Below are 57,631 nucleotides of genomic sequence, written 5' to 3'. Positions count from 1 at the left end.
AAGCTTTGTTCCTTTTGGTAGCGGGGACCAGACTCGAACTGATGACCTTCGGGTTATGAGCCCGACGAGCTACCAACTGCTCCACCCCGCACTATGTTTGTTAAAAAGAAGCATTCGACTGTCTCTCTCAACGGCTGCAAAGGTAACACAATTTTGTGCTCCTCCAAATCTTTTTTACAAAGACAACCCCTGCTGAGGTCATTTAAACCGTCAATCAACTACTATACAACTACTTAAACTATATGTTTTTTTTCAATAAAAATATATAGTTATCCCGCAGACGCCTGTAGAATCCTGACCAGGCAATTTCTACCTTTACAAAAGGTTCCATATTTAATTTTCAAGATGAACGTATCCATTACAAACTATATTGATCAGGTGTTTCCTCAATTTGAACCTGCTCTTAAAGAACTGCTGATTAATCAAGCCAGATTAAAAACATTCGCAGAAGGAGAATTCCTGATGGAAACCGGCCAATATTTACAATTCACTGTACTAATTGTAGCAGGAAGGGTAAAACTCTATAGAAATGGAGAAGATGGAACAGAATTTTTCATGTATGAACTTGAACCTGGTAACGCTTGTGCATTATCGCTGTCCTGCGCGATCAAACAGCAACAAAGTGAGGTTACGGCAAAAGCCATAGAAAAAACCATCGTTTTGCTTATACCAATCGGATTAATGGATAACCTGATGCAGGAATATAAATCGTGGTACTATTTTGTGATGGACACTTACAGACTGAGATTTGAAGAACTTTTGGAAGTTATTGACAATGTAACTTTCAAAGCGCTTGATGAACGTCTATTTGCCTATTTAAAACACCAATCAGAAAAACTGGGCACAAACCATTTACAGATTACCCATCAGGAAATTGCAACTGATCTGAATTCTTCCAGGGAAGTGATTTCCAGGATTCTCAAAAAAATGGAACAAAAAGGTCATGTAAAACTGAACAGGAATGCCATTGAAAGACTATAGTAATTCTTAGGTGACTAAAGTCACCTGATCAGAAAAAAAAGTATCGGATATTTGAACAGCAGACAATAATTTAAAGGCTATGATAGAATTCATTCAACAACCCTGGTCCTGGTATTTTTCGGGCTTCATGATCTTCGTAATTATGCTGATGTTACTTTACTGGAGGAAATCATTTGGATTCTCTGCCAACCTGCGGACGATCTGCACAATCGCAGGAGCCGGTAAAAAAACAAAATTCTTTGATTTTGACTGGAGAACGCAAAAGTGGAATCTACTATTTCTGGTTGGGTCGGTCATAGGCGGGTTTATCTCCTCTCAGTTCTTAAAAGACCCGGCTACTCTAAAATTATCGGTTGAAACCATAGCTGACCTGAAACAAATCGGATTCGATTTCAATGGTGAAATGAATCCCGCGGAGCTCTATTCTTTGTCTGCCCTGAAGAACCCTAAAATAATACTAATCCTAGTCTGTGGTGGCTTACTGGTGGGCTTTGGCACCCGGTACGCCGGAGGTTGCACTTCAGGGCATGCCATTTCTGGATTATCTGACCTTCAGATTCCCTCAATGATAGCTGTAACCGGCTTTTTTATTGGCGGGCTTACGATGACACATCTGATTATTCCTTTCATCTTCTAATCCCGAACTATGAAAACTCTAAAATATATAGCGGCAGGTATCCTCTTTGGAATTACAATGTCGAAATCTGAAGCAATTTCATGGTTCCGTATTCAGGAGATGTTCCGTTTCCAATCTTTCCACATGTATGGGATTATCGGTACAGCTGTGTGCATGGGAATAATTGCCGTGTGGTTAATTAAGAAATTTCAAATCAAAGATTCCACAGGACAGCAAATCATATTTAAAGAGAAAGAGAAATCGTTTACCCGTTATCTGATTGGTGGAACTATATTTGGATTGGGATGGGCATTAACAGGTTCATGTCCGGGTCCGATGTTTGTAAATCTAGGTTATGGTTATCTTTCGATGCTTATTGTAATCGCTGGTTCAATTGCCGGAACCTACATCTACGGTTTAGTTAAAGATAAAATTCCGCATTAAAATTAACAGTACATGAAGATTCAACAATTTGAAGACAAGCACCTTTCACATTACAGTTATGCAATTCTAAGCGAATGTGAAAGTCAGATTATACTCATCGACCCTTCCAGAAATCCGAAAGTTTATGAAGCCTATGCTGCAGAAAATAAAGCTGCTATAATCGCCGTTATTGAAACTCATCCGCATGCAGATTTCGTGAGTAGCCATCTGGAATTTCACCAGCGGCATAATGCGAAAATTTACGCACATAGTTTAACCGGCGCATCCTATCCTTTTGAGCGTTTTGATGAAGGGGCAGTGATAAATCTTGGTAAAATAACGCTCAGCAGTCTTCATACGCCGGGCCACTCCCCTGATAGTATCTGCATTGTTCTGCATCACAATGGCCGGGAAGAAGCCGTGTTTACTGGTGACACACTTTTTGTAGGTGATTGCGGAAGACCAGACCTGCGGGAAGATGCCGGCAATCAAAAGGCAAAACGGGAGGAACTCGCAGGAAAGTTATTCCATTCATTACGGGACAAATTGATGCGCTTACCGGATCATGTCACGGTATATCCCGCGCATGGTGCCGGAACACTCTGCGGAAAAGGCCTAAGTACTGCCAATAGCAGCACTATCGGCGCAGAAAAAGCCGGTAACTGGTCGTTAAATGAACCTGATAAACCGGCATTTATTCGGACTTTAATTGCCGATCAACCCTTCATCCCAAAATATTTCGGCTACGATGTAGAACTAAACCGCAGTGGAGCGCCGGCTTTTGAAGAGGCTATTAAAAAAGTATCTGTTTTGGCCCAGGAAGATAGGAATAGCAGAACTGTAATATCTTCGAACGACAGGAATGATCTGATAATAATTGATACCAGGCCGGAAACAGAGTTCAAGAAAGGTTTCCTGCCAGGATCGGTTAATATTCAGGAGGGCAATAAATTTGAAACATGGCTGGGGAGTATTGTCAATCCTGGTGAGCGGTATTATCTGGCTGCCGCCGACAATGAAAAGCTGCTGGCGATGATCAGCCGCACTGCCAGCATAGGATATGAATCTTTTATAGCTTCTGCATTTATTAGTAAAGGTGGCTCGCAAACCATGGATGCACCGGATCTTGAGCTTTTAACAAGCAATCCGGATCACTTTACTATTGTCGACGTCAGAAATACCGGCGAAGTTAAGGCCCAACCGATATTTGCACATGCAATACACATCCCATTGGCAGAGCTGCGCGAGAGAACAACAGAAATTCCAACAAACAAACCGATTATGGTACACTGCGCCGGGGGATACAGAAGCGCCGCAGCCAGCAGCATCCTCTATATAGCCCTGGGAACTCAGACCCGGATCTATGATTTAGGAGAGGCGATTGCACAGTTTAAATAAGTTTATAATTAAATTCATAGCTTTGGCATTCATGCAAAACAGGAAAGCCCAAAATATCTACACGCAATTTATGCATATCGGAAGAAATCCGATTGCCTTGCTGCTAATGATATTTTTCGTGATTTCTTCTTGCCCGGTTAAACAAAGTATTAATGCCTATCTGGGAAAACCAGACATCCCAGCCCTTCCCGGAAAAGCAAAGGCAGGCACACTGAAAACAGGAATATATCTGAATAATGTGGCCGTATGTCAGATTTCAACTGATATAAAATCCGGGAGTCTGCAGATAGACCAGCAGACTTCAACATTAAAAGCGTCAGTCTTATTTCTTACTTCCTTATTACTCGCAGTTAACTGTTTGTGGCTGACCTTAATAAAGCCTGCCATCAAATCCACAGGGGATAAAGAACTCCGCTCCGCCTGCCCAATTTATCTGCGTAACTGTCTCTTTCTGATATAGACAATAAAAACAGTCCGCGTATGCTGACCAGCACACCGGCTTTCCGTAGCCTTGTCTATTCTTTTATCAAATTCTATCGATAATATTTATAGCAATGCATAAAGTTTACTTTGTAGGCTTATTTATCCTGCGCTGCGATTTAAATAGTTATTCTCAAACGCCTGTTTCTCCATTGCAGCAATTTAGGAAAAGTGTATATGCGACTTACCCGGTTCGCAGACTAAACAGCCCTGGTAATTGCTACAAAAAGAATAAATAATCAATGTATTTTTAACACTCAAATAATTATAATGGAAACAAAAAAGAAATGGTTTACTGCATCAAATATCTTCACTGCTGTCATATTTTTGTTGATCGCAGCTTTGATGATCAATCCACAAATTAAAGGAACAATGATGCAGGGACTAATGAAAATTGGTTTATTTCAGCCTGAAGTCCCATCTGGCACAAATATGGATTCGGGATCTGAAACCAATGCACAACAAGCCAGTACATCGGTTTCCTTCAAAGACGAAAACGGCGCAGTTTTACCTTTGAATTCACTTCAGGGTAAAGTAGTGTTCATTAATTTCTGGGCAACGTGGTGTCCTCCTTGTGTAGCTGAAATGCCTTCGATTAATGCTTTATATGATAAATTAAAAACAAACCCTAATGTTGTTATTCTCATGGTTGACGTGGATAACAAAGCAGAGCAATCGCAGGAATTTATGCGCAAGAATAAATATAGCTTACCAGTCTTCACACCGGCAAGCGCAATTCCTCCAGAATACCTGGGAAGCGCAATCCCGACAACTCTAGTATTGAATAAAGCAGGTAAAATAGTCTTCAAACATGAGGGTGGTGCGGATTATACCAATCCTGAATTCCTGGCTTACCTGGAAAAACTAAGCAAAGAATAGACATCCATGGAACACATCCTGTTATACAGGATGTGTTTATTTGCCCGGACGGCAAATCAATTACCTAGCGGTCCATTACTGATTTTTTTACCTGCTTTATAAACTGCCTCAATTTTCCTCGTATTCTTGATATCCTCCACCGGATTACCTGAAAGTATGATCAGGTCTGCAACTTTACCTTTTTCCAGCGTCCCATAATGTTTTTCAAGCTGCATCGCTGTAGCACTATTTTTTGTGGCCGTTCCAATCGCCTCTAATGGTGTAAGACCCGCCTGCACCATTAGTTCCAGTTCAAGATGTTCCGAAAAACCCTGTGTACGCAAGGGTGTCGCCCCCGAGTCTGTCCCCATAGCGACTAGAATACCAGCGTCATACAACTTTTTTAAATTCTTCAACGCAATCTCAAAACCTGCTTTATTACGGGTGTAACTTCGTGAATTCCTCACTTCCTGTTGATATCCGGGTGCCGTGATCATCGCTAATACTCCCGGCTCCAGAGAAGCTTTGAAAAACGGATCATCTAACCAATCAGGGTTATTTCCGTAAATAAAAGAAAACTCATCTAAAGCAAGGGTTGGAATATAAATAACGTTTTTCTGTTTCATCTCTTGTATCAAGGCATCGCCGATAATACTATCCCTGATACTATGACCTATAATATCAACATCATTATCAATCAGATCACGTGCGTCTGCCAGGTAATATACATGCGCAGCGACACGCAGTTTATGTTGATGCGCCTGATCAATAATTGACTTAAATATAGCAGGAGACATTGGTTTTGCATCTCCCCCGAATTTATCCTGCCAGATTTTCACAACAGATGCTTTAATCTTCGCCAGACTATCAATCTGTGCCGGCACCTGGGAAGCATCCGAAGGGCGAAACAGATAATCCTTTCCCGAAGAAAGCGCTGGCGATGGCCCATTTGGTACGTTGAACCCATAACCGGCAGAATATAACCGGGCACCCGGTAATTGCCCATTCAAACTGGAATCTCGTAATCCACTTTCAAAAAGCATAGGCCTGTCGGTACCCATAACCTGAATAATACTAACTCCATAATCCAGATATTTCTGAAGCTGAGCAAGGATATTCTCCCGCGTATAATGGTCAGCATTAGTTGTCGTACCCTTCAGTGTACCGATATGAACATGCGCGCTGATCATTGCCGGCATAATTGTTTTACCATTTAAGTCTATAATCTGCGTGGCAGATGCTGTATCCAGATCTGCGCCTATTCCTGCAATAGTATCACCCTGAATAAGAATGCGGGTATTTTCAACCGGCTGCCCGCCATTTCCATCTATCAATCTCACATTTTTGAATAAAATCGTATTTACATCTGTTTTTTTACTCGTGGTACATGATTGCATTAAAAGTATACCGGCAACGGCTATAAATAAGGCTTGAATAGTTTTTCTCATATAAATGCGTTTTGATTTATGCTGTATAATTGACTGGGACGAGGTAAACCCTTAAGATAAACACTTATTATCAACGATTTTAACCAGTAATTGTTTATTTATCAGTTTATTCATAAAATTAAACAGCCCTATATTCAAATAAAGGCAATTTCAGCACTTCGGCGAGTATCCCCTACGTTTCATCCTGAATTTAATCCAGCTGGGTTCTTTTGCAGCAGAACCACCTTCCAGCCACCAGTATATTTGCCGCCAACATTAAAATACAGGCAAATGCTTTTTAAATTCAACTTCCAGAACGTCCTTCTAATTTCCCTGCTGTTTTTCCAGATTTCATTAAACTGGGGATGCAGGTCCCATGATAAACCCGCAGAGGAATCTGTTAAAAAACTAGCGGCAGTGACGCTTCAAGAAAGCCAGGTCACTGTCAGCTCTGCTTATCCGGCAAGGATCGAAGGTAAAGTCAATGTGGATATACGGGCACAGGCAGAAGGCTATCTGGAAAAGATTTTTATCGAAGAAGGTGCTTTTGTAAAAGCAGGGCAACCTCTTTTTAAGATCAATGATCTTCCGCTTAAAGAACAACTAAATACCGCAAAAGCAAATCTCTCTGCCGCTCAGGCCGCAGTAAAAAATGCAAAGCTTGAAGTAGAAAAGTTCACCACCCTCAGCACTAATAAAATCACTTCCGGTTTTCAGCTGAAGACGGCAAATGCTGCACTGGAAAGTGCAGAAGCAAACGTTGCACAACAAACAGCATTGGTAGAGGCGGCAAAGATTAATCTCGGTTTTACAACGGTAAAGGCCCCGGTGAGTGGGTTTATTGGCAGAATCCCAAAAAGAACTGGTAATCTGATTTCCCGTACAGACACAGAGCCATTAACGACCCTGACAGACATCAGTCAGATCTATGCTTATTTCTCAATGACAGAACTGGATTTTCTGCAGTTCAATAATCAGCAATCCGGTAACAAAACATTGCCGCAACTAATTGCAGATCTACCGCAGGTTTCGCTGATTCTTGCAGATGGTACTCCTTACGAGAAAAAAGGAAGGATTCAAATGATAGATGGACAGTTTGACACTGCAATTGGTGCGATAAGCATCCGTGCAGCATTTGACAATCCAAAATATATACTGCGCTCAGGTAACACCGGACGAATAGTGTTGCCGGAAACCATCAGTAATGCTATCCTCCTTCCGGTCAGGGCGACGATGGACATGCAAGACAAAATCTTTGCATTCAGACTTAAAAAAGATCAGACAGTAGAACGTGTTTCCATTATAACCAATGGTAAAAGTGGGGATAATTATATCGTTAAGGGAGGTATCAAAGCCGGTGATGTCGTGATTATTCATGACGTAGCCACCATTCAGGAAGGCGAAAAAATACACCCGGAAATGACAACCGTTAAAAAATAAGAACATGCTCAAAAAGATTATTGACCGGCCGGTACTGGCTACGGTTATCTCCATTATATTACTATTGCTTGGTATTGTCAGTTTGACCAGACTGCCCATTACCCAGTTCCCCGATATTGCTCCACCCACAGTATTCGTTTCAGGAGCCTATCCGGGCGGAAACAGTGAAAGTGTGACCAGATCTGTTATCACACCTTTGGAAGAAGCTATTAATGGTGTGGAAAATATGCAGTATATGACCTCCTCGGCGGGTAGCGATGGCTCATTTTCAATTACGGTGATTTTTGGTCTCGGAATTGATCCTGACCAGGCAGCTGTAAACGTACAGAACAGGGTTGCCCAGGTTAACAGCCAGATTCCCGAAGAAGTACTCCGCGCAGGAATTACGACCACCAAACAGCAGAACAGTAACATTATGTACTTTAACCTAACCAGCGAGGATAAGGAAAAGTATGATGAAATCTTTCTGCAGAACTATGCAAAAATTAATCTGGTACCAACATTAAAACGTATCCCTGGAATCGGGAATGTACAACTCTTTGGCAGCAAGGACTATTCTATGCGAATCTGGCTCGATCCGGGCAAGCTAACCATGAATAAGCTGGTACCGCAGGATATTGAAAATGCTTTAAGTAAAAGTAGCCTGGAAGCATCTCCAGGAAAACTCGGCGAAGACTCTGATGCTCCTCTGCAGTATGTAATCAAATACAAAGGTAAACTGAATCAGAAAGAAGAATTCGAACGAATTATTGTCAAATCAAATCCGGATGGTTCGATGCTGCGTCTTAGGGATGTATCCAGAATAGAATTCGGAGCTTCTTTTTACGACAGTGATAATAAATCCAATGGAAATCCAGCGGTGACTATGGGAATCCAGCAGACCAGCGGATCCAATGCCACTAAGATTGAAACTGCCGTCCGTAAAAATCTAGAGGAACTAAACAAAAAATTCCCTAAAGGAGTAAAATACGAGATTATCCAGAGTGTAAAAGAACAACTGGATCAATCTATTGCCCAGGTGAAGACCACCCTGATAGAGGCCTTCATTTTGGTCTTTATTGTTGTGTTTATTTTCCTTCAGGATTTCCGTTCTACATTGATCCCTGCTATAGCTGTACCAGTTGCAATTATCGGTACCTTCTTTTTTCTTCAGCTGATAGGCTTTACCATTAATGTACTAACCTTATTCGCGCTGGTACTGGCGATTGGAATTGTAGTGGACGATGCTATCGTAGTGGTAGAAGCGGTTCATGCAAAATTGAATGGCAGCAATCTTACACCTCAGGAAGCTACGCAGTCTGCGATGAGTGAAATTACCGGAGCCATTATCTCTATTACACTCGTCATGTCAGCGGTATTCCTGCCGATTGGATTTATGGAAGGTCCTTCCGGCATATTCTATAAGCAATTTGCTTTTACACTGGCCATTGCCATTCTAATTTCCGCTGTTAATGCTTTAACACTCAGCCCGGCATTATGCGCCCTGTTTCTCAAAGCTGAACACAGTCCTGCAGCAAATGAGCCGGCACCTGGTTTCAAAAAGCGTTTCTTTACGGCTTTCAATATAGGTTTTGATGGTCTGACCAATAAATATATCCATAGCGTTTCTTTCCTGATCAGGAAAAAATGGTGGAGCATGGGTGGCCTTGCTATTGTCAGCGGGCTCGCTTTCTGGATGATGACTGTGTACCCTAAAGATTTTATTCCAGAAGAGGATGACCGTTTTATCATGTATAATCTGTCGCTTCCGGCAGGTACTAACCTGAACTATACAACTACGGTGATCGATAGAATCGACAGTGCTTTCAGGACAATGCCGGAGGTAGAGAGTATTACGAGTGTTTCAGGGTTTAATATGCTGAGCAATAGTGCCGGTCCATCCTATGGTATTGGATTTATGCGACTGAAAGAGGCTAAAGACCGGGGTGAAATTCAGGATATGAATAAAATCATAGAGGCGATGAACAGCCGCTTGGATGGTATACGTGAAGGAGAGTTAAGCCTCTTCCGCTCCCCTCCTGTCCAGGGATTCGGCAGTGTGAGTGGCGCAGAAATGGTATTGCAGGACAAATCGGGTGGTGAGTTGACAAAGTTCAATGAGAATGCTCAGCAGATTATCGAAGAGCTGAATGGCTTACCTACTGTTGCAGCTGCATTTACAACATTCAGAGCCGATTTCCCACAGTATGAAGTTATTGTCGATGAAGATAAGGCCAATCAGCTGGGTACAAATACCCGTGATATCTTAACCACTATGCAACTTTTTTACGGTGGAAGCCAGGCCGGTGACTTTGTTCGTTTCGGTAAATTCTACCGGGTTACACTGAAGTCAGAAGGCGCTGCGAGAATGGATGAAAATTCATTGAGCCAGGTATTTATTAAAAGTGAGACGGGAGCTATGATTCCTGTAAATACACTGGTTAAACTCAAAAAAGTATATGGTCCGGAAGTAGTGAGCAGGTATAATCTGTTTAATAGTATTACGGTGAATGTCATGCCTGCGCCGGGTTATAGCAATAGCCAGGCAATGGACGCTGCAGAACAGGTCCTTGCAGAAAAACTTCCTGCAGATTACGGATTTGAATGGAGCGGATTAAGTCGTGAAGAACGCAATTCAGGCGGACAGACGGTATTTGTCTTCGGAATGTGTATCCTGTTCACATACTTCCTTCTAGCTGCACAATATGAAAGTTACCTGCTGCCATTAGCGGTTATCCTTTCCATCCCTACCGGGATACTGGGGGTGTTCATTGCAATCGGCGCAACGGGTATCACCAACAATATTTATGTACAGATCGGGCTGATCATGCTCATTGGATTATTAGCCAAGAATGCTATTCTGATTGTCGAATTTGCCCTGCAGTCCCGTCGTAACGGAACACCATTACTGGAAGCTGCGCTTAGCGGCGCCAGATTGAGGTTGAGACCAATTCTTATGACATCACTGGCATTCGTTGCCGGCCTTGTTCCGCTAATGATGGCGACAGGACCATCTGCAGTAGGTAACCGTTCAATCAGTACCAGTGCCGCAGGCGGGATGCTTTCAGGCGTACTCCTCGGCTTATTTATAATTCCTGTTCTGTTTATCATTTTCCAGGGACTGCAAGAAAAGATCAGCCGGAAAAAACTATCCTGACACAGGCAAAATCAAACGAAAATCACATGAATTTAAAACATCTCATTATAGGTATATCCATGCTTTCAGTTGCTTCCTGTAAAATAGGAAAAGACTATGTAAAGCCCGAAACCGGCCTGCCAGATGCATTCCGAAATGCCGTTGTCACCACCGATACGCTTACACTGCCGGACAGTAAATCTTTCTTCAGAAACAGGGTCTTGTTAGCGCTGATCGATACTGCGTTAGTTAAAAACAACGATCTGAAAGTTGCACTGGCTAATATCACCAGCGCTCAGCTTACCTTAAAAAGGGTCAGACTGAATTATCTGCCTGAGCTGACTGCACAGGTAAATGGCAGTCACAATATTTCTTCAAAAAACAGTCTTGCAGGGATCGGAAACGAACAGTTTACCGGATCCCGGGACATCGAAGATTATACAGCATCACTGGGCTTTAGCTGGGAAATCGACATCTTCGGGCGTATTAAAAGGGAAAAAGAAGAAGCTCTTGCATTGATGCTGCAAAATATAGAAGTCAAAAAAACGGTACAAACCCGGCTGATAGCAGATGTTGCGAACGCATATTATAACCTAATTATGCTGGATGAGCAACTTCATATTGCGAAACAGAGTTTCGCACTGAGCGATAGCACCTATAAACTCCTCCAGGTACAATATGAAGTTGGAGAAACTACTTCCTTAGGTTTGCAGCAAGCAGAAGCGCAACTCGAAATGACCAGACAACTCATTCCTCAGATCGAACAAAGTATTGCCCTTCAGGAGAACGCAATGAGCCTGCTGACCGGTACTTTCGCGGGCCAGGTTAAACGTACAGAACAACCGGGTGCAGAATTCCGGGCAGAGGACCATACTGGATACCCGGTATCGTTATTATCCTTCAGGCCTGATATCAAAGTTGCTGAATTTGCTTTGAAAGCTGCAAATGCCCGGGCTGGAATTGCTCAGGCTTCGCTATATCCTACTTTAACTATTACGGCAAACGGGGGCCTCAATTCATTTAAAGCCTCGAACTGGTTCAGCATACCCGGGTCGTTATTTGGTAACGTTATGGGTGGTATTACACAGCCAGTATTTCAGCGTAAACGATTAAAAACACAATATCAGCAGGCGGTAATTGAAAGAGAAAAAGAGGTATTCAACTTTCGTCAGGCCGTGCTGACTGGCTATTCTGAAGTTTCAGATGCGCTAATCAGCAAAGAAAAGCTGGATTTACAAATGACCGCCGCTTTAAACAGGGAAAAAGCTTTGGAAGCCGGAATAAAGTCTGCCGGAATCCTGTTCAGCACAGGAATGGTAAATTACCTGGAGATCATTAACGCAAATAATAATTACCTTCAGTCCCGTTTACAAACTGCCCAGCTTCAAAGAGACCAGGCAGCTGTACGCATTGCACTTTACCGTGCCTTAGGCGGAGGTTGGAATTAAGATCTCTCCGGAATTAAGTATAATAAACACCATGCAGCTAGAGCTCAAAAGACATATCCAGATGAGATTACTGTTCATACCAGTAGTATTTTTTATGATTTACCTGCTGGTATACCTGGTAGATCCCTTTAGCGAAAACTGGAAGTGTTATCTCGATTATTCAGCGCAGGAAATATTCGTGGAATTCATAATGGGTATCTTACTTAGCTGGGCAATTATCGAATTCAGCCAGTCTATCAGTTCGCTGATGGACAGGTTAATGCCCTGGTCGGGATCTTCCCTGGTCAGGTTTCTGGCCCAAACAGCACTAATTATTGTATCCGTTATCATTATGCTGTATCTGCAGGACAGAATATTTGTACTGATCTACGGAAATCAGAAACTTACCCCACAGGAAAATCTAAGCATCTGGCAATTCTGTGTGGTCAGTATTATTGTTTCAGTGATTGTAAGTCTGGCGAACACCGGATATTATTTACTGAAGAAATGGAAGATCTCCATGTCCGAAGCCGCCGAACTGCGTATCCATACATTGGAGCTTAAAGAGGTAGCGATGCATGCAGAATTACAATCTCTCAAATTACAGCTGGACCCACATTTCATGTTCAATAATTTCAGCACCCTCTCTGAGCTGATGAACGGTGACCTTCCGCAGGCAAATGCTTTTCTGGATAATCTGGCTAGAGTTTACCGGTATATGATCCAGAACCTCAAAAAGAACCTCGTTCCACTGAAAGAAGAAATTAAATTTGTTACCGCCTATCTTTATCTGATTTCCATCAGGCACGGCGATAACGTCCGCGTCACTATTGAACTTGGTGAACAGGCAATGGAAAAATCTATTCCCCCGATTACCATCCAGTTACTTATTGAAAATGCGATTAAACATAATATTGCATCGGCAGAAAACCCATTGTATATTTCAATAAGTTCCATCTCTGATCAGGTCGTAATCAGTAATAATCTTCAGCGTATACCAGTGACCATCCCGTCATCCGGTATGGGCTTACATAATATTAAAGAACGATACCGGCTTTTGGCAGGTCAGGAACCGCTAATTAATGACGATAGTGAACTATTCCAGGTTTTCCTTCCTTTACTCTAACCGAAGCGGATATGAAGATTTTAATTCTTGAAGACGAAAAACATAATGCATCCAGACTAAAACGGATCTTAATGGAATCTAATCCGGACGTAGAAATACTGGATACACTGGAAACGGTTAAAGTCAGTGTGGAATGGCTCCGGAACAATCCCATTCCTGATGTCATCTTAATGGATATCAGACTGGCCGATGGATTGAGCTTCGATATCTTCAGTCAGATTAACGTCGCCTGCCCCGTAATATTCACGACAGCTTATGATGAATATGCGGTAAGAGCCTTTAAAGTTAATAGCCTGGATTACCTGCTAAAACCTATTGACAAAGACGAATTGCAGCAGGCTCTGCTTCGGGTAAATCCGGTAAAAACTAATTATTTGAAAATGACCGATGTCCAGATAATTTTGGAACAGTTTCGGCAAAGCTCCACCTCCTACAGAAGGCGCTTTTTGATTCCGGTACATGATGGATATATGTCTGTCGGAACAAATGAAATCAGCTTTATTTACTCAGAGTTTAAACTGACACATCTGTTTCTGGATTCCGGAAAATCAATTTGCATTCAGCAGACACTGGATGAACTGGAGGAAGAACTGGATCCTGAATTATTCTTTCGGGGTAACCGACAGATTATATTAAGTGTTGACAGTATCGATAAAATCTATAATTCCTTCAACGGAAAATTAAAGGTGACATTAAAAAAAGACAACCAGAAAGAGGTTTTCATCAGCCGGGAAAAAGCACCACTATTTAAAGCCTGGCTAGATAAATAAGTCCATTCGGTAAAAAAGCATTAAAAGAGTTTATTCATTTCTAATTCTGCTTAATCCCATCCAAAGAAGAAATTAACTTCGCACAGTACTTATCAATCTGGAACTATCCGGCAGGAAAATTCAATTTCCAGTTGCATAGGTCAAGGTTATTTTTGATCAGATGAATTGCGTTATAAAAATGTTTATATTGGATAAATATTTAATAAATAACCATTTATAAATCATTATGAAAAAGCTAAGCTTAGTTTGCACAGTTATCCTCGGGCTGTTCTTTTGCCTTGATGCCTCAGCACAAACCACTGCGGATTATTTCGCAGGGAAATGGAACGTTACAATATTCGGCACGCCAAATGGAGATGCCAAAATAACGCTGGTCCTGGAGAAAAAGGGCACAGATCTCACAGGAGTGGTTCGGGACTCTACAAATACCGAAGTATCCACTATCACGCAGATAGATCAGAACGATAAATCAATCACTGCAGCTTTTAATATCCAGAACTATGATGTAACGCTTACATTAAATCCGGTTGACCAGGATAACACTAAAGGAACGCTGATGAATATGTTTGATGCTGTTGGCGTCCGTGTAAAAGAAAACTAAGCCAGGAGACTAGTCGAATAAAATAGCGCACCCTGCCAGAAAGCAGGGTGTTCGCTGTGCTTCCACCCCCATCTATTTTTTCACGAAGAAGGGAATATTTGCTGTTGCCACATTATTATTCCCATCGGAGACATAAATAAATAATCGGTAAGCCCCTTCCTGATCGGGCGCAGTCACCATAGCCTTATCGAAAGAGGTGTTTTTCACCATCCCTGGAATAGGTTTTGGTCGAGTTTCGCGATCACCGCCTGTCTTTAGGTCTGTACTCTCCGGTAGCAGTTCCCAGCGTGTTGTCAGCTTATCCATATCAGGATCGGTAACTCTGATTGTCGCAGAATACGATTTACCCGGACTTAGGTAGATAAAATCCAACACCTTTTTATCGTCAAGACGGAAAGAATCAAGGTGCGGGGCGCGATTTTCCGGCCATTTCCCCGACCACAGATACTGCATCACGTCAACTACCTCGTTCTCCTCCCCCGCTTCCGTAAACAATCCGTACCATGTAGGCGTGCGTTCCTGTTTTTGGCCCCAAAGAAATACATAGGACCCAATACAATGCTTATCTTTCAAGATAGACGCTTCGTAACGACTTTTATAAACGACAGCTTTTTCGCTGCTAGTCTCTTCTACGGAAGCTTCCCAAGGTGTCTGTGGCCCTTCCCAGTGTCCTGTCGGCCCCCATTCTGTTACCATATATGCCTTTTCCCAGCCAGTAGCCTTTATTTGGTCTGGCACAGCGGCCAGACCACCATATACCTGAACAGAGATCAGATCTAGTGCAGGGCACTTCTCTTTGATATAATCTATTTCCCGTTGATTAATTCCCGCAAGCATGGTGGTAACCAGATGGTTTGGATCAATCTGATGAATCATTTTAGCGATGTCATTAACTGCATCCCAGACTTTAGGATTTTTATACTCCAAATTCAACTCATTACCAATCCCCCAGGCCAGTAGCGCCGGATGATCTTTGTATTTCAACACCTCGTCACGAATCCGGTCCAACTGTGAGGCAACAGCTGCAGAGTCTTCATAATTGAAACCATGGCGCTCAATACCAACTCCTATTCCCATAGTTACTGTCAAACCCAACCGCTGCGCATCGTCTAGAACTTTCTGACCGTTTGTCGTGGTCCAGGTACGAATAGAATTCCCCCCATAAGCTTTTAGCCGGTCCATATAATCAGTGCCGCCAGCCCCTTTTATAAAATAAGGCTTTCCACCACGAAACAACGTATACCCCCCGTCCTGTTTAATAATCTCGGCTTTTACGGGCTCCTGCTGTTGCGCCAGAGCAGTAGAATCAATTGAAAATAATACCAGGAAACTTAAAGTCGTTAATGCCGAAAAATTCATGTGGTTCAGTTTTAAAGTTAAAGTAATGAAAAAATCTTTGATAGCTTCCCACATCAAGCGGTAATCCACAGATGTAACAAATGATGAATTTAATATTTATTAACACTAATGAAACATAGCAAGCTTAGATTCGCCCCATATTAATCCGGTAATATTTTGGAATAGTTATCCAGGAATCTTCAGCTCCCTTTCGGAAAACCGAAACACGATAATTGCGACCTGAGCGTATCTTTCAGGAACCCGTCTCGTTAAAAGACAGGATATGAATGCGCTTAAGTACGTAGTTATGATTACTAGCTCCGGAAAATATGATTTAGTGAGGACAAGTATTGCCGGTGTATTTAAAGGTTCAAATAACTGGTCAAAAGAATATATTTGGCTCATGCATGTAAGTCCTGTTCCGGTGGCACCGAGGTAGAGACAGGTCTACAACTCCAGGTACAATAATATTTAGGTAGTACGTACCTCGACCAGAAGTTGATAATAGCTCAAGTTGATTAAACAAAACGTAGAATGGTAGGAAATATTAAAATCAGCTTTGCAGCACTAATCTTCGGATTAGGGTTGCAAAGCGCTTCCGCTCAAACAGCGCTTAATGCGAATCGCGGACACAGTCATAATGACTATAAGCAGTCTATTCCTTTATTAACCGCTTATCAGGCGGAAATGGGCTCCATTGAAGCCGATGTTTTTTTAAGAAATGGAGAACTCTATGTTGCGCATGAAAGTAGCGAAATTCGCGAGGGAGCTACCTTGAAAAAACTCTACCTCGACCCACTGATTGAATTGTATAAAGTGAACGGCAACCACCCGTATGCAGATCCCGAATTAAAACTTCAGTTAGTTATTGATATTAAGCAAAATTACCGGGACGTATTACCTACACTGTTGAAAGAAATATCGGCCAATCCTGAAGTTTTTAATAGCCTCAAAAATCCAAATGCCATTCAATTAACCATTAGTGGTAATGTTCCTAAACCCGAAGAATTCAAAAACTATCCCGAATTCATTTCTTTCGACGGAAGGCCATATATAAACTACACCTCCGGGGAGCTTAAGCGGGTAGCGATGATTAGCGACGACCTCAAAAATTATACGGTTTGGAACGGCAAAGGAAATCCGACAAAAACTGATGAACTTAAATTAAAACGGGTTATTGATAAAGCCCATCAGCAAGGCAAAAATCTCAGATTCTGGGCAACTCAGGACAGTCCGAATACCTGGATTGTTTTAGAGCGTATGGGAGTCGATTGGATTAACACCGACCATCCTGATAAGCTTAGAGAATTTTACAGTCACCAAGAGAAACTGACTTATACGAATCCGGTTCCTTACCCAGTTTATACACCGAGCTATAAAACAGATGGGATAAAAAAAAGGGCAAAGAATATTATCTTGATGATTGGCGACGGTATGGGCCTGGCCCAAATACATGCAGGTTTAATGGCTAACCATGGCGATTTAAATATTTCCAGGATGCGCAATATAGGTTTTGCATTAACTAGTGCTGCCGATGCGGGAAATACCGATTCTGCTGCAGGCGCTACAGCTTTAGCTACCGGGCATAAAACCAATAACCGGTACATCGGTATGGGCGCTGATAATTTAAAGAAAACGAATTTGGTAGATACACTTTATGCTCGGGGTGTTAAAAGTGGGGTAATCAGTGTCGGCGACATTACAGATGCTACACCGGCTGCTTTTTATGCACATCAGCCAGACCGGTCGATGAATGACGAGATAGCACATGATCTGCTCCAAAGTAAAGTCGAAATTTTAGTCGGTTCTAATCAGAAAAGCTTTTTCAAGAATAAAGACCAGAACCTTATATCCGGTCTTCAGGCGAAAGGGTATAAGGTAAATAACAGCCTAATTGAGTTTAGACAGCAAAGTGAGGGTAAGCAATTAGTCTTAGTTACAGATTCTGCGACACGTGCCGTATCGAAGGGTCGTGGAGACTGGCTAAAACAATCTTTACTTCACAGTATATCAATCTTATCAAAAAATAAAGATGGTTTTTTCATCATGACTGAAGGTGCGCAGATTGATTACGGAGGGCATGACAACAATCTGCCGGTCGTTATCACCGAACTACATGATTTTGATAAAACTGTAGAATCGGCCATACGTTTTGCCGATTTGGATGGAGAAACGCTTGTTATTGTCACAGCCGATCACGAAACGGGAGGATTAACACTACTGGATACGGCTCCGGAAAAAGGGATGGTCAGGGCAGCATTTAGTACAAATGACCATACTAATATTGTCGTGCCGGTATTTGCCTATGGTCCAGGTGCCGAAGATTTTAAAGGCACGTACCAAAACAATGAGATTTTCTATAAGATTATTCAAGCCTATAAATTGAAATAGTATAATACTTATCTATTAATTCCAATAAAAGATGCGTCGCTGGAACGGTACATTTTTTACTACATATTATCCATTAGCAATACATTAAACCGGTGACCATCTGGGTCACCAAAGGCGAAACCATAATACCCGTTTTCATCTCTGCCAACTGGCTGAAAGATAGTACCACCAGCACCCTCAACTCTCTCCGCCCATTTATTCACTTCCGCCTCGGTGTCAGCAGCCAGGGTAAAAATGATCTCGCCGGCAGATCCGGAGGTCAGAAACTCATCTATTTTAGATCCTTGTTCAAAAAAATGGATTACCAGTTCATCTTCACTAAAAAGAAAACTGGCGAATTTGGGGTCGTTGTTCAAGCCATTTGACTTAAAACCCAATTTGTTATAAAATTGACGGGTAAGTTGGGCGTTCTTTACACTAAAATTGGCCCATATTTTTTTTGTTTTCATGACGTAGTTTTTTCACATTATCCCATCTTCAACATTCCCTATTTTGAATCACTGGCGTGATCAACCAGGATCGCGTCTATCGTTTTAGTAATACTTCGTTAAACATTAAGTTACAGCGAGATTATGGAAATCACAATTGTTTTTTCCTAAAAATGTATTATGCCTTACTTCTCTAGCACTCGCTGCTTCCGCCTGGTGTTTTAACTATTAAGGCATTCGCCATTTTATTTAAAACAAACGGTTTTTATTAAAAAATATTCAATCTTATACGTTCTATGAATTCTGCTTATCGAAAGATAGGTTTCGAACTGGCGTGTAGTTTCAATTTGGCCGAAAATGTGATGGTTTGATGGAATGAAGTCCGGTAGCAATAAAAAAAGGGATAAAAATTATTAGATCTAATTTTATCCCTTTCCGTAGCCCGTAGGGGAATCGAACCCCTGTTTCCAGAATGAAAATCTGGCGTCCTCACCCCTAGACGAACGGGCCATTATGTAAAAGCGCTCAATCTTTTCAGATTAAGCGCTTTACTAGGTAGCGGGGACCAGACTCGAACTGATGACCTTCGGGTTATGAGCCCGACGAGCTACCAACTGCTCCACCCCGCACTCTGATTAATGAAAAACGCCGAGTGCATCTGCGTTTTTATTGTAGCCCGTAGGGGAATCGAACCCCTATTTCCAGAATGAAAATCTGGCGTCCTAACCGGTAGACGAACGGGCCAAATGAAACGACAAGCTTAAAAGCTTTGTTCCTTTTGGTAGCGGGGACCAGACTCGAACTGATGACCTTCGGGTTATGAGCCCGACGAGCTACCAACTGCTCCACCCCGCACTATTTACAAAAAAAAACGTTTGAAGAATTGAATCTTCCTTTGTTTTAAATTGGTCTGCAAAGATATATTTCGTTTCTTTGCAATGCAAATTTATTTTAAAAAATATTCAATGTCGCATAAAGCAGGTTTTGTAAGTATAATTGGTAAGCCAAATGTGGGTAAATCCACCCTAATGAATGCCCTGGTGGGGGAAAAACTGTCGATCATTACACCTAAAGCTCAGACTACACGTCACCGCATCCTGGGAATTGTTAATGAAGAAGAACATCAAATTGTATTTTCTGACACTCCCGGTATTATCAAACCACGTTACGGACTGCAGGATTCGATGATGAATTTTGTTAAAGGTGCCTTGAGTGATGCAGATCTGATTCTATTCGTAACAGACATCAATGAGCAGCATGATGAGAATGATGTATTAGAGAAAATTATCAATTCTACGATTCCGATGATTGTACTGATCAACAAAATTGATGGTGCAACTCAAGAGCAGGTAGAGGAAAAAACGGCTTACTGGCAAGATCTTCTGAAACCTAAATATATCTACGCTATCTCTGCCTTACACAGATACAATCTGGACGGTATTATGGAACGTGTTCTGGATTTCCTTCCTGAGCACCCTGCATATTATGATAAAGAAGACCTGACTGACAAAAATCAACGTTTCTTTGTATCCGAAATCATCCGTGAAAAAATCTTTAATAATTATCAGAAAGAGATTCCTTATAGTACGGAAGTAGTAATTACAGCATTTAAAGAAGAAGAAAAGATCACAAGGATCAGCGCAGAAATTATCGTTGAGCGTGACTCACAAAAAAATATCCTGATCGGAAAAGGCGGTTCTATGTTAAAAAAGGTAGGTACTGAATCCCGTAAAGACATCGAGAAGTTCCTGGATCAGAAAGTATTCCTGGAAACCTTTGTTAAAGTAATTCCAGACTGGAGAAGTAAAAAGAACTATTTAAAAAGTTTCGGGTACGAAAATTAAACCTACCTTTGCAACCCCTTAATAATTAATACAATTCACAACACATGAGTAACATTATCGCAATCGTCGGAAGACCGAACGTAGGCAAATCTACCCTTTTTAACCGCTTAACCGAAAGTCGCAAAGCAATTGTAGATGATTTCAGCGGTGTAACACGCGACCGTCATTATGGCGTCGCTGAGTGGACAGATAAACAATTTACCGTCATAGACACAGGAGGTTATGTAGCTAATTCTGAAGACGTATTTGAAGCGGCTATCCGCGAACAGGTCGTTATCGCAATTGAAGAAGCCTCTGTACTACTGTTTATGGTCGATGTCACTACTGGCATCACAGACCTTGATGATGAAATCGCACAACTGCTTCGCCGCAGTAAAAAACCGGTTTTCATTGTCGTTAATAAAGTTGATAATACCTCCCTGGAAAATGACGCGGCTGTATTTTATGGCTTCGGACTCGGTGAAATCTACTCCATTTCTTCTATGACCGGTTCCGGTACAGGAGATTTACTGGATGACGTCATTTCACACTTCCAGGACGAACCATTAGAAGAAAACTCTTTACCGAAATTAACTATCGTCGGCAGACCCAATGTAGGTAAATCCTCATTAATCAATGCCCTGATGGGACAGGAAAGAAATATCGTTACCCCTATCGCAGGTACAACACGCGATTCCATTCACATCCACTACAATCAGTTCGGACATGAATTTATGTTTATTGATACTGCAGGTTTACGTAAGAAAACCAAAGTAAAAGAAAACATAGAATTCTATTCTGTAATGCGTACCATCAAAGCATTAGAAGAAGCCGACGTGGTTATTCTGATGATTGACGCTGTAGAAGGTTTGGAATCACAAGATGTCAACATCTTCCACTTAGCAGAGAAAAATAAGAAAGGTATAGTGATCCTGGTCAACAAATGGGATTTGGTAGAGAAAGACCATAAAACGATGAAAGCTTTCGAAGAACAGATTCGTCAAAAATTACAGCCATTTACAGACGTGCCTATCGTATTTACTTCTGCAATACACAAACAACGTATCTTCAAGGCCATTGAAGTTGCACTGGAAGTTTATCAGAACAGGGGTAAAAAAGTACCTACATCTAAATTGAATGATGTTATGCTGCCGATTATCGAAAACTATCCGCCACCAGCTTTAAAAGGTAAATACATTAAGGTTAAATACATTACGCAGATCAATGCTACATCACCAATGTTTGCCTTCTTCTGTAACCTTCCTCAATATATTAAAGAGCCATATAAAAGGTTCATTGAAAATAAATTACGTGAGAATTTTGACTTTAATGGAGTTCCGATTCAAGTTTATTTCAGACAGAAATAAGCTGTTAAAGCTATCGTTTACAGAGGGGTTGTTCATTCATTTGAACGACCCTTTTTTTATTGCAGTGCGTTGAGCGCTTGCTTCACCATACTGTCGCTTTGGTTCATCGCTTTATAATAACCCGCATCACCCAGATAATATTTATAAAGCAAGGCTTTAAGGTCAGTACAGATTATTGGTTTTGCGCTAGCCAGCTGCCGCTGATCGACTGTTATATCCTTTGCTGCAATGAACCTGATGAAATCCCTGTAATCAACGTCACTGATCTTAAATGCTGCCAGATTCTGTTCTAGAAACTGCACAGAATAACGCGGGGCGAGAATATCAAATACAAAATCAAACATGACTTTTTTAGTCAGCAAGATATTATAAGTTTTGTTCATACCAGCCGTATCCATTTTAACATAAATATCAGGTTGTATGCCACCGCCAGCAAATACTTTTTTGCCGGAACCTGTCGTATATGCCAGATTTCTGCGCAGTGAGTCTTTAGGCACAAAATTATTATCAGTTAGTTCACCGTCATTGAAACGGTCTTCTATTTCGTTCTGGTAAGCTGTAAAGCCTTTCTTATAAGATTTTTGAATACTGCGGCCGAGCGGGGTGTAATAACGGGCAATTGTAAGGTTTAAAGCAGAACCATCCCCGAAAGGAAACTGCTCCTGAACCAAACCTTTACCGAAAGAGCGGCGCCCGACGATAATTCCCCTGTCCAGATCCTGCACCGCACCAGCGAGAATTTCACTGGCAGAAGCCGAGTTTTCATTGATAAGCACAGCCAGCTTACCTTCCTCAAACTCACCACCGCCGGTTGCGATATAATCTGTTCTTGGTTCGTGTTTACCTTCCGTATAAACAATCAGCTTATTCTCCGGAAGAATCTGGTTTGCCAGGCCGGTTGCTGCAGTTAGATATCCCCCACCGTTATCACGAAGATCAAGAATCAACTTCTTCATTCCAGCAGCTTTCAGATGACGGACCGCTTCAACAAAATCTTTATCCGTACTCGCACCAAATTCACTGATCCTGATATAGCCCGATTCTCCGTTGATCATATAAGCAGCATCAATACTACTTACGATTACCCTTCCTCTTTTTATAGCCAATGAAACCGGATGATCTGCACCAGAGTGCAAAACCGTAAGTCGTACAGAAGTTCCGCGTTTACCTTTGATCCGGCCAATCATATTATCTCTTGTGAGTTTTCTTCCGCTCACAAAAACACTGTCAACCTTCAAAATTTTATCACCAAGTTTTAAGCCAGCTAAAGAGGCGGGGCCGTCTTTAATTACTTTCGTAACCAGCAAAGTATCTTTAAGAATATAATATTCAATTCCTATCCCTTCAAAATTACCCTCCAGCATATCAGACTGTTCACTTGCCTTTAATGGGGGAAGATAAATACTGTGTGGATCGAGCTTATGCAGCAGGCTGTCGATCTCCAGATGGCTCAGTGTATCGGCATTAATTTCATCAACATAGTTTCTATTGATCAGGTTGATGATCTCGTCCACTTTTTCCATGGAACTATCCGCATATTGAATATTACGTTGCACCGTAAAGCCCTGATCCTTCAAAAACCTATAGCCCAAGTACATACCACCTATTAAAGTGACTGAATAAGTAAGGGCGATTAGCAGATTTTTACGGGTAGTTGGCTTCATTGGTGAGTAATTGCACAAAGCTATAAAATTAGGCTGTCAATTAACTATTTAACCCCCGCAGATTTATAATTGTTTCATATTTTCTCACAAATACCGTACTTTATAAAGAATTGGCTGACGAAGGCTTGAAATATCCTGCGCCGGCTGGCATCAATAACACATTTGAAAGCAAATTTATGATACGCACAACTGAACAGGACTCCCTTTATAACAATATTGACCAAATGAGCTTTCGGGAAATTCTTACCGGTATTAATCAAGAAGACCAGACCGTTCCGCATGCTGTGGCCAAATGCATCCCGCAGATTGAGAATCTGGCCGTTGCGGTTACCGAAAGGATGAAAGAAGGTGGCCGGTTATTTTATATCGGTGCCGGAACCAGCGGTAGATTAGGCGTGGTAGACGCGTCAGAATGCCCTCCCACTTTCGGGGTGGCGTTCGATGAAGTCGTCGGCATCATTGCAGGTGGTGATACAGCCATCAGACGCGCAGTGGAGAATGCCGAAGATGATACTGAACAAGCCTGGAACGATTTATTATACTATCAGATCGGGCCGAAAGATAGTGTAATCGGACTGGCGGCATCTGGAACTACTCCATATGTAATAGGCGGCTTGAAAAAAGCAGCAGAAAACCAGATCCTTACCGGCTGTATCGTTTGCAACTCAGGAAGCCCGGTAGCGGCAGAAGCCCAATATCCGGTAGAAGTAGTTGTGGGTCCTGAGTTTTTAACCGGTTCTACAAGAATGAAATCAGGCACCGCACAGAAACTGGTTCTTAATATGCTCAGTACTACCGTAATGATCAAATTAGGCAAAGTTAAAGGCAACAAAATGGTGGATATGCAGTTAACCAATAGTAAGCTTGTAGACCGCGGCACGCAGATGGTAATGGCAGAACTTCAAATCCCCTATGAACAGGCAGAAGCGTTGCTTATTGAGCACGGAAGCGTACGCAAAGCAGTAGAAGCCGGTCAAATTTAAACAAAGATTTCATGCACGAAATAGAACCATTTTACCGCTGGAGAGATGATTATATCGCCGCGGAAGATCCACGATCCCCTTTTTATAATACAGAATATTCAGAGTTTTATTTTGATAAGCAACTCTATAATTACCTAATCCATCCACAGTGGGATGACTTCGGGTCTACCACGTTATACATTAAAGTCCTTTATACAGATTATGAAAGGCAATATTCTATTATCGAATTTATAGGAGAGTGGAATGATGCGATCTCCAATGATATTATGCTGCTGAAAAGAGAAATCCTGGAGCTGATGATAGATGAGGGAATTCATAAATTTATCCTGATAGGAGAAAATGTCCTGAACTTCCACTCTTCGGAAGACAGCTACTATGAAGAGTGGTTTCAAGATGTCGAAGATGGCTGGATAGCAGGGATTAATTTTACACCCCATGTGATCGAAGAGTTCCGCAGCAGCAATATTGATTATTACATCAATTTTGGCGGTCAGCTTGACGATTTGGCATGGAGAACCCTCAAACCGGTACAAATTTTCAAAAAAGTTGAAGAAATCCTGACAAAAAGGTTAGGGGCATAACCTTTGTATACAGTTTAGAATCGGTATATTTAAATTAAAAATTAAAACGAATGGAGAACAATAATCATAACTGGTCAAACCAATCTGTTTTTGTAGAAAACCAAACAGGAACAGTGGCAAAGAAATTCTTTGCAAACGTATTTCTATGGATGTTTGTGGCATTAGGTATTTCAACCGCAGCTGCAGTTTACATGGCCAATACACCCGAAATGCTGAATTACCTGATTAATCAGGAAACAGGCAAAATGTCTATTTTAGGATATGTAGCTATGTTTGCACCACTGGGTTTGGTTATGCTAATGAGTGCGGGCCTTAATAAACTCTCCTATTCCGCTTTACTGGGTGTTTTTATTCTTTACTCTTTACTTACAGGGGTAAGCTTAAGTTTCATCCTGTTAATTTATGCGTCCTCTTCGGTGATTGGCTGTTTTGCAGCTGCCGCCGGTATTTTCGGTTTAATGGCTGTTTTAGGCTATACAACCAATACTGACTTGAGTAAATTCGGCCCGATCCTTATGGTAGGTGTTGTAGGGCTGGTAATTGCGATGGTTGTTAATATGTTTCTGCAAAGCTCGCAGTTCGATTATATCATGAGTTTCTTTGGTGTAGCAATCTTTACTGCGCTGACCGCTTATGATGTACAGAAATTAAAAAGAATTGGTGCTGGTCTGGAAGAGAACGGATCTACAATGGCAGATGCAGATTCTAAAAAGCTAGCGATTATGGGTGCATTATCCCTGTATCTTGACTTTATTAATATCTTCCTATTCTTATTAAGAATCTTTGGCGGAAGAAAATAAGCTAACACATTCCACAGAATAAAATACCGAAGGCCGTGCAAATATGCATGGCCTTCGGTATTTTATTGCGTTTACACACCAATTTCTTGGAATTGATTTTTCTTTGTTGCATTTTTGCACCAGCTTATAAAGAAAGACGGAGGGATTAGACCCGACGAAGTCTTAGCAACCTGTGCTGACAAGGTGCTACATTCTACTCGAACGCTGCGGCTGTTCCTGAAAGATAAGTTAATTCGATCCACCCTGGATTTCTGATTAAGCATATTACCCTATTGTAACCCGTACCCTTATTTATTCCGGAACTGTTTACAATACCAATTGAATATGCATCCAAGCTATGAGCATTAGAGAAGATTTAGAGCAAAGAATATTAATCATAGACGGCGCCATGGGAACCATGATCCAGCGTTATACCCTTTCCGAAGAAGATTTCAGGGGGGAGCGTTTTAAAGATCATCCCTGTGATGTTAAAGGTAACAATGACCTGTTGAATCTAACCAGGCCAGATATTATTAAAGCCATTCACACCGACTACCTGAAAGCTGGTACCGACATTATAGAAACCAATACCTTTAGTACACAGCGTATTTCACTGGCCGACTATCAGATGGAAGAGCTAGACTATGAAATGAGCTTTGAAGGTGCTAAAATCGCAAAAGAAGCCGTCAATGAGTTTATGGCCAAAAATCCAGACCGCCGGTGCTATGTAGCAGGTGCGATTGGACCGACCAACCGGACTCTATCCATTTCACCAGATGTGAACGATCCTGGTTACCGCGCTTTAACATTCGACGAACTTTCAGATGCCTATTTTGCGCAGATCAGAGGCCTGGTAGACGGTGGATCCGACCTGTTAATGATCGAAACTATTTTTGATACACTGAATGCAAAAGCAGCGATTATTGCCATTCGTAGATATGAAGCAGAGATTGGCCGTAAAATAGAGATTATGATCTCCGGTACCATTACCGATGCCTCCGGAAGAACCCTCAGCGGCCAGACTGTAGAAGCTTTCTTAAACTCGGTAATCCATGCCCGTCCGCTAAGTATTGGTTTTAACTGTGCTTTGGGAGCTAAAGACATGCGTCCGCATATTGAAGAGCTTGCTGCAAAAGCTAACTGTTATGTATCGGCCTATCCAAATGCCGGATTACCGAATGAATTTGGCGCATACGATGAAATGCCTAACGAGACAGCAAACCTTGTAGACGATTTTATACAGCATGGCTTTGTCAATATTGTGGGTGGTTGTTGTGGCACCACACCAGAGCATATTGCTGCTATTGCAGCGAAAGCCAAAGGAATCAGGCCAAGAGTTCTCCCCACACCGGAGCGTTACCTGCGCCTAAGCGGATTAGAACCCGTAACTATCACCCCCGAAAGCATCTTCGTCAATATCGGTGAAAGAACCAACATTACCGGATCTCCTAAATTCTCTAAACTAATTCTGAGCGGTGACTATGAAGCCGCTTTGACAGTAGCCCGACAGCAGGTTGAGGGCGGGGCACAGGTCATTGATGTCAATATGGATGAGGGAATGCTGGATTCAGAAGCGGCAATGACTAAGTTTTTGAATCTTATCGCCTCAGAACCAGATATATCTAAATTACCAATCATGGTAGACTCCTCTAAATGGAGTGTTATCGAAGCCGGCCTGAAATGCCTTCAGGGTAAGGGCATTGTCAATTCAATTTCACTGAAAGAAGGCGAAGATAAATTCCGTGAAAGTGCGCGTAAGATTATGGATTATGGCGCAGCGGTCGTAGTTATGGCCTTTGACGAGAATGGACAGGCCGACAACTATGAACGCCGTAAAGAAATCTGTAAAAGATCTTACGATATTCTGGTAGATGAAATAGGCTTCCCTGCAGAAGATATTATCTTCGATCCGAATATTCTGACGGTTGCAACCGGACTGGAAGAGCACAACAATTATGCTGTGGATTTCATAAATGCTACACGCTGGATTAAAGAAAACCTGCCTTATGCTAAAGTAAGCGGGGGTGTCTCCAATATATCCTTCTCTTTCCGTGGAAATAATACGGTAAGAGAGGCCATGCACTCGGCGTTCCTGTACCATGCGATCAAAGCAGGTTTAAATATGGGAATTGTAAATGCCGGAATGCTCGAAGTATATGAAGCTATCCCACCTGAAATGCTGGAAAGAGTTGAGGACGTCCTGCTAAACCGTAGAGAAGACGCAACAGAGCGCCTGGTAGATTTTGCAGAAACCGTCAAATCAAAAGGAAAAGAACTCGTAAAAGATGAAGAATGGCGGAAAGCAAGTGTAGAATCACGCCTTTCCCACTCACTGGTTAAAGGTATTATCGAATATCTGGATGCTGACGTGGAAGAAGCCAGACAACAATATCCAAGACCGATTCATGTCATAGAGGGGCCTTTGATGGACGGAATGAACATTGTCGGTGATCTGTTTGGTGCCGGAAAGATGTTTCTGCCGCAGGTAGTTAAATCTGCGCGTGTCATGAAAAAAGCAGTCGCCTATCTCCTACCCTTTATTGAACAGGAAAAACTAGATAATCCAGATGGTGATCAAAGCTCATCAGCAGGAAAAATATTACTTGCCACCGTGAAAGGTGACGTTCATGATATCGGTAAAAACATTGTAGGTGTAGTACTCGCCTGTAATAACTTTGAAATTGTGGATCTAGGCGTTATGGTTCCCGCACAGGAAATCATTAGAAAGGCTAAGGAAATCAATGCAGATATTATAGGCCTGAGCGGGCTGATCACACCTTCACTGGATGAAATGGTGCATTTTGCTAAAGAGATGGAACGTGAAGGATTTACTTTACCTCTGTTGATTGGGGGAGCGACGACTTCAAGAATCCATGCAGCGGTAAAAATTGCACCTAATTATTCGGGACCTGCGATCCATGTACTGGATGCATCCAGAAGTGTAACCGTTTGCAGCACACTTATGAACCCCGACAACCGGGGGGAATATATTCGGCAGATCCGTGAGGACTACGATAAGGCCAGGGAAAACCACCTGAATAAAAGATCAGATAAACGTTTCAAATCATTAGAAGAAGTAAGAGCAGACCGCTTTAAGATAAATCCGGCACTGGTCGCTCCTGCTCCAGCTTTTACAGGCACACGTACATTTGAAAACTATCCGCTGGATATTCTGGTACCCTATATAGACTGGACACCATTTTTCCATACCTGGGAACTGCGCGGCAGTTACCCGAAAATATTCAGTGATAAAAACGTCGGTATTGAGGCTCAGAAACTTTTCGATGATGCCCAGGTACTGCTTAAAAAAATAGTAAAAGAGAAGCTCCTTACTGCTAAAGCCGTCATTGGTTTCTGGCCCGCCTACGCACAGGGAGATGATATCTTTCTGGAAACAGAAAATGGCCCCGTAACCATTCACACACTTCGCCAGCAGGCCGAGAAAGTAGCAGGGCAGCCCTATTATGCCCTTTCGGATTTCGTAGCAACCAAAGAAGATCAGGTAGCTGATTATTTCGGTGGTTTTGCGTTGACAACCGGAATAGGCTGTGATGAAATGGTGGCTGAATTTGAAGCTAACCATGACGATTATAACAGTATTATGGTAAAAGCTTTGGCCGACAGACTTGCTGAGGCCTTTGCCGAGAGAATGCATGAACTTGTCCGCAAAGAATACTGGGGATATGCCAGAGAAGAGTCTCTGACCAATGAAGAACTGATCAAAGAAGAATATGCCGGTATTCGTCCTGCGCCGGGTTATCCGGCCTGTCCTGACCATACAGAGAAAGATACCTTGTTCCGTTTACTGGATGCAGAAGCCAAAATCAACCTCAAACTAACCGAAAGCTTTGCCATGTATCCTACTGCAGCTGTCAGCGGTTTCTATTTCGCCCATCCGGAATCGCGTTATTTCGGATTAGGTAAGATTACTAAAGACCAGGTAGAAGAATACGCCCTGCGAAAAAACATGAGTCTTGAAGACACAGAAAGATGGCTTAGCCCGAATTTAGCTTATTAAACCAAACCATGAAAATTACCGACCACATTAGTAATGCCGGGGATAAAACCCTTTTTTCTTTCGAACTTCTTCCTCCCTTAAAAGGCAAGAGTATTCATGAAATCTATAAAGCTATAGATCCGCTCATGGAATTTAACCCGCCATTTATTGACGTAACCTATCACAGAGAAGATTATATCTATAAACAACATACCAGCGGTTTACTCGAAAAAGTTTCTTATCGCAAAAGACCGGGTACAGTAGCAATTTGTGCAGCAATTATGAACCGTTATAAGGTAGATGCCGTACCCCATTTAATCTGCGGTGGATTTACCAAAGAAGAAACAGAAAATGCATTAATAGATTTGCAGTTCCTGGGTATCGACAATGTACTGGTACTTCGGGGAGATGCCCGTCAGGCAGACTCCGGCTTCATTCCGACACCCGGTGGTCATGCATTTGCGACAGATCTGCTGGGTCAGGTAAAAAGCATGAACGAAGGCCGGTACCTGTTCGAAGATCATTCTGCTTTTCAAACAAATTTCTGCATCGGAGTTGCCGGGTATCCCGAAAAACACTTTGAGGCACCTAACCTGAAAGCAGACTTCAAATACCTAAAGCAAAAAGTAGATATGGGTGCAGAGTTTATTGTGACCCAAATGTTTTTTGACAATGCTAAATATTGTGAATTCGTAGCTAATTGCAGGGCGAATGGGATAAATGTCCCCATAATTCCCGGGTTAAAACCTATTACGAGTTCTAAACAACTGATCAGCCTGCCTAAGATATTCCATATAGATCTTCCCGAAGACCTGACAGAGGCGGTTCAGGCCTGTAAGAATGAGGAGGCTGTAAAAGAAGTAGGAATTGAATGGATGATCCAGCAGTGCAAGGAGTTAATAAAAGTTGGCGCCCCGGTATTACATTTTTATACCATGAGTAATCCCGAGCCGACCAAAAGAATTGCGAGAGCGGTCTTTTAAAAAAAGCTTTAAAAAAAATCGAATCCTTATTCTGGCAGATTCTTTGTATATTTCATTGACGAGAAATCTGCTAAAGCTATGAGAAGAACGACATTATTATTGCTTGCTGTGACAGGCACATTAACCTCCTGCAATACATTGAAGAACACAGTAGATGCTAGTTCCGACCTCTCTAAACTAGGAGGTAACTGGGAACTGAATTATATATCGGGCCCTAGAATTGCATTTAACGGTCTATATCCGGGGAAGAAACCTGTATTAACTATTGATCTGCTGGAGAAACGGGTAAATGGTAATACGAGCTGTAATTCTTTCTTCGGTAAACTGGTTGCTGACGATACCTCTATCAATTTCAATGAACCTATGGCGATGACCAAAATGGCCTGCCCGGGAGAAGGAGAAAATATATTCATTAATACCCTGAAAAAGGTAAATAAGTATACGATAACAGGAGATACCACACTGAACTTCATGATGGGTGATATCGCCATCATGAGATTCAAAAAGGTTAAGTAACTGAAGGGATGTTATTCCCCTTCAGCATTTAATAGATATTTTTTAAAAGCATTAAAGTCCGCGTCCATTGCAGTCGCGGATTTTTCTTTTCCAAGCATTTCTGCTACCTGCTCCGGCAATTCTATCCGGCGGGCAATTTCCTCAGGAAAAACATCCGGGAATTTACAAGCATGTGCTGTAGACAAACAAACATAAACATCCTCGTTATTTGCTTTTTGCTCTTGCACTTTCTGCATAGCCAGCCAGGCAATAGCAGTATGCGGACACGCTATATAATTATACCGGTTATAGATTTCAGCAATTGCTTCCAGCGTCTGCTCATCCGTATAACTGACACCAAGAACCATTTTTAATGCCTCTTCGCGGTTTCCCTTAAACAGTTCCATAATCCGGACCCAGTTACTTGGCGCACCTACATCCATAGCATTAGCGTAAGTCTGTACAGATGGTCTGGTCTCATAGACTCCACTTTCCAGGAAGCGCGGGACGGTATCGTTCGCGTTGGTAGCCGCAATAAACGACTTTACCGGAAGCCCCATTTTCCAGGCAAGTAAACCTGCGCCGATATTCCCGAAATTGCCACTTGGAACAGAGAACACTACCGACCGCTTACCTTTTCTGAATAACTGAGCAAGCGCATGAAAATAGTAAAATGTCTGCGGGATCAGTCTGGATATATTAATTGAGTTTGCAGAAGTCAGACGAAGAGATGCATTGAGCTCGGGGTCTGCAAAAGCCTGCTTAACCAGTTGCTGACAATCATCAAAAGTACCTTTTACAGTAATTGCCCGAATATTCTGTCCATTGGTACATAATTGCAGTTCCTGAATAGGACTAACTTTTCCCTCCGGATATAAAATTGTCACCCGCGTATGCGGCACGCCTAAAAAACCCAGTGCGACAGCTCCTCCGGTATCTCCCGAGGTTGCTACCAGTACATCGAGCAGTTGCTCTCCATCTTTCAGGAAATAAGCCATTACTCTGCTCATAAAACGTGCACCAAAATCTTTAAAGGCCAGAGAAGGTCCGTGGAAAAGTTCCAGCACGTAGTTCTTTTCATCAAGCTCATGAACAGGCGCATCAAAATTTACCGCATCCGCAATGATTGCCCGCAGATCATCGGCAGGGATTGCGTCTTTCAGCAAAGCTGAAGATACTTCAAATGCGATTTCCTGTAAGGTATACCGGTCCAGATTATCCAGAAACTCCTGACGCAGCACAGGAATGTCTACAGGCATATATAAACCTTTGTCCTGGGGCATGCTGTTAAAAACAGCAGTCTGAAAATCGACCTGGTTCTGTTTGTTTTGTGTACTATATAATTTCATAAATTTCAGCTTGGTTTAGATTGTGGTTAATGTTAGTCCAGTACTACCGGCCCCTTAGCATTAACCGGTGATACAAATGACAGACTATTAATCTGTACAGTTTTCAAACGTGCCTGCAGCGCATCTGTGATTTTCCGGGCAGTTTCCTGATTCCGTGTAAGCGCAAATACAGACGGTCCGGAACCGGAGATACCAAAACCTACAGCCCCCAGATCCATAGCCAACTGCCTCATAGCATAGAATTCCGGGATCAGAATAGAGCGGACAGGTTCTACCAGAACATCTACCATGCTGCGTCCGATCAGGTCGTAATCACTAGTATACAGACCCGACACCAGACCGGCGACATTACCCCACTGCTTAACGGCGTCTTTCAAAAATACTTTGGAACGGATCATCTGCCTGGCATCCTTAGTAGGCACATCCACTTCAGGATAAACAATTGCTGCACAAAGATCTTCCGGGAAAGGCAGGCTGATTACGTCCAGCGGTTCGTAACTACGAACCAGCACAAATCCACCCATCAATGCCGGGGCAACATTATCTGCATGCCCGTAACCACAGGCCAGCTCCTCCCCTTTCATTGCGAAAGGCACCAGCTCTTTCCTGCTTAAGAGGTTTCCGAACAATGTATTTACTGCAAATAATCCTGCTACAGTACTTGCCGAACTCGAACCCAGACCACTGCCAATAGGCATCTTTTTATGCAGCTCAATCGTAATTCCAGCATCTTCCCTGCCGATATGTTTCAGGTAATCCTGTACACTCGCACTTACTGTATTTTTAGCAGGATCTAGCGGAAGACGACCATCATCTCCCGTAATTTTTGTGATTTTAACACCCGGCTCATCAACCAGACGCATGATAACTTCATCACCGGGCGCATTGACTGCAAACCCGAGCACATCAAATCCACACACCACATTCGCCACTGTGGCGGGGGCAAAAACCTTTACTGAATCTCTCATTGTTTACCTGTATTGATTATATCTGCAAATACGCCTGCTGCTGTAACTTCTGCACCGGCACCTGGTCCCTTAATAACCAGCGGTCTGTCTTTGTAACGGTCTGTTGTGAATGAAATAATATTGTCACTGCCTGAAAGCATATAAAAAGGATGCGAATCATCAACCATCTGCAACCCGATAACTACCTTTCCATTTTCCAGTTTACCGATATAACGCAATACCTTTCCAGCTGCAGCAGCTTCCTCTTTTAAGCCTTCAAAATAAGCTGCATTCTTTTCCAATTCCTCATAAAACTCCGGCACCGAAGCTGCAGCAAGGCATGCGGGAGGCAACATACTTTCTATCTGCACATCATCGGCTTCCAGCGGGTATCCGGCATCTCTGGCCAGGATCAGCATTTTACGCATAAAGTCTTTGCCATTTAAATCATCCCTTGGATCCGGTTCGGTATAACCTTTATCCTGCGCTTCTTTCACGACTTCATGGAAAAGCACCTGGTCTTTATAATTATTAAAAATATAAGAGATCGTTCCAGATAAAATAGCTTCAATACTGAAGATATTGTCACCGCTCATCATCAGATCCTTCAAGGTGCGGATAATAGGGAGTCCGGCACCAACATTCGTCTCGTACATAAAATCAACGCCATGTTTGCGTGCTGCATCCTTAAACGCTGCATACTGCTCGTACTCCGCAGAATTACCAATCTTATTGCAGGTAACCAGAGAAATACTCGATTCCAGGATCTGCTGATAATAATTTACCGGATTAGCACTCGCCGTATTGTCGACAAAAACACAATTTGGAAGGTTCATTGCTTTCATTCTAGCTACAAATTCTTTCAAATCTGCCGGTTCTGCAAACTGTTCGAGTTCCTGAGGCCATTGAGCCAGGTCTATCCCCTGCGGTGATAAGTACATCATTCTGGAGTTACTAATTCCCATTACTTTCACCTCCAGGTCATTATTTACTGCCAGCAGCGGTCCCTGAACCAATAACTGACGGAATAAAGTCTGACCGATATTACCTGTACCCAGGCAGAACACATGAAGCGTTTTTTTACGATCTGCAAAAAAGGCATCATGCACAGCATTTACAGCTTTCGATAAATCGGTTTTAGACAGGATCACAGAGATATTATACTCAGAAGAACCCTGTGCAATTGCACGTACATTTACACCATTACGTCCCAGCGCATGAAACAATTTACCAGACATCCCTGGCGTACGCTTCATATTCTCTCCAACAATAGCGAGTACTGACAACCCATTTTCTACCTGCGGATATTCCAGTTTTTTAGCCTGCAGCTCGAGTTCAAATTCTTTACTGATTATTGCCAGTGCTTTCAACGCATCTGCCGGGTTAACCGCAAAAGTAATACTGTGTTCAGAAGAACTCTGGGTAATCAGGATCACATTGATCTGCTCTCTGGACAACAAAGAGAACAGTCTCCCGCTAAAACCAGCCTTTCCTACCATTCCACTTCCTGAAAGGTTAAGCACACTGATCTCGTCAATAGAAGAGATCCCCTTAATTGGCAGATTGGAACTCTGCACGTCATGGCGAATATAAGTACCTTCAAAAGAAGGCTCAAAAGAATTCTTAATAACTATAGGAATCCGTTTTAAAAACGCAGGAATCATTGTCGGCGGATAGATAACCTTAGCACCGAAATAAGAAAGCTCCATTGCTTCAGTATAGCTCAGTTCCGGCAGGGAGAAAGCTTTTTCTACCATCCTGGGATCTGCCGTCAGCATACCATTCACATCTGTCCAGATCTCAATTCTGGACGCACCCAGTGCCGAGCCCCAGATTGCTGCGGTATAATCACTTCCTCCTCTGCCCAATGTGGTGGTTCTGCCTTCCGGGTTACTGGAGATAAAGCCTGTAACAATGAGCAATTTACCTTCATTCGCCTGGTAGTAATCACGAATCAGGATTTCAGTCAGTGGCATATCTACCTTTGCCTGTCCGAAATGGCTGTCTGTTTTAATCAGGTCTGATCCATCAACACCAATTGCATCAGGAAACTCCAGTTTGGCAATATGACTGATCATCAACACGGAGCATCGCTCGCCATAACTCAAGATCAGATCTCTGGTCTGGGCACTCAATTCCTTTAGCAGAGATACCGAGCCTAAAATATCTTCCAGTTCATTCAGGTAGATCTTTAACCGGGTATAAACCGGATTTTGTGCCGCAGCAGGAAGTAAAGTTCTGATCACCTCAAAATGCTTTTCCTCTATAGTTTTAAGCTCCACGCTGTAATCTTCTCCAAGGTTAGCTTTCTCTGCCATCGTTTGAAGCAAGTTGGTCACTCCGCTCATTGCAGAGAGTACCACGACCGGATAGGGTTGCTGATCCTGCTCCCGAAGGATACTGATCAAGGCTCTTATACCTGCTGCTGAGCCGACAGAAGTTCCTCCGAATTTTAAAATGTTCATAGTTTTTATCGCTTTAGGTTAAAAAAAAAGCGCCTTCCCGGTTTAGAGGAAGGCGCTTCAATGGTTATTTTTTTTATGATTTACTCATATACCATTATTCACCTCCCTCTGGTTTCCCCGATGGTGGTAATAATAATGGATGTAATTGTTGAATTATTTATCATATAGAATAGCGGATATCGCTTCGTGTTTCGCTATGGCATAAAGTAAAGTTATATTTCTCTAAAAACCAAACCTTTTTTCTTTTTCCTTACCTTTACAGCAGAATATGCGAGGATTAGTAATCAAATCAACAGGAAGCTGGTATCAAGTTCACGGAGAAGATGGCCGTGAATATGACTGCCGTATTAAGGGTAAATTCAGGATTAAAGGCATTCAGACCACTAATCCTATCGCGGTCGGCGACCAGGTGGAGTTTGAGATGGAGCCTAATTCTGATAATGGTGTCATTCACAAACTTCATGTGCGGAAAAATTATATTATCCGTAAATCCATTAACCTTTCCAAACAGGCGCAAATAATTGCAGCCAATATGGACCAGGCTTTTTTAGTGGTTACCCTCGCCTCGCCCAGAACATCACTGGGTTTTATAGACCGTTTTCTGGTCACAGCCGAAGCTTACAGTATTCCTGCGGTTCTCATCTTTAACAAACTTGATTTGTATAATGAAGACGGCCTGGAGGTATTGGAAGAATATAAAGCTATTTACGAACAACTGGGTTATCCCTGCTATACAGTCTCAGCAATCGAAGGCACAAATATTCCTTTAATAGAGAGTCTGCTAAAAGACCAGACCACTCTGTTCTCCGGACATTCAGGTGTTGGTAAATCCAGCCTGATCAATGCCCTGCTTCCTGGCAGAAGCATTAAAACGGGAGAAATTTCTGAATCGAGCGACAAAGGGCAACATACCACAACCTTTGCCGAAATGCATACTTTGCCTTTCGGTGGTTATCTGATTGACACCCCGGGAATCCGCGAACTGGGTATCTATGATATCAAACCCGAAGAACTCAGCCACTATTTCCGCGAGATGCGGGATCGCATGCACCTGTGTAAATTTCATAACTGCCGCCACCTCAATGAACCGGGATGCGCCGTATTACAGGCTGTAGAAAATGAAGAGATAGCGGGCAGCAGGTACGATAGTTATCTTAGTATTTATCACAACAACGAAACCCGCTCCTGATTTTACGCTTATTTTCGGCTGCAACTTTGTTAAAATAGAAAAAAGATAGGAAGGACTATCTTTTTTTATTTTGCCTCGTTTCGCGAGAAAATAAAGCATAAAATAGTTTGACATATATGGAAGGGTGGAAATATATGGAGGACTTTATCGTTTGATGGAAGACTTTTTGTATGGCTTTATGGAAGGATTTTGTTTAGCTTCATGGAAGGATTTTGTTTATCTGGGTGGAAACATATGGAAGGCTTTGTATGGCTTCATGGAAAGCTTTTGTTTAGCTGGGTGGATAAGTATGGAGGGCTTTGTATGGTTTCATGGAAGGCTTTTGTTTAGCTGGGTGGAAATATATGGAGGACTTTGTTTAGCTGGGTGGATATGTGTAGAAGGCTTTGTCTCGTTTCATGGAAGGCTTTTGTTTAGCCGGGTGGATATGTATGGAGGGCTTTGTACGGCTTCATGGAAAGAATTTGAAATTGTTATTTTAGCGGTAATATGAGAGCTGTAATACAAAGAGTAAAAAGGGCCAGCTGCCATGTAGAGGAAAAGCTGACCGGTGAAATTAAGGATGGGCTGCTGGTGTTGCTGGGAATTGAAGATGCAGACGAACAAGAGGATCTGGAATGGCTTGCTGCGAAAATATGTAATCTGAGAATTTTTGGGGACGATGCCGGGCTAATGAATAAATCACTGCTTGATTTAGGTGGTGAGATACTTTTAATTAGTCAGTTTACTTTATTTGCTGCGACAAAGAAGGGCAACCGACCGGGTTTTACCCGGGCAGCGCGACCGGAAAAAGCCATTCCGCTTTACGAGCAGATGCAGCAGCAACTAGCCAGATTACTGGGTAAACCAGTTGCTACAGGAATATTTGGGGCAGATATGCAAATCAGTTTGGTCAATGATGGTCCGGTAACCATTACTATAGATACAAAAAAGAAAGAATAGCTATGACGATAGAAGAAGCTCAGCAGACTGTCGACCGGTGGATACAGACTACCGGCGTAAGGTATTTCAACGAATTAACAAATACAGCTATCCTAATGGAGGAAGTAGGTGAAGTAGCCCGTATTATGTCACGTAAGTATGGCGAACAGAGCTTTAAGAAAAGTGATGAAGCCGTTGATCTGGGAGATGAGATGGCAGATGTACTTTTTGTCCTTATTTGCCTGGCCAACCAGACCGGGGTTGATCTGAACGCTGCACTGGAGAAAAATCTGGAAAAGAAAAGTATCAGGGATGCCGACAGACATCATAATAATCCAAAACTGAAGTAAGGAAGTATCTTAAAGTTTAAGCGGTTAAGCAAAAAAAGCGGGTGTCTGAAATTATCAGACACCCGCTTTTTTACTAGCAAAGATGTGTATCAGATGGTTATTAACCTCTGGTATTGTCAGATAGTTCAGCTCTGATTTTTGCAGCAGCCTCTTCCAGTTCTTCCTGCGTAGGATTCAACTTAGGCTTGCTGAAGTTCATATCCCCAACATGATTCATTGGAATTAAATGGATATGTACATGAGGAACTTCAAGACCGATTACAGCCATTCCAACCTTAACACAGGGAAATGCCTTTTTTAATCCTTCAGCGACAATCTTTGCGAAAAGAGTTAGTCCGAAATAGCTTTCCTCGTCCATATCAAAGATATAATCAATCTCCTTTTTAGGTATAACCAGGAGATGGCCTGGCGCTAGAGGGTTAACATCCAGAAAGGCCAGAAAGTCTGCTGTCTCTGCAACGATATGTGCCGGAATTTCACGGTCTGCGATTTGTGTAAAGATAGTAGCCATAATTACCTAGTTTTTATCTGCTGATTTCTAAGATTTCAAATTCAATTTTTCCTGCCGGAACTTCAATTTCAGTTGTATCTCCAACTGACTTTCCTAATAAACCTTGTGCAATCGGAGATTTAACTGAGATTTTGCCAGTCTTCAGATCAGCTTCAGTTTCTGCAACCAGCTGATACGTCATGGTTGCACCGTTTTTCACATTTTTAATTTTAACTATAGAAAGTGCCAGCACCTTAGAAAGATCCAGCTTCGATTCATCTATTAATCTTGCAGAAGCAAGCGTAGCATTTAATTTAGATATTTTAGCTTCATGCAGACCCTGCGCTTCTTTGGCAGCATCATATTCCGCATTCTCCGAAAGATCACCTTTATCTCTTGCTTCAGCTATCGCTTTAGAGATTTGTTGTCTCCCTGTAGTCTTTAAGTAATGTACCTCTTCCTTTAGTTTATCTAGTCCTTCCTGAGTATAGTATGTTACTTCTGTCATAGCTTTTTTATTGTTTGTAAATCCTGTAAAAAAAGAACAAGACTACACCGGCATAATAGCCCACATAGTCTTGCTTCATATCAAACGAAGATAGCAGCCAATTCTTATAAAAGCAAATCTTTTAAATCTGAATACGAAAACATCCGTGTAAATAGACTGTAATAACATTTAGACTAGCATTCTGCGTTTGAACATGACATAACAGGATTTTATGCGAAGAGTTTTAAAAAATCATAACATCACAATGTACTCCCGTCAATGTCCAATATAACCGGATTAAGCACCACGGCTTCTATATTTTCTCCTGCATAAAAACCTGTTGGAATTATCGAAGCAAAATGAGCGGTGAAACCTGTACCCACTTCTATTTCATGCTTATCAGCCTCCGCTTTTTTTACCCAGACAGGCAGCAGAAACCTGGAATTAATCTGATTCCTTAAAAGACCACTACTATCTTTTTTTATAGACTTTGTGATTTGTTTATAGCGCAGCACTTCATCCGATATTTTACTCCTGTTATAGTATGTCACTTCTATATTACCCCTATTATCTACAGAAACCATAATGGAAAGCAGAAAAGATTGTTCCTGCTGCGGAAGCTGTCTAAAATACGCAAGCCCGGATATTTGATAGGGAATCTTCCGTAATACATCTCCGAGTTCCTTTGCACAATCCTGAATCTGACTGAAAGCCTGAATTTGAAAGAGTAGAATTATCGCTGCCGTGGTACTTATCTTCTTTAACATCGTTCTTAAGTCTATATGTTTTGTATTAGATTCGGCTTTTTGGAGAATTTATCGTCTGTCATAAGTAACCTCCATCACATGTAATATCACTGGATTAAATACATAGCCCCTTATTCCTTTTAAAGTATAGAAATCTGAGGGTATTAATTTGGAGAAATTGTTTAAAAACCCTGCATCAATCTCAATATCCTGTCGTCCGGTGCGGTAGGTCTTGTCATTATTAAACAATAAGATTACTATTACAGAGTGGTCAGGTAATATAAATCCGCGAAACCGCCGACCATTTTGATCCCTTTCTTTCAAAAAATCGTCAGAAACTTATACAATAAGATATATTTGTCCAGGACAGGATGCAGGAAAAATCTGAAAAACAGATAGCCGGTGCTGTTGCAATACGCATTAACAAAAAAACACAACATCAATGAAAACCACAATCTTCAAAGTACTTACTGTACTGGCCATTGGTAGCCTTCAGGCGCAAGCCCAGGAGCTTTATATGCCCAGGAATATAAAAGCAGCTTATGAGAAAGGTACACGCGCACTGGACGGTAAACCTGGTAAAAATTACTGGCAGAACAGTGGAAAATATGATATGACTATCAGTGTTACTCCTGCCACCAAAGTAGTTGCGGGTACACAGACTATCGTTTATACGAATAACAGCCCGGATACCTTGAAGCAGGTAACCATGCGCTTTGTGAATAATATACATAAACCAGAAGCACCCCGCTCCGGTTATACAAGTCCTGATTTTTTAACCCCGGGACTTGATATCTCTAATTTCGTGGTCGATGGCGAAAAGTATGCGGTGGATAGTAAGAACTGGGGCACTGTTGCCGACGTGAAATTAAAGAAAGCTATTGCTCCGGGAAAAAGCGCAAACTTTGAAATCAGCTGGTCTTACCCACTCTCCAAACAAAGTGGCAGAGAAGGACAGCTGGACAGCACTACGTATTTTGTAGCCTATGCCTTTCCAAGGGTGTCTGTATATGACGATTATAATGGCTGGGATAAGGTCCCACATACCGACAGAGGTGAATTCTATAATGATTTCAATGACTATAAGCTTACGGTAAAAGCACCAAAAAACTACGTAGTATGGGCAACCGGCGATTTGCTGAATCCTGATGAAGTACTGCAGCCGGCTTTTGCAACGAAACTTAAGAACTCTTATTTGAGTGACGAAGTAATCAGTATGGCCAACGCAACAGAAATGAAAGCGGGTAAAGTGACACTACAGCAAGAATGGAACAGCTGGAAATTCAGTACTAAAAATATCACAGACATTACTTTTGCCATGAGTAATGTTTATGTATGGGATGCGGGAAGTGTGCTGGTAGATAGCTTAAAAAACCGTAGAGCAAGTGTACAGTCCGCTTATAGTGCGACTGCTACAGATTTTCCACATGCCGTAAAATGGACAAAAGAAGCCCTGCACTGGTTCTCTAACAACTGGCCTGGCGTACCATACCCATTCTCTAAAATGACTGCAGTACAAGGCTTCGCTGATATGGAGTACCCAATGATGATTAATGATTCTACCACACCTGATAACGAGTTCAGCCAGTTTGTATTAAATCATGAAATTGCACATACCTACTTCCCTTTTTATATGGGTACAAATGAAACCCGTTACGCGCATATGGACGAAGGTTGGGCGACTACATTGGAGTACCTGATTGCTCAGGATCAGTTAGGTAAAGAAAAGGCAGCAGAAAACTACAAGAACTTCCGTGTGAAGCGCTGGATCAACGATCCTTCCACAGAACAAGACCAGCCGATCATCTCCCTCTCTACACAGGTTTCCGGCTCAGGATATGGTAACAATGCCTATGTAAAACCTTCTTTGGCTTATCTGGGCCTTAAGGATATGTTCGGAGATGTATTATTCAAAAAATATTTACTAGGATATATGGACCGCTGGAACGGTAAGCATCCCATTCCCTGGGACTTCTTCTATACTATCAACGATGTTTCCGGACAAGATCTGAACTGGTACTGGAACAACTGGTTCTTTAGCAACAATTATATTGATCTGGCCCTTACTAAAGTGATGATCAAGGGTCTTAGCTATACCGTCTCCGTGAATAATATCGGAGGCTTTGCAATTCCATTTGACATGAAAATTACTTATACTGATGGCACAACTGCGGTCATTCACCAGCAACCTCAGGTATGGAGAGCGAATCAGAAAGCAGTAACACTGCAATTTAACGCGAAGAGCACAGTGTCGTCTATCGAACTGGATGGTGGAATTTATATGGACGCAACTCCTTATAATAACCGCTGGAGCAAATAAAAATCTTCGCATCAGAATATATCAGTTGTAATCATTGCGTAACAAAAAAGAGCGGATGTCTGTGTACAGGCATCCGCTCTTTTTGTCGTTTAAAATCACCTTATTCAATAGGTTTCACAACCCTGTCCCTGAAAAGCGGCAGCGGATCTTCTGCCAGATAATCCCGGAGAATTTTTGGTTTATCTTCCAATGCAGCAAGCTGATAAGCTCGCTGAAAAATTTGTGAAGATTGGAAATTCATTTAATGAATATAAATAGAATTTATAATATAACGACAAGAGGAATAGTCGTAACGTATCTCGTGGCAATCTGATTCGAACATTAATGACCAAAAATCCACGGTTATCTAATAAATCACACAATCTTGTGGGTAAGATGTGGGTTCTCTGTGGGTTACGTATGGGGTTATTGTGGGTTTCATACGAGTGAGTTTAAGAGGATACCTGACCAAGACCCGACCAAAACCAGAAGATAATCTGGTTCGGGCATTAGTTTTGTCCGGATTCTAAATTCAGGAATAAATATTAAGGTTGACATGATAAAACAATGTGTTATTCGGGTCAACCTCGGGCTAACCCCATATAAAATCGGGTCAACTACCAACGACACACGACCAAGACCCGAACAAAACCTTAATATGCTACCAATTTATAAAAAAAGCTCCGCAGGTTTTGCCTTTTACTGGGCTACCTGCGGAGCTCTTGTCATTTATGCTGACCTTTAAAAAGAGGCAGCTTCCAGTTTGTCGGCCAGTACCGAAGATATTTTACGGTAGGATTCAAAGGTCCATCCGCCTACGTGTGGGGTCAGCATTACATTTTCGTTCCCTTTCAAAGCTTCATACCAAGGTTGCTCACCTAATTTTGGGAATTTCTCTACTTCCAGAACATCTAGTCCTGCACCGATAACCTTACCGGATTCCAGCGCAGCTAGCAAGGCAGTGGTATTAACCACTTCTCCCCTTGCCGTATTAATCAGGAAGATATTCTTCTTAAAATGGAATAAATACTCTTCGTTAACCAACTGGGCAGTTTCAGGAGTAAGCGGAATGTGCAGGCTCAGCACATCACTATGCTTTACAATTTCTTCCATGCTGCATTCCCGCACATACTGGTCTGAGAAACCAGTTTTATATTTGTCGTATGCAATTACATTTACTTCAAAACCGGCCAGCTTACGGGCAAAACTGCTCCCCATAAATCCATATCCGATTATACCGACAGTCTTACCTTTCAGCTCATAACCCCTGTTTCCTTCACGGTCCCAGATGCCATTCCGAATTTCCGTGTCTGCTCTGCGAAAATGATTAAGCAGGGACAGTAAAAGGCCAGTCGCATGTTCACCGACGGCATCGCGGTTTCCTTCGGGTGCATTCATTAACAGAATATTTCTTTCTGCGGCATAAGCCTCGTCAATATTATCCAGGCCTGCACCTGCACGGGCAATGAAACGCAGATTTACACCTGCCTCCATAACCTCACTGTCTATTCTGAACTTTGTTCTTACTGCAATGCCGGTATATTCACCTATTACAGCCAGTGTTTCCGCCCTGGTAATCTGCGGCAGGTCATCTACCTCATAACCCGCCAGTATTGCCCGCTCTTTAAACTCGGGATGTAAGTCATCAATAATTAAAATCTTTCCTTTCATTGTTTATGCGTTTAAAAGTGCGTTAACATGCTGCGTCAAGCTAATAAAATCTGCAACAGTCAATTGCTCTGCACGTTTATCAAAGAATGGATGCTCATCCATTTTAATTTTAGGAACAACTCCGGAAAGTGCATTCCTTAAGGTTTTACGACGTTGGTTGAATCCGGATTTTACAACAGCCCAGAACAATTTCTCATCACAAGGCAGTTCTTTCATCTCGTTCCGGCTTAAGCGGATAACTCCTGAGTTTACTTTTGGTGGCGGGTTAAACGTCCCCGGCTTCACTGTAAACAAATAATCTATATTATAATATGCCTGGATCAGCACACTAAGTATGCCGTAGTCTTTGGTCCCGCTTTTAGAAGCACAGCGTTCCGCTACTTCTTTTTGAAACATCCCGACCATCTCTACAACCTGATCGCGGTGTGCAAGAATTTTGAATAAGATCTGTGAGGAAATATTATAGGGGAAATTACCAATCACCGCAAACTTGCCGGAAAAAACCGCCCGCAGGTCCATGGCTAGAAAATCTCCGTTAATTAGTCTGCTGCCCATTTGCGGGTACTTGTCCTTCAGGAAATTATAAGATTCGGTATCGATATCAATCATATAGGTTTCCAGGTGCTCTCTTTCCAATAAAATATCAGAAAGTATTCCCATTCCCGGTCCAACCTCCAGCACCTGTTTGTACTGATCGGTATGAACCAGCCCGTCAACAATTTTAGCGGCTATCTTTTTATCCGTTAAAAAATGCTGCCCTAAATGTTTTTTCGCCCTGACCAAACTCATAAAATTCTCCTTTATTATCCTGATTGCAAAGGCACATGCCAATGCGGCCGCAAATTAAACAAGTTTTATGAAATGAGCCGGTTAAACATTAAAAACCGACGAACAGGTAATGACAATTTTAATAAAACTCTCAATTTAAAAATTGCCTTTGATTTTTATACGTGTAACATTTATAAAAATGTTTAAACCCAGACTGTTAAGTCTTAGCTTCGGAATAGTAGGAGATAGAAATTAGTAAAAAAATAATTATGTAATCACAAATGGGATCATTAATTCAATATAAAATACTTATTAGCAATATTTTACAATATATAAATAATATTCTTTTGCATGAATTTTACATTAAAATCCATACTTTTGTACAGGACGATCTAATCTTTATAAAGAAGGGTATAGCAATGTGAAAGTTAACAGAACTTAAAAAGCATCTTAGACGAGGGCGAGTTTATCGCCGTACAGATTTAACTAAATGGTCAAAGTCTGTCGACCGCCATCTTGATATGCTTTTAGAAGACGGAACCTTGAAAAAACTCTCACAAGGATTATATTATTACCCAAAAATCACTGCATTTGGTGATTCACCACCTAAAGAAGATCAATTGGTGCGTTCCTTTCTAAAGGATGACAGATTCTTATTGACTTCTCCAAATACATACAATAGACTTGGAATTGGCACAACCCAGCTATATAATAAGCGGACGGTTTATAATCATAAACGGCATGGAGAATTCAAATTAGGTACAAGAATCTTTGATTTCAGAATGAAAGCTCATTTTCCAAAACAATTAACTCCTGAATTTTTACTCGTTGATCTGGTAAATAATCTTGACGCACTTGGCGAGGATAAGCAATTAATCCTGAAGAACGTTTTGGATAAAGCTAAAAATATGAATACCAAGAAATTGATCAAATCCATTTCAGCCTACGGTAGTATAAAAGCTAAAAAAGTATTTGAACCTCTTTTATGATCGGGAAGAAACGGAATACCTCTCCCGATTACCTGCATAATCATAAAGACTTTACATCATTACTTTCGATTACTGAATCTGAGACAGGAATACTGGCAGGATTAGTTGAAAAAGATTATTGGATCACGCATGTGCTGTACGGCCTGAATATTACAGGTTTTGATTTCGAATTGAAAGGTGGTACTTCACTGTCTAAGGGCTACGGAATTATCCATCGTTTTTCTGAAGATATCGACATTCATATCAAACCACCGGCGACGTTCGGTATTAACGAATACCCAAGAACAAGAAACAAAATAATGCCAATTTGAGAAAACTATTTTATAATTGGCTAGCAAACACAATAAGAATAGATGGTATTGTATCGGTTGACAGAGATACAGCATTCGACGATTTAATTCATTACCGCAGCGGTGGAATAAGGTTATTCTACAACAGCGAAATTGAATAGATAGAGGGATTAAAACAAGGTATTCTTCTAGAAGCGGGATTTGATACTATCACTCCAAATACCAGGATCAATATAAGTTCATGGGCTTATGAAAGGGCGAAAAAAGCATCGATTGATATTGTAGATAACAGAGCAGCAGGTATTAAATGTTACCATCCTGGCTACACATTTGTTGAAAAACTTCAGACAGTCGCAACAAAATTCCGTCAGGAGCAGGCAGACATAAAGAGAGGCCCAAACTTCATGAGGCAGTATTACGATATTTATTGCCTCTTAAACAATGAAAATGTCCAAAGATTCATTGGCACCAAAGAGTACAAATCACATAAACTCGAGAGATTTCCGAGGCGGGATTTAATTATCCCACTTTTCGAAAATCAGGCCTTTATGTTAAATGATCGAAGTATTAGAAAAGAATATCAAAAAAGATATCAGGAAACAAAAGCTTTGTATTATAATGGACAACCGGACTTTGAAGATTTGCTCAGCAGAATAAAAAACAATCTACATAGATTCTAAATTTCTCTCTCTCATTTTTCAGAAATTGATTCTTAACCAAAGAAGGAAAAACACTGTAGGGTGATTCGTTTTATTCCGCCAATGCAAGCGTCTTTTTTATCAGTTTAACGACTTTCTATAGGCTAATGGTGATATGTTTGTCTTGCTTTTGAAAAGTTTATTGAATGACTGCGGGTACCCAAAACCTAAGTTATAAGCGATTTCTGCAACGGTAAAATCTGTGTTTCCCAACTGTTCTTTAGCTTTTTCGATCAGCTTCTCGTGAATATGCTGCTGGATCCCATGACCAGTAAGTTGCTTCAAACAGTCACTCAAATACTTAGCAGATAGATTGAGCTGCGATGAAATAAATTCGGCAGAAGGCAATCTATTATTTTCTGAGTTTTGGAAATACGTATTAAGGATAGCTTCTACCTTGATCAGCAAAGTTTGATTAACAGGCTTACGGGAAATCATTTGTCTATTATAATACCTGGTACAATGTGTCAGTAATAATTCAATATTAGCGATGAGCACATCCTGACTAAAATTGTCGATGGGCAGACAGTACTCTTTTTCAATGCTCTTAAAAATTACATCAATCGTATTCTCTTCTTCTTTACTCATAATAAGGGCTTCATTCATTGTATATTCAAAGAAGCCATACGTTTTTATTTTTTGAGCCAGTGGATAAGAATTCAAAAAATCGGGGTGAATAGACAACAGCCAACCAGCTGAAGGAAACATATCTCCTGGTTCAATAATGCTAATTTGTTTCGGCGAGAAAAAGGACATCACCCCCTCATCAAAATCATAATTACTTTGTCCATACTTCAGCTTGCAAGGGCATTCCCTTTTTAAGACTATCTGATAGAAATAAGAGATCAATTTTGTCCTTTCCTGGATTTCCATTTGTGGAATATCAGCAAAACGATGTAAACTAATCAGTGGATGTACTGGCTTCTCAGCACGTAATAATTCATGCTGTTTTGCAATTGATTTTATCTCCAGTAAGAGTGTATCTTTTGACTTCATCATTCCACTATTCAATTACTTGAAATTATAAGATGTTTGTGTCATCTGCTCACTAAGTGTCCATAATTTTTGCCGGTCTTTGACTATTAAGGCCGGGCCCGGAACATGTGTTAGTTCGGGATAACCTCTCATTTCTTTCATTTTCAGGGGACCGTAAAATTCTCCACCCTTCACCGTCGGATCTGTGGCAGCCCGAAGTATCGGAAGCATCCCCATCTCAATACTTTGAGCAAAAAGACTGGTCATTATTTTGATCATCACACTCATACCATCCTGTATTCCTGATTTTGTGAATCCCGGATTGGCTATTAATGAAAGCACAGTGCTATTAGAGTTGATTAATCTTTCCTGTAATTCCAGGGCAAACATAATATTCGCCAATTTACTTTCCCCATAAGCCGTCATGCCATCAAAGTTGGTCTGATTCTGTAAATCGTCCCAGTTTATTACACTTTTATTGTTTTTAGGCACGAAGCTGGCTACGGTAACGATCCTGGAATCTTTTGTATTCTGGAGTAATATTAAGAGTTTAGACGTGAGTGCAAAATGTCCTAAATGGTTGGTACCGAAATGAGCTTCAAAACCCTGTTTGGTTTCCTGCCTTTCATTTGGCAAAGCTATACCTGCATTATTGATCAACACATCCAACCGTTCGTACTGGCTTAGAAAGGCTTTTGAGAATTCCTCTACTGAGGTCAGATCTGCAAGATCAAGTTGCATTAACTCAATTATAGCATGGGGATTTTCTTTTAAAATACCGGCTCTGGCTGCTTTTCCTTTTTCCAAATTCCGAACAGCCATAATAACGTTCCCGCCCTTTTGTGCCAGCGCTCTTGCGACTCCATACCCAGTCCCGCTATTTGCGCCGGTTATTAAAAATGTTTTCCCTTTCTGAGAAGGTATATTAGCAATGTTCCAATTTTTCATACTTAAATCTTATAGAGCTAAGGTCGTTAGTGCAAATAAAGTAAATGTATCTGAAAGACTGTTTGTTGTATCTAAATGTCATTCATGAAAAATTTATAGTAAATTGAATTAAAGTCATCTCTGCTATGAAAAATCTCTATCTGCATACCTTTCTCTGTTTCATTTGCCTAACTCCGCTGTTAGCTCAGGGACAATCTACAAGGTACACTATAGATGGACAAGTTGGTTCTCTGAAAGATGGAGATAAACTATACTTGGTTTACCAGCTGGACAATAAACAGATCACGGACTCTGCTTTAGTTGAAAAAGGTAATTTTCATTTTAGCGGCCCACTCGACAATCCCGTTTATGCAGCTATCTATCTGAATCAAAACCCCTATGTAGCGAAGGTGCCCAATGAAAAGCTAGACTATATGCGCCTTTGTATTGAAGCTTCGGCCATAAAGATTACAGACAATGATTCATTGAAGTATGCGGTGGTAAGCGGCTCAAAAACCGATTCACTAAACCGCGAGCTGCAAGTGGCACTAAAGCACAACAACGAACAGTGGAGTGACCTGCAAAACGAATTCGGAGCACTACCCAAGGATAAGCAAAAAGAAACCACTATTTATCAAAACTTCATCCGGCGTGAACAGCAATTACTAAAGGACTCCTATGAAGTTCATCTGGACTTTGCAAATGCGCACCCCAATGATTATCTAAGCGTAATTAGTGTGTCTCATATTGCAGCACAGCAAGGTATGACAGCGCGTGCAGCAGATGCCTATGCTCGTTTATCGCCGGGCTTAAAGCAGACCCCAATGGGCAAAACCATTGCGATCTTGCTAGCAGCACCAGAAAACACACAGATAGGTAAACCCGCGCCCGATTTTGAACAACCGGATTCAGAGGGAAGAAAGGTTAAACTTTCTGACTTTCGGAACCAATATGTGCTGCTAGACTTTTGGGCTAGCTGGTGTGGTCCCTGCCGTGAAGAAAACCCCAATTTAGTGAGAGCTTATAACCAATTGAAAAACCAAGGCTTCACAATCTTAGGTATTTCCCTTGATGGTCCCGGTAAGCGTGCTGCCTGGATAAAGGCAATCGATGATGACCATCTTACCTGGACGCAGGTATCGGATATGAAAGGCTGGGAGAATGCTGCAGCGCAACTATACGGCGTTCGTAGTATTCCTACTAATTTTCTGATTGGCCCGGATGGAAAAATCATTGGCAAAAACCTGCGCGGCGAGGCCTTGCTGGAAGAGCTGGGAAAAGTACTGAAATAGGAAAGCTGCCATCTCCAAACTGCTACAGGTGTGTTTTTTCATATCTTTACGGTTACAGCATGTTAAAATGGCCAAAGAAATCTTATATCTAAAGATTGCGAATACACTAGAAGAGCAAATCTTATCCGGTACTTTAAGGATGGGAGATAAACTGCCTTCAATACGTTCGGTACAAAAGATTTATAAGGTTAGCATAAATACTGTCATCCAGGCATTTTTATTTTTAGAGAGTAAATCTTTAATAGAATCCCGCCCCAGATCTGGCTTCTATGTTAGTAAGACCTCAAATAGAAAATTTGCCCTTCCATCTGCCAGTAAGCCTAAGGTAGCGGAAGGCACAAATAATCCAGAAAACCTGATTGTAAGGGTATTTGAAATTCTAAAAGATAAGGATATCAGGCAATTTTCACTCGGCATACCCGATAATGCACTCCTGCCTATTGCCAAGCTCAATAAAGGTTTAGTCAAAGTGATAAATGGTATCGAGGCAAGCGGCACTGCCTTCGAGCCCGCACAAGGTAGCCTTAACCTGAGAAGAAATATTGCAAAATGGTCTTTAGTCATGAATGGCAAGTTAACTGAGGACGATATAGTAACGACCGTTGGAACCACCAATGCGATCTTCCATTGCCTGATGGCAGTAACCAAGCCTGGAGATACCATCGCAACGGAAAGTCCGGTTTATTTCGGAATTCTGCAGCTGGCAAAGTCTATGGGGCTAAATGTAATTGAACTGCCCACCCACCCTGTTACCGGAATAGATATCAGTGCGTTGAAGAAAGTCCTGCATAATATTAGTGCCTGCTGCTTCACCACCAATTTCAGTAATCCGATGGGGAGCTTAATGCCCGATGAAAACAAAAAGGAGTTAGTCGAGCTATTGACACTGCATAATATTCCATTGATTGAAGATGATCTTTTTGGAAATTTGTTTTTTGGAGGATCCCGGCCAAAACCCTGTAAGCTATTTGATTCGGAAGGAATTGTAATGTGGTGCGGGGGAGTGTCCAAAACTCTTGCCCCGGGATATCGTGTTGGATGGGTGGCACCTGGCAAATTCAAGGATAAAGTAATCCGGCAGAAACTGGTACAGACCGTTGCTCTGCCCTCTCTCTATCAAGAGGTTATTGCAGATTTCATGGAATATGGACGGTATGACCACCATCTGCGTGGCTTTCGCCAAACTCTGCATACCAACTGCCTGAAATTTCAACGGGCGATAGAAGAATATTTTCCAGAAAACACCAGAATTTCCCAACCTCAGGGTGGTTTATTCTTATGGCTGGAACTTGGCAAGAGTATAGATACATCTGAGCTTTATGATGTTGCCTTAAAACAAAAATTAAGTTTTGCGCCGGGTAATATGTTCTCTCAGTATAATCAGTTCAAAAACTGTATGAGACTGAATTTCGCATTACAATGGGACGATAAGATTGAATATGACCTGATGCGTCTGGGTAAAATTGTTAAGCAGGCTCTATAAATCTGTACCCCAATTAATATAAACAACTGTATCTGTTTCTTCTTGCCTTAACGTGATAGTTTTGACCAATTCATAATAAAACACGATTAACTTGAAGCCGAAACATCTTTTGCTCGCTATCCTCACTGTTGTTATCTGGGGTTTAAACTTTATTGCTATACATTCTGGTTTAAAAGTTCTTCCGCCTTTCCTGCTTTGTGCAATCCGCTTTGGGCTGGCTGCACTCCCATGGGTGTTTTTTATTCCAAAACCGAAAGCGAAGCTTAAACTCATTCTCGGTTATGGAATATTTACATTTGCCGTTCAATTTGGGCTGCTTTTCACTGGTATTCACCTTGGCCTGTCACCCGGTCTTTCCTCATTGGTTATACAGGTTCAGGTTTTCTTTTCCATGGGGCTGGCCGCACTTCTCTTTAAGGACCGGCCGAGCAACTGGAAGATTATCGGGGCATTGATTTCCTTTGTCGGCGTAGGACTCGTTGCCACTCAGGTTGGCGGAGGCTCTACTCTGATCGGTCTTATACTCACACTGCTCTCTGCATTGTCCTGGGCGGTGGGAAATATGTTCACTAAAAAAGTCGCTGCAGAATCACCTCTTGCCCTTGTGGTTTGGGGGAATTTAGTGGCCTTTCCTATAATGATGGGGATATCCCTGTTCGCAGAAGGACCTGCTTTAATTTACTCCTCTTATCAGGAAATATCTCTCGAAACAATTCTTGCCATTATTTATACGGTGTACCTTTCGACCTTAGTAGGTTATGGCGCCTGGGGGTTTCTATTGAACAATTATTCTACGGGAGTAATCGTACCCTTCACGTTGCTTGTCCCTGTTGTGGGTCTGCTAAGCTCTGTATTTTTTCTTGGGGAGGCGCTGCCGTCATGGAAGCTTTGGGCTTGCCTTTTTATTATCCTTGGACTATTGTTCAACTTACTTGAAAAGCAGATTCGCGGAGTGCTTTTAAAAGCATCGCATTCCTGAAAATATCTTATTTAATTAAAACATCATGTCTCAACATAAAGAAATTAAAAGAATCACCACCAATACCCTGCAGAAGATGAAGGATGATGGTGAGAAGATCGCCATGCTGACTGCTTATGATTACTCCATGGCGACTGTGCTTGATGATGCAGGTCTGGATGTACTGCTAGTCGGTGATTCCGCGTCGAATGTGATGGCTGGTCATGAAACTACGCTTCCTATAACGCTGGATCAAATGATTTATCATGCTCAAAGCGTTGTGAGAGCGGCAAAAAGATCGCTGGTCCTGGTTGATCTGCCCTTCGGAACTTACCAGGGAAATTCCAGGGAAGCCCTAAACTCAGCCATTCGGATAATGAAGGAATCTGGCGCACATGGACTTAAACTGGAAGGAGGAGCAGAAATCATGGAATCTGTAAATCGGATTCTCTGCGCTGGTATTCCTGTAATGGGCCATCTGGGTCTGACGCCGCAGTCAATCTAAAATACCGACCATTGGAATAGGTGCAGGTAATGGATGTGATGGCCAAGTTTTAGTGGTCAACGATATGATAGGATTAACAAAGGGATTCAGACCGAGGTTTTTAAGACAATACTTAAATCTGTATGAAGAAATTCGCCTGGCAGGAGAAAGCTACGTTTCCGACGTTAAATCAAAAGCATTTCCGAACAACAGCGAACAATATTAGCTTTCAAAAAGAGACAAAACTCCGATTAAGCCTTCATGCAAATATCCTTTACACGAGGGACTCTTCATGTAAAAAAAGTAAGATTATCTTTATATGAAGAGTCTGTCATGTAAAGAGATTGCTCTTCTAATAAGTGGTGGCGTATGCGTGGTGAGAATTTAACCTCTGTAGGACGAAAAAACCCCTCCGTATAAAGGATTTACAACAGAAAATCCTTTATACGGAGGGGTAATTACAGGCTTATTATTGCAGAATTTGCTATTTTAAAACAACCTCTGCCAAAATAGGGAAGTGATCTGAAGGGAATTTACCAAAATAGGTATCTGTTAAAATCCCCCATTTTTTAGCGGTAAAATGCCGGGTAGAAAAAATATGATCAATTACCGCATTACCTTTCGGAGTTTTAAAACCATTCGCGGATGAATTATTGGCATAGGGATGACTAACGTGTTCATAAACGTCACTGATCACCCCGGAAGTCGCCAATGCTTTATACCATTCAGTATCACGGCTTCCGTTAAAGTCGCCAGTAAGTATAGCTGGCATATCGCCTGCAATTTCCTTAATCTTCTGTAACATTAACTTGCTGCTTTCCTGTCTTGCAATTACCGCCTGATGATCAAAATGAACATTAAAAGCATAAAACTTTTTCTTGCTCTGTTTATCCTCCAGAAAGACCCACGAGCAGATCCGGTTACAACAGGTCACATCCCAGCCTTTACCTGGTTTATCTGGAGTTTCCGACAACCAGAAGTCCCCACTTTTAATCAGCTTGAACCGGTCCTTCTTAAAATAGATGGCAGAGTGTTCCCCGCCATCTTTTCCGTCATCACGCCCCTTACCATAACGTTCATATTCCGGTAAAGCGGCAGATAGGTCTGCAACCTGGTTTTTAAGTGCCTCCTGAACACCCAGCACATCGAAATCATGAAAACGGATCAGATCAGACACAACAGGTGCCCTGTCCTTCCAGAGATTTCCACTGTCTGCGGGATTATCAAAGCGGATGTTAAAAGACCCAATTGTAAGGTTCTGCGCTTTTAGTGCAAAGTTTGTACTAAGCAGTAGTGCTGCAGCGAGCACCGTTTTTTTATAGAAATTATTTCTCATTTTCATATCGGTTTATTGCCAGCCCGGATTTTGTTTCAGGTTAGGGTTACGCTGTAAATCATTCAGAGGAATAGGATAATAATAGTTCCGCTCATCCCATTTTCTAGGTATTTCATTCATCCAGGTCAATTCACCGGACCGCCCGTTTTTTAACAGTTGGGAATTGATTGCATTACCGTTTGTTGCGGAAACGTCCACATAAGTCACACCGGCAACTGCAGGATTAGGACGTGTACCCTGATAGAACGCAACGTCCAGAATACCATCTTCATTCAAGTCCATCGGTGTATTAAGTTCGGGCACATAGAAGCCATTCCACTCCTGCTCCATTAAAGCGCCTCTTTTCCACCTTAGAATATCTGGAAAACGGAATCCTTCCAGACTTAATTCTATTCCTCTTTCTCTTCTGATTTCAAGTATAGAGGCATCTGCTATTCCGGGAAAGTAATTTGTCATTAAATAAGGGTCTGGAACCATTGGCTTCGCGGAAAGTCCTCCAGTAATTCCGGCTCTTGATCTTAATGCACCGACCGTCAATGCCCAGTCAGCATTGGTCAGCGTACCTAGCTCAGCTTTTGCTTCGGCATAGTTAAGCAGCACTTCCGCATAGCGAAACAATGCTATTGCATTTGTATTTAAAGATCCGGCATCAAAATTAATATCATCCAGCGTCCATTTGATTGGCTGATAGCCCGTAAACGTATAAGAAAATAATGGAGGTGCAGGAACCTGCTTACCACTGCTGATCCGCTTATAGTCACCAAGGCGTATCGTTTGTTTCAAACGCAAATCGCGGTGTTTCACTTCGTCTTTAAATACCATGGTACGGTAGGCCGGGTCATTTGTGAAAGGAGTACCATCAAGTTTAAGATAGGTATTTATAAATGTACGGGTGAAACTTGCTTTAGCACCATAAGTACCACTAGTCCACCACCAGTTAGCATCATGCAGAATACCCAAATTTAGATCTGACACTGCCGCCTGTAATACTTCACCGGCAACGGGTGTGTTACTGGTAAATACCTGACGGTAGGACGCATCTGGTCCGCCCGCTGTATTTAAAGAGTAACCTCCGTTTTTAATAACATTATCTGCTGCGGATGCTGCCTCTTCGAGCCACTTATTTGCAGTGCCTGTTAAGTTTAGCTCCGTGTGATACTTTCTATAAGTTCCTTCGAATAAACACAACCTGGACTTATAGGCATTTGCTACCCACTTGGTCACCATCGTCCTGCTGGGATCATTAGTGGCCAGGATATTTTCGCAGGCAAAATTGATATCTGCAAGCACAGAATCCATAACCAGTTCCCTCTTGTCGCGACCTGCATTTAATGACGGATCGTCTATATCCATTGCTTTGCCAATCCAGGGTACATCTCCAAATCGCTTCACTTTTTCCATATAAAAATAGGCGCGGAAATAGCGTGCAATACCGATATAGTTATTACGGACGGCCGCAGGGACAGCGGGATCATTACAATTTTCAATAAAGTAATTGATGTTTCTTAAATCTGTCCATTTCCAGCCATCGCTATTATTTGCACCGAATCCACCGGGACGGATAAAATCCTGAACCGATCTGACTGCCAGGTAATCTGACATAGCATCACCGGTAGTAGACCTTTTGGGTAGAAATTCCATGTTATAAAAGGAATTGGTATATAATTTAAGCCCATTTTCCGTACCGAAAACGGCATTTTTGGTAGCGGTTGATTCAGGTTGCTGATCTAGCTTTTTACATGCTGTAAAACTCATGCATCCTAATAGGAACCATATATAATATCTTTTCATCTTAATCTTTGTCTTTAGTATTTTCTTAAATTCCAATATTCAAACCGAATGAAACTGCTTTCATTAGGGGATAATTGTACCCGTCGCCGTTTTTGCTGTCTTTATTAAGATCCTGGTCTGAAGGAACAGCATTCTCCACGTCAATGGTATTTTTTACGACTTTATACATTGGTGAGTAAGTGAACAGGTTTTCTCCTGAAAGAAAAACTTTGGCAGAACGGACGCCAATTTTGTTTATCCATTTCCCAGGTAAGGTATACCCAACCTGAATATTCTTCATACGCAGATAAGCTACATTCTGCAGGTAACGTGTCTGCGCTACTCCAAGTGTCCGGTTTGTATTGCTTGATGCAGCCCTGGACATAGTTCTTGGAAAATAAGCATCGGTATTTTCAGGTGTCCACATATTACCTACATGGAATGTCGGGATGTTGTTATATGGCCTGTTGTACTGTCCCCAGAACATTTCAGTCTCTGTACTTGGATACCATTGCTGCTTAGCTATACCCTGAAAGAAAACGGAAAAAGAGAAATTGTGGTAGTTAGCCCCAAGATTGATCCCGTACATATATCTCGGAGCGGAATTTCCAATTATTTTTCTGTCACCGGAATTACCAACTTTGTTTTCGCCAACATTGATAAAACCGTCACCATTGAGGTCTTTGAGTTTAATATCTCCAGGAAACCATTTTCCGGTTGGCGAAGCTCTCATCTGCGGATCTTGCTTGGCATGTGAAGCGATATCGGCCTCATCAATAAAAAAGCCTTCCGTTTCATAACCCCAGATCTCACCCAGCGTTTGACCTTCATAATAATCACTTAACAATTTGTCAGGATTATTGTACTTGTCAATCTTACTCTTGTTATCAGATAAAGTTAATCTTACGTTATAACTGAAAGGTTTATCACCATTTCCGATCCTGTCGTTCCATCCAAGAGAAAGTTCCCAGCCTTTAGTGGTCAGGTTCGCATAATTACCCTTTGGAACATCTGCACCGAAAACTGCCGGAGGAGTTAAACCAACCGTAAACATATCTTTGGTTTTACGGGTATACATATCGCCTGTAAATGTTAACCGTCCGCCGAGCATGGTCAGATCAAGTCCGAAATTGCTGGTTGTAGAGGTCTCCCAGGTTAGTCCGTTAGGCAACACTGCAGGTGACTGCGTAGTCTGTGGTCTTGTACCATTTAAGATCATATCAGATTGTTTGATATTGAAAGTTTCCTGAAAGGCA

At 41.8% G+C, this 57,631-nt stretch carries 50 protein-coding genes, 5 tRNA genes, 2 pseudogenes and 1 riboswitch (1 of these 58 cut by a window edge); of the genes and pseudogenes, 34 read left to right on the top strand and 23 right to left on the bottom strand.

Annotated features, from left to right (window positions below; translation table 11 throughout):
• Positions 1–15 precede the first annotated feature (15 nt).
• A tRNA-Met gene (locus tag BM192_RS13070) sits at positions 16–91 on the bottom strand.
• Between the two features lie 254 nt (positions 92–345).
• Here BM192_RS13070 and BM192_RS13065 point away from each other — a divergent pair.
• The 6 genes from BM192_RS13065 (at position 346) to BM192_RS13040 (ending at position 4,777) form a co-directional block, all read left to right on the top strand.
• Positions 346–981 carry a Crp/Fnr family transcriptional regulator gene (locus tag BM192_RS13065; RefSeq protein WP_051759709.1) on the top strand — a complete coding sequence of 212 codons (636 nt, stop codon included), beginning with the start codon at positions 346–348 and terminating at the stop codon, positions 979–981.
• Positions 982–1,060: 79 nt separating this feature from the next.
• Positions 1,061–1,618 (top strand): YeeE/YedE family protein, encoded by a 558-nt coding sequence (locus BM192_RS13060; RefSeq protein ID WP_081857477.1) that lies wholly within the window; start codon positions 1,061–1,063, stop codon positions 1,616–1,618.
• A 9-nt stretch (positions 1,619–1,627) separates the two neighbouring features.
• Positions 1,628–2,041 (top strand): DUF6691 family protein, encoded by a 414-nt coding sequence (locus BM192_RS13055; protein ID WP_037439185.1) that lies wholly within the window; start codon positions 1,628–1,630, stop codon positions 2,039–2,041.
• A 12-nt stretch (positions 2,042–2,053) separates the two neighbouring features.
• Positions 2,054–3,418, top strand: a complete 1,365-nt coding sequence (locus BM192_RS13050) for an MBL fold metallo-hydrolase (RefSeq protein ID WP_037439184.1) — start codon at positions 2,054–2,056, stop codon at positions 3,416–3,418.
• A gap of 22 nt (positions 3,419–3,440) precedes the next feature.
• Positions 3,441–3,878 (top strand): hypothetical protein, encoded by a 438-nt coding sequence (locus BM192_RS13045; protein ID WP_139218442.1) that lies wholly within the window; start codon positions 3,441–3,443, stop codon positions 3,876–3,878.
• Positions 3,879–4,168: 290 nt separating this feature from the next.
• On the top strand, positions 4,169–4,777 hold the full coding sequence (locus BM192_RS13040; protein ID WP_051759707.1) for a TlpA family protein disulfide reductase: 609 nt from the start codon (positions 4,169–4,171) through the stop codon (positions 4,775–4,777).
• 56 nt (positions 4,778–4,833) lie between these two features.
• Here BM192_RS13040 and BM192_RS13035 read toward each other — a convergent pair whose 3' ends face one another.
• Complete coding sequence (locus BM192_RS13035; RefSeq protein ID WP_201771363.1) at positions 4,834–6,204, bottom strand: amidohydrolase family protein; 1,371 nt, start codon at positions 6,202–6,204, stop codon at positions 4,834–4,836.
• A 270-nt stretch (positions 6,205–6,474) separates the two neighbouring features.
• Here BM192_RS13035 and BM192_RS13030 point away from each other — a divergent pair, with 270 nt between their 5' ends.
• The 6 genes from BM192_RS13030 to BM192_RS13005 all read left to right on the top strand — a co-directional run bounded on the left by BM192_RS13030 (position 6,475) and on the right by BM192_RS13005 (position 14,662).
• Complete coding sequence (locus BM192_RS13030; protein ID WP_051759705.1) at positions 6,475–7,623, top strand: efflux RND transporter periplasmic adaptor subunit; 1,149 nt, start codon at positions 6,475–6,477, stop codon at positions 7,621–7,623.
• Positions 7,624–7,627: 4 nt separating this feature from the next.
• On the top strand, positions 7,628–10,759 hold the full coding sequence (locus tag BM192_RS13025) for an efflux RND transporter permease subunit (RefSeq protein ID WP_074964008.1): 3,132 nt from the start codon (positions 7,628–7,630) through the stop codon (positions 10,757–10,759).
• A gap of 26 nt (positions 10,760–10,785) precedes the next feature.
• Complete coding sequence (locus BM192_RS13020; protein ID WP_074964007.1) at positions 10,786–12,186, top strand: efflux transporter outer membrane subunit; 1,401 nt, start codon at positions 10,786–10,788, stop codon at positions 12,184–12,186.
• Between the two features lie 31 nt (positions 12,187–12,217).
• Positions 12,218–13,291, top strand: a complete 1,074-nt coding sequence (locus BM192_RS13015) for a sensor histidine kinase (RefSeq protein WP_088775966.1) — start codon at positions 12,218–12,220, stop codon at positions 13,289–13,291.
• Positions 13,292–13,302: 11 nt separating this feature from the next.
• Entirely contained in the window at positions 13,303–14,061 is a 759-nt protein-coding gene (locus tag BM192_RS13010; RefSeq protein ID WP_037439181.1) for a LytR/AlgR family response regulator transcription factor, read from the top strand.
• A gap of 226 nt (positions 14,062–14,287) precedes the next feature.
• Positions 14,288–14,662: a hypothetical protein gene (locus BM192_RS13005; RefSeq protein WP_037439179.1), complete on the top strand. Its 375-nt coding sequence runs from the start codon at positions 14,288–14,290 to the stop codon at positions 14,660–14,662.
• Positions 14,663–14,734: 72 nt separating this feature from the next.
• Here BM192_RS13005 and BM192_RS13000 read toward each other — a convergent pair whose 3' ends face one another.
• On the bottom strand, positions 14,735–16,021 hold the full coding sequence (locus tag BM192_RS13000; RefSeq protein WP_037439186.1) for a glycoside hydrolase family 2 TIM barrel-domain containing protein: 1,287 nt from the start codon (positions 16,019–16,021) through the stop codon (positions 14,735–14,737).
• A 262-nt stretch (positions 16,022–16,283) separates the two neighbouring features.
• On the opposite strand from BM192_RS13000, the gene BM192_RS20960 reads away from it, so the two are divergent.
• Both BM192_RS20960 and BM192_RS12995 read left to right on the top strand, forming a co-directional pair.
• A complete protein-coding gene (locus BM192_RS20960; RefSeq protein ID WP_169741367.1) occupies positions 16,284–16,439 on the top strand; it encodes a hypothetical protein in 156 nt (51 codons plus the stop codon).
• A 95-nt stretch (positions 16,440–16,534) separates the two neighbouring features.
• Positions 16,535–18,391 carry an alkaline phosphatase gene (locus tag BM192_RS12995; protein ID WP_037439177.1) on the top strand — a complete coding sequence of 619 codons (1,857 nt, stop codon included), beginning with the start codon at positions 16,535–16,537 and terminating at the stop codon, positions 18,389–18,391.
• A 59-nt stretch (positions 18,392–18,450) separates the two neighbouring features.
• Here the strand turns inward: BM192_RS12995 and BM192_RS12990 are convergent, their stop codons facing one another.
• The 5 genes from BM192_RS12990 to BM192_RS12970 all read right to left on the bottom strand — a co-directional run bounded on the left by BM192_RS12990 (position 18,451) and on the right by BM192_RS12970 (position 19,674).
• Positions 18,451–18,840, bottom strand: a complete 390-nt coding sequence (locus BM192_RS12990) for a VOC family protein (RefSeq protein ID WP_074589355.1) — start codon at positions 18,838–18,840, stop codon at positions 18,451–18,453.
• 417 nt (positions 18,841–19,257) lie between these two features.
• Positions 19,258–19,329, bottom strand: a tRNA-Glu gene (locus tag BM192_RS12985).
• 46 nt (positions 19,330–19,375) lie between these two features.
• Positions 19,376–19,448, bottom strand: a tRNA-Met gene (locus tag BM192_RS12980).
• Between the two features lie 43 nt (positions 19,449–19,491).
• Positions 19,492–19,563: transfer RNA gene (locus BM192_RS12975), tRNA-Glu, on the bottom strand.
• 35 nt (positions 19,564–19,598) lie between these two features.
• Positions 19,599–19,674: transfer RNA gene (locus tag BM192_RS12970), tRNA-Met, on the bottom strand.
• A gap of 110 nt (positions 19,675–19,784) precedes the next feature.
• Between BM192_RS12970 and era the strand changes: the two genes are divergently transcribed.
• Both era and der read left to right on the top strand, forming a co-directional pair.
• Positions 19,785–20,663, top strand: coding sequence for a GTPase Era (era, locus tag BM192_RS12965; protein WP_037441069.1), 879 nt, complete (start codon positions 19,785–19,787; stop codon positions 20,661–20,663).
• A gap of 44 nt (positions 20,664–20,707) precedes the next feature.
• Positions 20,708–22,009 (top strand): ribosome biogenesis GTPase Der, encoded by a 1,302-nt coding sequence (gene der, locus BM192_RS12960; RefSeq protein WP_037441042.1) that lies wholly within the window; start codon positions 20,708–20,710, stop codon positions 22,007–22,009.
• 56 nt (positions 22,010–22,065) lie between these two features.
• Here der and BM192_RS12955 read toward each other — a convergent pair whose 3' ends face one another.
• Positions 22,066–23,673: a S41 family peptidase gene (locus tag BM192_RS12955; RefSeq protein ID WP_037441039.1), complete on the bottom strand. Its 1,608-nt coding sequence runs from the start codon at positions 23,671–23,673 to the stop codon at positions 22,066–22,068.
• A 176-nt stretch (positions 23,674–23,849) separates the two neighbouring features.
• Here BM192_RS12955 and murQ point away from each other — a divergent pair, with 176 nt between their 5' ends.
• The 6 genes from murQ to BM192_RS12925 all read left to right on the top strand — a co-directional run bounded on the left by murQ (position 23,850) and on the right by BM192_RS12925 (position 31,512).
• Positions 23,850–24,656, top strand: coding sequence for an N-acetylmuramic acid 6-phosphate etherase (gene murQ, locus BM192_RS12950; protein WP_037441066.1), 807 nt, complete (start codon positions 23,850–23,852; stop codon positions 24,654–24,656).
• An 11-nt stretch (positions 24,657–24,667) separates the two neighbouring features.
• The gene (locus BM192_RS12945; protein ID WP_037441035.1) at positions 24,668–25,237 is read left to right on the top strand and encodes a hypothetical protein; all 570 of its coding nucleotides are present in this window, start codon (positions 24,668–24,670) and stop codon (positions 25,235–25,237) included.
• Positions 25,238–25,287: 50 nt separating this feature from the next.
• A complete protein-coding gene (locus BM192_RS12940) occupies positions 25,288–26,037 on the top strand; it encodes a Bax inhibitor-1/YccA family protein (RefSeq protein WP_037441032.1) in 750 nt (249 codons plus the stop codon).
• 121 nt (positions 26,038–26,158) lie between these two features.
• A riboswitch (SAM riboswitch) is annotated at positions 26,159–26,267 on the top strand.
• A gap of 107 nt (positions 26,268–26,374) precedes the next feature.
• Positions 26,375–30,034: a methionine synthase gene (gene metH, locus BM192_RS12935; RefSeq protein ID WP_037441030.1), complete on the top strand. Its 3,660-nt coding sequence runs from the start codon at positions 26,375–26,377 to the stop codon at positions 30,032–30,034.
• An 8-nt stretch (positions 30,035–30,042) separates the two neighbouring features.
• Positions 30,043–30,996, top strand: coding sequence for a methylenetetrahydrofolate reductase [NAD(P)H] (gene metF / locus BM192_RS12930; protein ID WP_037441027.1), 954 nt, complete (start codon positions 30,043–30,045; stop codon positions 30,994–30,996).
• 78 nt (positions 30,997–31,074) lie between these two features.
• A complete protein-coding gene (locus BM192_RS12925) occupies positions 31,075–31,512 on the top strand; it encodes an META domain-containing protein (RefSeq protein ID WP_037441024.1) in 438 nt (145 codons plus the stop codon).
• A gap of 11 nt (positions 31,513–31,523) precedes the next feature.
• Here the strand turns inward: BM192_RS12925 and thrC are convergent, their stop codons facing one another.
• Genes thrC through thrA form a run of 3 tightly spaced genes read right to left on the bottom strand, consistent with a single transcriptional unit; the run spans position 31,524 to position 36,252 of the window.
• Positions 31,524–32,840, bottom strand: a complete 1,317-nt coding sequence (thrC, locus tag BM192_RS12920) for a threonine synthase (RefSeq protein ID WP_037441022.1) — start codon at positions 32,838–32,840, stop codon at positions 31,524–31,526.
• A gap of 32 nt (positions 32,841–32,872) precedes the next feature.
• Positions 32,873–33,808, bottom strand: a complete 936-nt coding sequence (locus tag BM192_RS12915; protein ID WP_037441019.1) for a homoserine kinase — start codon at positions 33,806–33,808, stop codon at positions 32,873–32,875.
• The gene (thrA, locus tag BM192_RS12910; RefSeq protein ID WP_037441016.1) at positions 33,805–36,252 is read right to left on the bottom strand and encodes a bifunctional aspartate kinase/homoserine dehydrogenase I; all 2,448 of its coding nucleotides are present in this window, start codon (positions 36,250–36,252) and stop codon (positions 33,805–33,807) included. The genes BM192_RS12915 and thrA overlap by 4 nt, the downstream gene beginning before the upstream one ends.
• A 268-nt stretch (positions 36,253–36,520) precedes the next feature.
• On the opposite strand from thrA, the gene rsgA reads away from it, so the two are divergent.
• The 4 genes from rsgA (at position 36,521) to BM192_RS12890 (ending at position 38,712) form a co-directional block, all read left to right on the top strand.
• The gene (gene rsgA, locus BM192_RS12905) at positions 36,521–37,441 is read left to right on the top strand and encodes a ribosome small subunit-dependent GTPase A (RefSeq protein ID WP_037441013.1); all 921 of its coding nucleotides are present in this window, start codon (positions 36,521–36,523) and stop codon (positions 37,439–37,441) included.
• Positions 37,442–37,565: 124 nt separating this feature from the next.
• Positions 37,566–37,934 (top strand): hypothetical protein, encoded by a 369-nt coding sequence (locus tag BM192_RS12900; protein WP_139218441.1) that lies wholly within the window; start codon positions 37,566–37,568, stop codon positions 37,932–37,934.
• Complete coding sequence (dtd, locus tag BM192_RS12895; RefSeq protein WP_037441007.1) at positions 37,931–38,383, top strand: D-aminoacyl-tRNA deacylase; 453 nt, start codon at positions 37,931–37,933, stop codon at positions 38,381–38,383. Before BM192_RS12900 ends, dtd begins: the two co-directional genes overlap by 4 nt.
• A gap of 2 nt (positions 38,384–38,385) precedes the next feature.
• A complete protein-coding gene (locus tag BM192_RS12890; protein WP_037441004.1) occupies positions 38,386–38,712 on the top strand; it encodes a nucleotide pyrophosphohydrolase in 327 nt (108 codons plus the stop codon).
• 100 nt (positions 38,713–38,812) lie between these two features.
• Here the strand turns inward: BM192_RS12890 and BM192_RS12885 are convergent, their stop codons facing one another.
• From BM192_RS12885 to BM192_RS12875, 3 genes are all read right to left on the bottom strand, one after another.
• Entirely contained in the window at positions 38,813–39,223 is a 411-nt protein-coding gene (locus tag BM192_RS12885) for an HIT family protein (RefSeq protein WP_037441001.1), read from the bottom strand.
• Positions 39,224–39,236: 13 nt separating this feature from the next.
• A complete protein-coding gene (gene greA / locus BM192_RS12880; RefSeq protein ID WP_037440997.1) occupies positions 39,237–39,710 on the bottom strand; it encodes a transcription elongation factor GreA in 474 nt (157 codons plus the stop codon).
• 239 nt (positions 39,711–39,949) lie between these two features.
• Complete coding sequence (locus BM192_RS12875; RefSeq protein WP_037440990.1) at positions 39,950–40,456, bottom strand: hypothetical protein; 507 nt, start codon at positions 40,454–40,456, stop codon at positions 39,950–39,952.
• 421 nt (positions 40,457–40,877) lie between these two features.
• Between BM192_RS12875 and BM192_RS12870 the strand changes: the two genes are divergently transcribed.
• Complete coding sequence (locus BM192_RS12870) at positions 40,878–42,755, top strand: M1 family metallopeptidase (protein ID WP_170844855.1); 1,878 nt, start codon at positions 40,878–40,880, stop codon at positions 42,753–42,755.
• A 100-nt stretch (positions 42,756–42,855) separates the two neighbouring features.
• Here the strand turns inward: BM192_RS12870 and BM192_RS20955 are convergent, their stop codons facing one another.
• The 3 genes from BM192_RS20955 to rsmA all read right to left on the bottom strand — a co-directional run bounded on the left by BM192_RS20955 (position 42,856) and on the right by rsmA (position 45,194).
• Positions 42,856–42,996 (bottom strand): hypothetical protein, encoded by a 141-nt coding sequence (locus tag BM192_RS20955; protein WP_157282853.1) that lies wholly within the window; start codon positions 42,994–42,996, stop codon positions 42,856–42,858.
• A 479-nt stretch (positions 42,997–43,475) separates the two neighbouring features.
• Positions 43,476–44,405 carry a 2-hydroxyacid dehydrogenase gene (locus tag BM192_RS12860; RefSeq protein ID WP_037440988.1) on the bottom strand — a complete coding sequence of 310 codons (930 nt, stop codon included), beginning with the start codon at positions 44,403–44,405 and terminating at the stop codon, positions 43,476–43,478.
• 3 nt (positions 44,406–44,408) lie between these two features.
• Positions 44,409–45,194 (bottom strand): 16S rRNA (adenine(1518)-N(6)/adenine(1519)-N(6))-dimethyltransferase RsmA, encoded by a 786-nt coding sequence (gene rsmA, locus BM192_RS12855; protein ID WP_037440986.1) that lies wholly within the window; start codon positions 45,192–45,194, stop codon positions 44,409–44,411.
• A 428-nt stretch (positions 45,195–45,622) separates the two neighbouring features.
• On the opposite strand from rsmA, the pseudogene BM192_RS12850 reads away from it, so the two are divergent.
• From BM192_RS12850 to BM192_RS21365, 3 genes and pseudogenes are all read left to right on the top strand, one after another.
• Positions 45,623–46,162 (top strand): annotated as a pseudogene (locus BM192_RS12850) (DUF6088 family protein); the annotation flags it as partial.
• Positions 46,159–46,473: a nucleotidyl transferase AbiEii/AbiGii toxin family protein gene (locus BM192_RS21035; protein WP_201771381.1), complete on the top strand. Its 315-nt coding sequence runs from the start codon at positions 46,159–46,161 to the stop codon at positions 46,471–46,473. The pseudogene BM192_RS12850 and the gene BM192_RS21035, both read left to right, overlap by 4 nt.
• 140 nt (positions 46,474–46,613) lie before the next feature.
• Positions 46,614–47,132 carry a nucleotidyl transferase AbiEii/AbiGii toxin family protein gene (locus tag BM192_RS21365; protein WP_201771382.1) on the top strand — a complete coding sequence of 173 codons (519 nt, stop codon included), beginning with the start codon at positions 46,614–46,616 and terminating at the stop codon, positions 47,130–47,132.
• 99 nt (positions 47,133–47,231) lie between these two features.
• On the opposite strand, the gene BM192_RS12840 is transcribed toward BM192_RS21365, so the two are convergent.
• On the bottom strand, positions 47,232–48,149 hold the full coding sequence (locus tag BM192_RS12840) for a helix-turn-helix domain-containing protein (protein ID WP_234797561.1): 918 nt from the start codon (positions 48,147–48,149) through the stop codon (positions 47,232–47,234).
• 12 nt (positions 48,150–48,161) lie between these two features.
• Entirely contained in the window at positions 48,162–49,073 is a 912-nt protein-coding gene (locus BM192_RS12835; RefSeq protein ID WP_037440981.1) for an oxidoreductase, read from the bottom strand.
• Between the two features lie 125 nt (positions 49,074–49,198).
• Here BM192_RS12835 and BM192_RS12830 point away from each other — a divergent pair, with 125 nt between their 5' ends.
• From BM192_RS12830 to BM192_RS12815, 4 genes and pseudogenes are all read left to right on the top strand, one after another.
• Positions 49,199–50,344, top strand: a complete 1,146-nt coding sequence (locus tag BM192_RS12830) for a TlpA disulfide reductase family protein (RefSeq protein ID WP_037440980.1) — start codon at positions 49,199–49,201, stop codon at positions 50,342–50,344.
• Between the two features lie 67 nt (positions 50,345–50,411).
• Complete coding sequence (locus tag BM192_RS12825; protein ID WP_037440979.1) at positions 50,412–51,827, top strand: aminotransferase-like domain-containing protein; 1,416 nt, start codon at positions 50,412–50,414, stop codon at positions 51,825–51,827.
• 91 nt (positions 51,828–51,918) lie between these two features.
• Positions 51,919–52,806: an EamA family transporter gene (locus BM192_RS12820; RefSeq protein ID WP_037440978.1), complete on the top strand. Its 888-nt coding sequence runs from the start codon at positions 51,919–51,921 to the stop codon at positions 52,804–52,806.
• A gap of 25 nt (positions 52,807–52,831) precedes the next feature.
• A pseudogene (locus BM192_RS12815) lies at positions 52,832–53,495 on the top strand (3-methyl-2-oxobutanoate hydroxymethyltransferase).
• Positions 53,496–53,753: 258 nt separating this feature from the next.
• Here BM192_RS12815 and BM192_RS12810 read toward each other — a convergent pair.
• From BM192_RS12810 to BM192_RS12800, 3 genes are all read right to left on the bottom strand, one after another.
• Positions 53,754–54,605: an endonuclease/exonuclease/phosphatase family protein gene (locus tag BM192_RS12810; RefSeq protein ID WP_037441059.1), complete on the bottom strand. Its 852-nt coding sequence runs from the start codon at positions 54,603–54,605 to the stop codon at positions 53,754–53,756.
• Between the two features lie 12 nt (positions 54,606–54,617).
• Positions 54,618–56,360, bottom strand: a complete 1,743-nt coding sequence (locus BM192_RS12805; RefSeq protein ID WP_234797560.1) for a RagB/SusD family nutrient uptake outer membrane protein — start codon at positions 56,358–56,360, stop codon at positions 54,618–54,620.
• Positions 56,361–56,421: 61 nt separating this feature from the next.
• A protein-coding gene (locus tag BM192_RS12800) for a SusC/RagA family TonB-linked outer membrane protein (RefSeq protein WP_037440976.1) crosses the window boundary here: on the bottom strand, positions 56,422–57,631 show its end. Its footprint extends 2,099 nt past the window's final position; only the last 1,210 of its 3,309 coding nucleotides appear in the window; the start codon falls outside the window, past its right edge; its stop codon occupies positions 56,422–56,424.

It is taken from the genome of Pedobacter antarcticus (assembly GCF_900112985.1).
Taxonomy (GTDB): Bacteria; Bacteroidota; Bacteroidia; order Sphingobacteriales; family Sphingobacteriaceae; genus Pedobacter; species Pedobacter antarcticus.
This window is presented reverse-complemented; position numbering and strand designations above follow the sequence as displayed.

Bases quoted from the DNA above. Each gene is read 5' to 3' on its own strand.
- rsmA (WP_037440986.1), bottom strand. From the start codon at position 45,194: ATGAGTTTGGTCAGGGCGAAAAAACATTTAGGGCAGCATTTTTTAACG.
- BM192_RS12835 (WP_037440981.1), bottom strand. From the start codon at position 49,073: ATGAAAAATTGGAACATTGCTAATATACCTTCTCAGAAAGGGAAAACA.
- BM192_RS12995 (WP_037439177.1), top strand. From the start codon at position 16,535: ATGGTAGGAAATATTAAAATCAGCTTTGCAGCACTAATCTTCGGATTA.
- BM192_RS21035 (WP_201771381.1), top strand. From the start codon at position 46,159: ATGATCGGGAAGAAACGGAATACCTCTCCCGATTACCTGCATAATCAT.
- BM192_RS20960 (WP_169741367.1), top strand. From the start codon at position 16,284: ATGAATGCGCTTAAGTACGTAGTTATGATTACTAGCTCCGGAAAATAT.
- rsgA (WP_037441013.1), top strand. From the start codon at position 36,521: ATGCGAGGATTAGTAATCAAATCAACAGGAAGCTGGTATCAAGTTCAC.
- BM192_RS13010 (WP_037439181.1), top strand. From the start codon at position 13,303: ATGAAGATTTTAATTCTTGAAGACGAAAAACATAATGCATCCAGACTA.
- BM192_RS12945 (WP_037441035.1), top strand. From the start codon at position 24,668: ATGCACGAAATAGAACCATTTTACCGCTGGAGAGATGATTATATCGCC.
- thrA (WP_037441016.1), bottom strand. From the start codon at position 36,252: ATGAACATTTTAAAATTCGGAGGAACTTCTGTCGGCTCAGCAGCAGGT.
- BM192_RS13000 (WP_037439186.1), bottom strand. From the start codon at position 16,021: ATGAATTTTTCGGCATTAACGACTTTAAGTTTCCTGGTATTATTTTCA.
- BM192_RS12925 (WP_037441024.1), top strand. From the start codon at position 31,075: ATGAGAAGAACGACATTATTATTGCTTGCTGTGACAGGCACATTAACC.
- greA (WP_037440997.1), bottom strand. From the start codon at position 39,710: ATGACAGAAGTAACATACTATACTCAGGAAGGACTAGATAAACTAAAG.
- BM192_RS12805 (WP_234797560.1), bottom strand. From the start codon at position 56,360: ATGAGTTTTACAGCATGTAAAAAGCTAGATCAGCAACCTGAATCAACC.
- BM192_RS12890 (WP_037441004.1), top strand. From the start codon at position 38,386: ATGACGATAGAAGAAGCTCAGCAGACTGTCGACCGGTGGATACAGACT.
- BM192_RS12830 (WP_037440980.1), top strand. From the start codon at position 49,199: ATGAAAAATCTCTATCTGCATACCTTTCTCTGTTTCATTTGCCTAACT.
- BM192_RS13025 (WP_074964008.1), top strand. From the start codon at position 7,628: ATGCTCAAAAAGATTATTGACCGGCCGGTACTGGCTACGGTTATCTCC.
- BM192_RS13040 (WP_051759707.1), top strand. From the start codon at position 4,169: ATGGAAACAAAAAAGAAATGGTTTACTGCATCAAATATCTTCACTGCT.
- thrC (WP_037441022.1), bottom strand. From the start codon at position 32,840: ATGAAATTATATAGTACACAAAACAAACAGAACCAGGTCGATTTTCAG.
- BM192_RS13035 (WP_201771363.1), bottom strand. From the start codon at position 6,204: ATGAGAAAAACTATTCAAGCCTTATTTATAGCCGTTGCCGGTATACTT.
- BM192_RS13030 (WP_051759705.1), top strand. From the start codon at position 6,475: ATGCTTTTTAAATTCAACTTCCAGAACGTCCTTCTAATTTCCCTGCTG.
- BM192_RS12825 (WP_037440979.1), top strand. From the start codon at position 50,412: ATGGCCAAAGAAATCTTATATCTAAAGATTGCGAATACACTAGAAGAG.
- BM192_RS12940 (WP_037441032.1), top strand. From the start codon at position 25,288: ATGGAGAACAATAATCATAACTGGTCAAACCAATCTGTTTTTGTAGAA.
- BM192_RS12810 (WP_037441059.1), bottom strand. From the start codon at position 54,605: ATGAGAAATAATTTCTATAAAAAAACGGTGCTCGCTGCAGCACTACTG.
- metF (WP_037441027.1), top strand. From the start codon at position 30,043: ATGAAAATTACCGACCACATTAGTAATGCCGGGGATAAAACCCTTTTT.
- BM192_RS12990 (WP_074589355.1), bottom strand. From the start codon at position 18,840: ATGAAAACAAAAAAAATATGGGCCAATTTTAGTGTAAAGAACGCCCAA.
- BM192_RS12875 (WP_037440990.1), bottom strand. From the start codon at position 40,456: ATGTTAAAGAAGATAAGTACCACGGCAGCGATAATTCTACTCTTTCAA.
- BM192_RS12885 (WP_037441001.1), bottom strand. From the start codon at position 39,223: ATGGCTACTATCTTTACACAAATCGCAGACCGTGAAATTCCGGCACAT.
- BM192_RS13050 (WP_037439184.1), top strand. From the start codon at position 2,054: ATGAAGATTCAACAATTTGAAGACAAGCACCTTTCACATTACAGTTAT.
- BM192_RS13065 (WP_051759709.1), top strand. From the start codon at position 346: ATGAACGTATCCATTACAAACTATATTGATCAGGTGTTTCCTCAATTT.
- der (WP_037441042.1), top strand. From the start codon at position 20,708: ATGAGTAACATTATCGCAATCGTCGGAAGACCGAACGTAGGCAAATCT.
- metH (WP_037441030.1), top strand. From the start codon at position 26,375: ATGAGCATTAGAGAAGATTTAGAGCAAAGAATATTAATCATAGACGGC.
- dtd (WP_037441007.1), top strand. From the start codon at position 37,931: ATGAGAGCTGTAATACAAAGAGTAAAAAGGGCCAGCTGCCATGTAGAG.
- BM192_RS12955 (WP_037441039.1), bottom strand. From the start codon at position 23,673: ATGAAGCCAACTACCCGTAAAAATCTGCTAATCGCCCTTACTTATTCA.
- era (WP_037441069.1), top strand. From the start codon at position 19,785: ATGTCGCATAAAGCAGGTTTTGTAAGTATAATTGGTAAGCCAAATGTG.
- BM192_RS13020 (WP_074964007.1), top strand. From the start codon at position 10,786: ATGAATTTAAAACATCTCATTATAGGTATATCCATGCTTTCAGTTGCT.
- BM192_RS20955 (WP_157282853.1), bottom strand. From the start codon at position 42,996: ATGAATTTCCAATCTTCACAAATTTTTCAGCGAGCTTATCAGCTTGCT.
- murQ (WP_037441066.1), top strand. From the start codon at position 23,850: ATGATACGCACAACTGAACAGGACTCCCTTTATAACAATATTGACCAA.
- BM192_RS13015 (WP_088775966.1), top strand. From the start codon at position 12,218: ATGCAGCTAGAGCTCAAAAGACATATCCAGATGAGATTACTGTTCATA.
- BM192_RS12840 (WP_234797561.1), bottom strand. From the start codon at position 48,149: ATGATGAAGTCAAAAGATACACTCTTACTGGAGATAAAATCAATTGCA.
- BM192_RS12870 (WP_170844855.1), top strand. From the start codon at position 40,878: ATGAAAACCACAATCTTCAAAGTACTTACTGTACTGGCCATTGGTAGC.
- BM192_RS13060 (WP_081857477.1), top strand. From the start codon at position 1,061: ATGATAGAATTCATTCAACAACCCTGGTCCTGGTATTTTTCGGGCTTC.
- BM192_RS12860 (WP_037440988.1), bottom strand. From the start codon at position 44,405: ATGAAAGGAAAGATTTTAATTATTGATGACTTACATCCCGAGTTTAAA.
- BM192_RS13005 (WP_037439179.1), top strand. From the start codon at position 14,288: ATGAAAAAGCTAAGCTTAGTTTGCACAGTTATCCTCGGGCTGTTCTTT.
- BM192_RS12915 (WP_037441019.1), bottom strand. From the start codon at position 33,808: ATGAGAGATTCAGTAAAGGTTTTTGCCCCCGCCACAGTGGCGAATGTG.
- BM192_RS13055 (WP_037439185.1), top strand. From the start codon at position 1,628: ATGAAAACTCTAAAATATATAGCGGCAGGTATCCTCTTTGGAATTACA.